Source organism: Prevotella sp. LMAG:51 (assembly GCF_008680225.1).
Classification (GTDB): Bacteria; Bacteroidota; Bacteroidia; order Bacteroidales; family Bacteroidaceae; genus Prevotella; species Prevotella pectinovora.
The window spans coordinates 115343-173013 of sequence record NZ_NALQ01000026.1 but is presented as its reverse complement, the minus strand read 5'-3'; the positions used below and the strand labels follow the sequence as shown (position 1 = coordinate 173013).

Genomic DNA, 57671 nt, shown 5'->3' with positions numbered 1-57671 from the left:
GACCACAAAACACCTCTTTTTATATGAACAACAACAGCAGACGCCCCTACAAGTCATGCTAAACAAGAATTAACTAACCGACGGGGAATATATTTGTTTTTCTCAAAAATTATGCTTATCTTTGCATTATATAAAGAGCTGCAGAAAGCAGACCGGCGCCACGAGGCTGCACTTGGAATCCCACAAACCCCCAAAGCCCTGTATGCCATAGGAATACAGGAAGACAGGCAATCTCGATGGCTCAGGCATACAAACAACATTTCAAACATATTCCAATAAGCAATATGGACAATAATATAGTCAACAACGAAATCAACAACGAAACCGGCAACGGATTCCCCACCAGAAGGCACAGAAGAGCCCAAGGCAGGGGCAAGTTCTTCATGCTCAGAAACATCCTCAACATAATTTTCATCATAGGGGCAGTGGTCGGAATGCTCTGCTATTTCTTCAAGAACGAAGAGATTGGAATCGTGATCGTACTCGGAGCCATGGCCTTCAAAATGTGTGAATGCGTAATCAGACTGGTGAAATGAAATTGAAAAGAATACTCCCCGCACTTCTGCTCTCGTGCGCCTTCCTGACGGCACAGGCGCAAGATCTGCACAGGATAACTGACAACGACAACGCCACGGACGACCCGGCATACAACTTCGGAGGAAGGAAGGACTCGACGAAAGTGAAGGACAAGATAGTGCCCAAGGGTCTGAGCGTGTGGACCGTGGACGAGAGGTTCGGCGACAGGACTTCCTGCACGCCCGACACCGCCTCACACATGTTCATGAACACCATCTTCACCTCAGGACTCCGTGGCGAATACAACACCACGGGCAACCTGGGAGCCCCCCGCTACAACCGTATCTTCATAGACAACCCAACGGCAGGACAGTTCCTCTTCACACAGCCTTACAGCTTCTTCAACAAGCCCGTGGGCCAGTTCCTCTTCACCAACACCCTATCCCCCATCACAAACATCAGCTACAACGAGTGCGGCGACAGGTCGAACGGAGAAGATCACCTCAAGGCTCTCTTTGCCGTGAATGCCGGAAAAGACTTCGGGGCAGGCTTTAAGTTCGACTATATCTACGGCCGCGGCTACTACCAGAACCAGAGTACCTCACACTTCAACTACTCCATGTATGCCTCATACCTCGGAGAGAGATACAACGCACACCTGCTCTTCTCGCTCAACCACCAGAAAGTGACGGAAAACGGAGGAATCACAGACGACCGCTATATAACCCATCCGGAGATGTTCGACGACGACTTCAGCGAGAACGAGATACCGACCGTGCTCGAGCAGAACTGGAACAGAAACGACAACCAGCACATCTTCTTCTCCCACCGCTACAACGTGGGCTTCAGCCGCAAGGTGAAAATGACCGAAAGCGAGATTCAGGCAAGGAAATTCGCCATCGAATCGAAGAAGGAAAACGAAGAAAGGGAAAACAACGGAGCTAAGGACGGCAGACTCTCACAAGGCAGGAACAATGACGACAAGACATTCGGACGCCCCGAAAACTCCACCATAGCAGGCGACGAGCCCTACGAGGAGAAAAAAGGCAACCCGGCGGCTGACAGAATCACCGTGGACGGGAAGGCGGCAGCCGACAGTCTGTCAGCTCTGGAGGCTAAGAGGCAGCAGGAGGAGCAATGGATGAAAGATGAATACGTGCCTGTAACGAGCTTCATCCACACACTCAGCTTCGACAACTACAGGAGGATTTACCAGGCTTACCAGACACCAACAGACTTCTATGCCGACACCTATGACATGGACCTCAGACTGGGCGGCGACTCCATCTACGACAAGACGCGCCACTACTCGCTGAAGAACACCCTGGCGATTGCAATGCTCGAGGGATTCAACAAATGGGCAAAGGCGGGACTCAAGATATTCGCCACCTCGGAACTGCGCCATTTCTCGCTCCCCGCACCCACAATGGGCACCGACTCATACAACGAGCACAACCTGAGCATAGGGGCGCAGATGAACAAGACACAGGGCAGCTTCCGCTTCAACGCCACGGCTGAGGCAACGATCACAGGAACAGACGCAGGACAACTCAAGCTCAACGGACAGACCGACCTGAGGCTGCCGCTACTGGGCGACACGCTAAGAATCGACGCCAAGGCAGGAATGGAAAGACTTGTGCCCACGTTCTACTACAGGCACTATCACTCAAGACACCTGTGGTGGGACAAGACGCTTGACAAGGAAACGAGGGCCAACCTCGAGGGTGTGCTCACCTTCAGCCGCACAAAGACAAGGCTCAGAGTGGCGTTCAGCGACATCAAGAACTACGCGTATTTCGCACAGCGATACACGATAACCGAAGGCTACGGACGCACGGGAAACACCGTGGAGCCGCTGCAGCACGCAGGAAACATAACGCTGCTCACCTTGCAGCTCGACCAGAACTTCAGGTTCGGACCCGTGTTCTGGGAGAACAACGTGACCTACCAGAAGTCGAGCAACCAGAACGTGCTGCCCGTGCCGGAGCTAAACCTCTACACCAACCTATATCTGAGATTCAAGATAGCGAAGGTGTTGAAGGTGGACCTCGGAGCTGACATGAGATATTTCACCAAATATTTCGCACCAGACTACAGTCCGGCACTCGGACAATTCACCATTCAGGACAACGGAGAGCATAACGTGAAGACAGGCTCCTACCCCATCGTGAACGTTTATGCCAACATGCACCTGAAGCAGACCCGCTTCTTCATAATGATGAGCCACGTGAACGCAACTGACGGAAACGCCTTCCTCACACCACACTACCCCATCAACAAGAGGGTGCTGAGATTCGGACTCTCGTGGAACTTCTTCAACTAAGGAGTCTTGTAGAACTTCTTCAAACAAGAAGCCATGTGGAACTCACCTCAACCGGAATGTCCCGGGCAACGCCTTCAACCGGGAAGCTATACCCACACAGACACAATACGATAAGGGAGCATTCTATACTGTGGCGAAACTGCCCGTGGACGACAGCGAGAAATTCTGCCGCTGGTGTCTGGAGGAGTTCAGCTACGAGAACGAAACCGTGATGATGGCTCCTGCAAGCGGATTCTACACCACACCCGGAGCCGGCAGAAACCAAGTGAGAATAGCTTACGTGCTCAACAAGGAGGACCTGAGAAAGGCATTGATAGTATTACGCAAGGCACTGGAGCAATATCCGGGCCGGGCAGAAGATGATTGAAACAAGAAAGAAAAAGAATAAAGAATGAATTTCCCGTTATTCATAGCCAGAAGGCTATACTCTGAAAGAGGCGAAAACAACAAGGTGAGCAAGCCTGCTCTCTATATCGCCACGACCGGTGTCGCTCTGGGACTGGCCGTGATGATAATCAGCGTGTGCGTCATCCTGGGATTCAAACACACCATCCGAGACAAAGTGACAGGACTGGGAGCCCACGCCACGGTGGCAAACTTCGTCTCCCTGCATGGCAGCGAGCAAAGGCCGATAGATTATTCTGACAGCATCAGAAACGTGCTGAAGAAAACACCGGGGCTGAAATCCATGCAGAGCTTCGCCATGACCCAGGGAATACTGAAGACGGACAGCGACTTCATGGGAGTGGCATACAAGGGAATTGCAGCCGACTACGACACGGCGTTCATTCACTCCTGTATGACCGAAGGGAGCATACCCAGATTCAGCGACAAGTCGAGCGGGAACAAAATTCTGATTTCCAAAAACATAGCCACAAAACTCAGGCTCAAGACCGGCGACAGGGTGTTCTCTTATTTCATAAACAACGGAGACATAAGGGTGAGAAGATATACCGTGGCTGGTATCTATCAGACCAACATGACGAAGTTTGACGAATCGCTCTGCTTCTGCGACCTCTATTCTGCCGTAAAGCTCAACGGATGGAGCCAGGGGCAGGTGTCGGGAGTGGAACTGCAGCTACACGATATAGCCAACGTGCCGATAGCAGCCAGATATCTGGTGAAGAACGTGAACAGACAGGGCGACAAATACGGAGAGACATATTCGTCGGAAACCGTATATGAAATGTATCCGCAGATCTTCTCATGGCTCGACCTGCTAGACCTCAACGTGTGGATAATCCTCGGACTCATGATCTGCGTGTCGGGCATCACGATAATTTCCGGACTCCTCATCATCATACTCGAGCGCACACGCATGATAGGCACCCTGAAAGCTATGGGATGCAGAAACAGGTCGGTGAGAAACATCTTCATCTGGTTTGCAGCCCTCGTCATCGGGCGCGGACTCATTCTGGGAGACATCATCGCTCTGGGACTCGTGGCGCTGCAGAAATACACCAAATTCGTGAGCCTCGACGCATCAGTATATTACGTGGACTACGTGCCCGTGGAAATCAACGCGCCATTGATCCTGCTCATAAACGCGGCAACCCTGGCAATATGCCTCCTCGTGTTCATAGGACCAAGCTACATAGTGTCGCACATAAACCCCGTGAAGACGATAAAATACGAATAAGCAAAACGTTTGGTCAATACTGATAAACAAAACGAATAAATACTGATTCAATCAATATGAAAGCACGGACAAGAAATTTCATAATCCTATGCAGTCTGCTCTCATTGGCTGCACAGCCATCAGACGCACAGGTGAAAAGGCTCCAGAAGAACAAACCGGCGCAGAAGCAGAACGCACTGGCGGTAGCTGACTTCTATCCGTCGGCAGCAAAGCTGATGGTGATAGACAGCCTGGTGGTAGACAAGGAAAACTTCGCAAAGCATATTCCGCTCAGAAAAGAATACGGACAGATAGGGAAATATACAGACATCTTCAATTCCGCCACGCAGACAAGCCATACATCATCAGCATTCCTCAACGGATTCGATGACTTGTGCATCTACAACAAGACCGTGGCAAAGGACTCCACGCTGCTGTTCATGGCAGAGAAAATCGGAAACGAATGGAAGGCAGGAAGAGCGATAGAGGAATTCGCTGATGATTTCAAAGACGTGGACTATCCTTATCTTATGCCAGACGGCGTGACGCTCTATTTCAGTGCCATAAACAAAAAAAACGGGTTCGGAAAGAGAGACATCTTCATCTCAAGGCTCAACACGGAGACGCAGACATTCTACAAGCCCGAAAACCTGGGACTGCCCTACAACTCGGAATTCAACGACTATATGTGTGTGGTAGACGACATCGACTCCCTGGGGTGGCTCGTGACCGACCGACATCAGGAGAGCGGCAAAGTGTGCATCTATACCTTCATACCGTCGGACGAAAGATGGAGCGACGATGAAAACATCTCTGAAGAGAAACTGAAATCCGTGGCTATGCTACGCAGCATAAAAGACACACAATACGACAGGAAACTGCTCGACGAAAGCCTCAGGAGAATGAACACCCACACCTCAAGCGACAAAGCGAGACACGGCTTCAGATTCGTTATAAACGACGATGCCGTATATACTGACATAAACGACTTCAAGTCGGACACGGCAAGAGGACTGTTCCTGAAACTCATGCAGCTGAATGACAGACAGGCTGATATAGAGAAGAAACTTCCTACCCTCAGAAAAGGCTACAGGAGCAAAGGAAAAGGTGTTGACCGCAAGACGATTCTGAAAATGGAAGAAGATTTAGAGAATATTATGATTCAGAAAAAAAATCTTGAGAAGAAAATTCGAAATGCAGAAAATCTGTAGTAAATTTGCATCATATACAGATTGCATGGCAATCCTGCAGAATATGCAGAGATGACAGATGTAAGTATAACTTAAAGCGATTTTATCATGAAAAAGTATTATCCAGAATCAGAACTCATAATCAATAGCGACGGAAGCGTATTCCATCTGCACCTCAAACCGGAATTCCTGGCAGACAAAGTAATACTCGTGGGCGACCCCGGAAGAGTGGCACTAGTGGCAAGCCATTTCGACGAAAAAGAATGCGACGTGGAAAGCAGAGAATTCCACACCATAACCGGAAGCTACAAAGGAAAACGAATAACCGTTCTCTCTACGGGCATCGGATGCGACAACATCGACATCGTGGTGAACGAGCTGGACGCGCTCGCCAACATCGACTTTGAAACAAGAACCGACAAGGATGAATTCAGACAGCTGACAATGGTCAGAATAGGCACCTGTGGCGGACTGCAGGAGAACACGCCTGCCGGAACTTTCATCTGCTCAAAGAAATCCATGGGATTCGACGGACTGCTGAACTTCTATGCCGGAAGAAATGCGGTGTGTGACCTGCAGATAGAAAAAGCATTCCTCAACCACATGGGATGGACAGGAAACATGTGTCAGCCTGCGCCATACGTGGTTGAAGCCGACAAAGAACTCGTGGACAGAATAGCCGGCGAAGACATGGTGAGAGGAATAACGATTGCCTGCGGAGGATTCTTCGGACCGCAGGGAAGACAACTAAGACTCCCTCTGGCTGACCCCAACCAGAACAGGAAGATAGAAGAATTTGAATACGACGGTGACAGAATAACAAACTTCGAGATGGAGAGTTCAGCACTTGCCGGACTGTCAAAACTGATGGGACACAAGGCTACGACTTGCTGCATGGTGATTGCAAACCGCAGGGCACAGAAGGCTGACACCGGATACAAGTCGCACATAGACGACTTGATAAAGACCGTACTCGACAGAATTTGAAAAATATAATCATGGCAAAATCATTTATTTCACAAAAAAAGTATATCCTGTCTGCATTGGGATGCCTCCTGATAATAATAGGATTGGTTTACTATTTCTTCTTTTCTGCGCTGTCGGTAAAATCCTCAACACAGTATGTATATATTGACGACGACGACAACATCGACTCCGTATACGCGAAAGTGAAGGAAATCTCAACGGACAGAGGCTACATGGCTTTCACCACACTTGCCCGCCATTGGGACCTCGCCGAAAAGATACGGCCTGGAAGGTATGAAGTGACTACAGGCAATGGAGCATTTACCGTGTTCCGCAAGCTCAGGAACGGACTGCAGTCGCCTGTAAACCTCACAATCCCCTCGGTAAGGACTCTCGACAAACTGGCCGACGAGGTTTCAAAGAAACTGATGTTCTCAAAGGATGATTTCCTGAAAGCCGTTTCCGACACGGCAACATGCAGGAAATACGGCTACACTCCGGAGAGCATCGCAGCTATGTTCATACCAAACACCTACTCCGTGTACTGGAACATTTCCGTAGACAAGTTTCTCGACAAGATGCAGAAGGAGAACAAGAAGTTCTGGTCGTTTGAAAGAGAAAACAAGGCGAAAGCCATGGGTCTCTCCCCTATCGAAGTAATCACAATGGCAAGCATCGTGGACGAGGAAACCGCCAACGACCAGGAAAAGCCGATGATCGCCGGAATGTATTACAACAGACTGAAGGGAGACATGCCTCTGCAGGCTGACCCCACGGTAAAGTTCGCACTCAAGAAATTCGAGCTCAAGCGCATCTACCACAACATGCTCTCCTTTGACAGTCCTTATAACACATACAAATACAAAGGTCTACCGCCAGGGCCAATCAGAATACCATCGGTGGCAGGCATAGACGCCGTGCTGAATTATGTACACCACGACTATCTGTATATGTGTGCGAAAGAGGATTTCAGCGGCACCCATAATTTTGCAAGGACTTATGAGGAACATAAGGAAAATGCAAGGAAATATACCAAGGCGCTGAACGACAGGGGAATAAACTGACAAGTCCGTCATCGGACAGCAAAGACAACATTTACAATCTTGTCACCTGACAGTAAAGACAACATTCACAAGCCCGTCGCAACAGACAACATTTATATACACAGCTAAAACAATAGCCATAAGACTGTATACAAAGATACTTTCTTATGGCTATTTTTTATGCTCGGGCCGAACATACCGAAAATAGGAGGTAAACACCTAAAATTAGTGTTTACCTCCTACTCGATCGTTTATGGATGATTTAAACCAAATGGTTAGTATGCCTTTTAAACTAAACCAATTTTATTTAAGTTAAAACCGAAATCAATCCTGTATTACCAAAGTTTGAGTCTCTGGTCAGCAGGAACGAACAATTTGTCTGTAGGCTTCACATTGAATGCGTCATACCACATGTTGATGTGAGGCAGAGCACCGTTTACACGCCACATGCCAAGAGAGTGTGGGTCGCTCTTTGTGCGGTTTCTGATTTCAGCATCCGTGATGTTTGCTGCCCACACCTGTGAGTAAGCGATGAAGAAGCGCTGGTCTGCAGTCAGACCGTCGATTACAGGAAGAGGATTGTTCTTCGTAGCCTCCTTGTATGCCTCGTAGGCAACCATCAGACCTCCGTGGTCAGCAAGGTTCTCACCAAGAGTGAAACGGCCGTTGGCGTTCAGGTCAGGCAATACCTTGATGTTAGAATAGAACTTGGCGTATCCGTCAGCTCTCTCGTTGAAATTCTTGCCGTCGTTTTCTGTCCACCAGTCTTTCATGTTGCCGTCTTTGTCATAATGACGACCCTGGTCATCGAATCCGTGAGTCATTTCATGACCGATTACAACACCGATAGCTCCATAATTGAATGCGTCGTCGGCTGTTGGGTCAAAGAATGGAACCTGCAGAATACCGGCCGGGAAGCATATCTCGTTGGTCGTAGGATTGTAGTAAGCATTGACGGTCTGTGGAGACATCTGCCACTCATCCTTGTCTACTGGCTTGCCCACCTTAGTTACGATAACCCATTTGTTCCAGAATCTGCGACACTCCTCGATATTTGAATAATAAGACTTTGCCGGGTCGATGTTGAGGTCGCTCATGTCTATCCACTTGTCAGGATAGCCAATCTTCACATAGAAGGCATTCAGCTTGTCAAGGGCGTTCTTCTTTGTTTCCTCGCTCATCCAATCCTGAGCCTCGATGCGCTTTGCCAAGGCAATCTGCAAGTTGTGTACAAGAGTCTTCATGCGTTCCTTTGATGAAGCAGGGAAATATTTCTCCACGTAAATCTTGCCCAAAGCCTGGCCCATCTGGCTTTCCACCTGGCTTGTAGCACGCTTCCACAATGGATGGTTTTCTTTTCTTCCACTCATTGTCTTGCCGAAGAAGTCGAAGTTTGCAGCAATTACATCATCGCTCAAATAAGCAGCCGCACTCATTATCTGGCCCCACTCCATATAGTCTCTGTATTCATCAGGGGTGATAGCAGACAAGAGTTTGTCGGCACCTGCCACGAAGCCAACCTGACCCACTACCAGATCCTTCACGAGATTCAGGTCTACGCCAGATGCGACAAGCACCTTGTCAATATTGATATGAGGATACTTTGCCATGAATTCAGACAAAGCCATCTTGTTGTAGTTAGCCTCAGGGTCACGAAGTTCTGTGTTAGACTTAGACACCTTAGCCAATTCAGTTTCGAGACGCATCACGTTCTCCATCTTCTTCTGGGCAGCCTTGGCATTGAAGCCGAACATCTGGAACATTCTTACGATGTGCTTCTTGTAAGCCTCTCTGATTGCAGTTGTAGCCGAGTCTGTATCCAGGTAATATTCTTTCTGTCCGAGGGTGGTACCGCTCTGCACTACGTTCAGGATATTCTGTTTGGCATTCTTCTCGTCGGCTCCAAAATACATGCCGATGAATTCGCTGTCGCCATAAGGCACAAGCTCCAGCTGAATCTTGAACAAAGCCTCCTTGGTCTTAGCCTTCTCCATCTTCTTCAGGATTGGCATGAGTGGAGAAACGCCATCTGCGTTGCGGCGCTGCTCGTTCATAGCAAGCTTATACAAATCGCTGAGCTTCTTCTCAATGGTGCCTTCACTATAGGTATTCTCAAGCAGTTCCTGCAGAATACCGTTGATGCGCTTGTTGTTATCTTCGCCCAGCACATCGAAGCTGCCATAACGGGAATAAGCAGCTGGCAGCGGATTCTTCTTCATCCAACCGCCACAAGCGTAATGGAAAAAGTCGTCTTGTGGCTTGACGCTGTTGTCCATGTTGGACATGTCGAGACCAGAACGCAATTGCTGAGACTGCGGATTCTGTGCCACAGAGGTCATCGATACTGTGGCCAAGGCCACAATAGGAATAATTGATTTAATTTTCATAGTCTTAATATTTATGTTACTAAATTGATAACTGTATTTCGATTGATATATTGCAGATCCGGTGATAAAACTTTCATTACAGTTAACTATTGGGAAGAAAGCTGCTCGTATTCCTCAGAGAGTTTCTCCCAATTGTCCACTTCTTCATCCAGCTTTGCCTTTATTGATGTATATTCTTCAACAATCTCCATATTTGAGGAGTTTTCAGGTTTCAGAAGCAATTCGTCAAGCTCACCGAGTCTTTTCTCAAGTTCCCCTATCTGGGATTCAGCTTTATCAACGGCTTTCTTCATTTTGTTGAGCTTCTTCTGCAGCTCCTTATGTTCGAGATAGTTCTGCTTGCCTTGTGAGGGTTCAGAAGCGGCCTTCGCATCAGAAGCGGCAGGAGAGGGATTATTGTTGGTGGCAGCATCAATGCTGTCTGTGTGGTGTTTCTGAAGAAAATCATATATCCCTCCGATATGCTCTATCACCTTTCCGTTGCCGAACTCATATACTTTAGTAACCAGACCATCCAGGAACTCGCGGTCGTGGCTTACGACAATGGCTGTACCGTCGAAAGCTTTTATCGCTTCCTTCAACACATCCTTTGAACGCATGTCGAGATGGTTGGTAGGCTCATCAAGAATCAACAGGTTTACGGGCTCGAGCAGAAGGCGGATCATTGCCAGTCTGCTCTTCTCTCCACCGCTGAGAACTGAAACCTTCTTCTCTGAAGCTTCACCGCCAAACATGAAGGCGCCTAATATATCGTTGATTCTCAAGCGCACATCACCTCTTGCCACGCTGTCAATCGTGTCGAAGACGGTAAGGCTGTTGTCAAGCATCTGGGCCTGGTTCTGTGCAAAATATCCAATCTGCACGTTATGGCCAATCTTGAGAGTTCCGGTATATGGAATCTCATTCAAGATACATTTGACGAGAGTGGACTTTCCCTCTCCATTCCTTCCGACAAAAGCGACTTTCTCTCCTCTCTTGACTGTAAGATTGACATTGCCGAAAACCATGTGGTCTCCATAATCCTTCCTCACGTCTTCGCATATGACCGGATAGTCGCCGCTTCTCATGCAGGGAGGAAATTTCAGATGCATTGAAGAATTGTCAACTTCGTCTATTTCTATCGGAACAATCTTCTCCAGCTGCTTTATTCTGCTCTGCACCTGTACTGCCTTTGTCGGTTTGTAACGGAACCTTTCGATAAAATCCTTGATATCAGCTATCTCTTTCTGCTGATTCTCGTATGCACGTATCTGCTGCTCGCGTCTCTCTTTGCGCAATTCCACATACTGGTCATACTTCACCTTATAGTCTGCTATCTTTCCGCAACTGATTTCCAAAGTCCTGTTCGTCACATTATTAAGAAATGCGCGGTCGTGGCTCACAAGCACGACAGACTTCGCACTTTGGGAAAGGAACTGCTCAAGCCATTGGATACTTTCGATGTCGAGGTGGTTGGTAGGCTCGTCGAGCAACAACACGTCTGGTTTCTGCAGAAGAATCTTCGCAAGCTCAATTCTCATACGCCAACCGCCACTGAACTCCTTGGTGGGTCTGTCGAAATCCGTACGCTTGAAACCTAAGCCGGAAAGAGTCCTCTCAAGATTGGCCTCACAGTTGTCTGCACCTAGAATCTGCAACTTGTCATGAGTGGCAGTAAACTGTTCTACAAGGTCAAGATAGCTCTCGCTCTCATAATCTTCACGCTGGGCAAGTTCGGCATTAAGCCTGTCAAGTTCCGCTTTCAACGAACTTATTCCTGCAAATGCCTTAGAAGCCTCCTCGCGAACAGTGGTGTCATCCTTCAGATTCATCACCTGAGGAAGATAGCCGATTGTTGTGTCGCTCGAAACAGACACATTGCCCGATGTCGGACTTTGCAGACGGTATAGAATTTTCAGCAACGTGGATTTGCCTGCGCCGTTTTTGCCGACAAGGGCTATCCTGTCATTATCGTTTACAACGAAGCTGACGTTACTGAAAAGAGGCTTGACCCCGAACTCAACGCCAATATTATTTACAGATATCATTATTACCGATATAATATGGATACAAGCCTGTAACCCTAATGGCGGTAAACCGTAATGTTACAGGTATGTCTTGATTACATACTTTTCACACAATATCAACATTTTACAAAATAATGGCAAGCAAGAGGGCTTATTCAATGCAACCTCATGCTTGCCATTTTGTCAATATCGAAGTGCATTATTTGATAATGCCTTGTTCAACAAAAATCTTCTTCAAAGCTTGTACGCCTTTCTCTACCTGCTCCTGAGTATGGGTTGCCATCAAAGCAAAACGTACCAACGTGTCTTGTGGAGCACAAGCTGGAGGAATCACAGGATTTATGAATACTCCTGCATCGAAGGCCAACTTCGTAACGAGAAATGTCTTGTAAGGATCACGCACATATAGTGGGATAATCGGACTCTCGGTTTCTCCTATCTCAAATCCTTCCTCACGGAAACGTTTCAAAGCATAGTTCGTGACATCCCATAGACGAGTGATTCTCTCTGGCTCTTTTCTTATAATATGCAAAGCCTCCATTGCCGCTGCTGTAGCTGCAGGTGTGTTGGATGCGCTGAAAATATAAGTTCTGCAAGCATGGCGCAGATAATTTATCGTATCCTTGTCGCCTGCGATGAATCCGCCTATGCTGGCAAGACTTTTTGAGAAAGTTCCCATAATCAAGTCAACATCGTCAATTACGCCAAAGTGGTCGCACACGCCACGTCCCTCGCTACCGAAGACACCAAGGCCATGAGCCTCGTCAACCATTACGGAAGCATTATATTTATGCTTCAGTTTGATGATTTCTGGCAAATTAGCCAAATCGCCCTCCATAGAGAACACGCCGTCAACGACAATGAGCTTGACAGCTTCAGGACGGCATTTCTTCAACTGCTTCTCCAGGTCTTCCATGTCGTTATGCTTGTATTTCAAGCAAGTGGCAAAAGACAATCTCCTGCCATCTACAATACTGGCATGGTCACGCTCATCGCAAATTATATAGTCTTCTCTGCCACAGATGACCGAGAGGACTCCTGAATTGACGAAAAATCCGGTTGAGAAGCATAATGCCTCATCTTTGTGTTCATAAGCAGCAAGCTCTTTCTCCAACTTAACATGGAGGTCAAGCGTTCCGTTAAGGAAACGGCTGCCTGCGCATCCTGTACCATACTGATCTATTGCAGCTTTTGCAGCTGCCTCCACACGAGGATCTCCTGTAAGTCCCGTATATGCATTAGAGCCGAACATGAGCACCTCATGCCCATCCATCTGTACTACAGTACCCTGTTTTCCTGTTATCTCACGAAAATATGGGTATATACCAGCCTCCATATACTTCTGAGGCTCACGATATTTCTTGTATTTCTCTTGTAAAAGTCCCATTATAAATATAGGTGTAATAAACCACTGTTGTTTATATTTCTTGCAAAGATACGAAAAATAGGTAAAACAGAGCATTATTTCAAAAGAAATGTTCATTTAGGATTAAAATAATGCGCTACAAACTATAAATAAGATATTATTTACTATATTTGCATATTACAAAGTTAAAACAAAATTATATAGCCAAAGCATTATATTTATGCCCCAGAAGAAGATTGCTTTTATAATGAACCCCATATCCGGCACAGTAAAAAAGGCCGGCATACCTAAGCTCATAGACGAGTATTTGGACAAGGATACCTTCAGTTACTCTATCTTGAATACTGAATACGCAGGACATGCGACCTTGTTGGCGAGGAAAGCCTGTGAGGATAATTGCGATGTGGTAGTAGCTGTAGGCGGAGACGGAACCATTAATGAGATAGGCAGGGCGCTCATCGACACAAATACTGCTATGGGAATCATACCGTGTGGTTCGGGCAACGGACTGGCGCGGCATCTGATGCTACCCATGGACATAAAGAAATGCATAATGATTATCAACAAATGCATGACCCACGACCTTGACTATGGAGTAATTGACGGCCATCCGTTCTTCTGCACTTGTGGCATGGGGTTTGACGCTTACATCAGCATGAGATTTGCCGAGGCAGGCAAACGAGGCCCCGTGACTTACCTTGAAAACATTCTAAAGTCCGGATTGAAATATGAGGCTGAGGAATACACTATTGAAGCCGAAGAGATAGGCACAATACACAAGCGTGCTTATCTCGTGTCGTGTGCCAATGCCTCACAATATGGCAACAATGCATACATAGCCCCACAAGCCTCGATGAGTGACGGATTGCTCGACGTTATTATAATGGAACCTTTCGACATGATTGATGCACCTCAAATTAGTATTGACATGTTCAACAAGACAATTAACAAAAATCCGAAAGTTAAGACTTTCAAGTCGAGCCACATATTGGTACATAGGAAAAATGAAGGGGTAATTCATTACGACGGTGACCCTGTAATTGCAGGAAAAGACATTGACATAACCTTACACCATAAAGGGATAAAAATTGTTGTAAATCCTGAAGCAGACAAGAGCAGAAGAAAGCCCAATATGGTGCAGAACGCCTTTTGTGACTTGTTCAATGACATTTATGCAGTAAGGACAGACATAACGAAACAGGGAAAACACATACAGACAATAAACAAGCTTCTGCTGAAGAAGCTTAATAAATGACATAGACAAACTGATTATTCTGTCCAACCAATGAAGTTGGCTGGTAATAAAAAATTTAAGCCGGACTCAAGCAAATGGTCCGGCTTAAATTTTAATCATCGGGTATGTTGAACATATTAGTTGTTTACAGAACCACCAACAATATCCAACAATTCATTAGTAATGGCCTGCTGTCTGCTCTTGTTATATTGCAAATTCAACTCTCGCAATAATTCATCTGCATTGTCCGTTGCCGTCTGCATGGCAACCATACGGGCTGCATGCTCGGAAGCTATACTATCCAACAGAGCCGTATACAGCATAAGATGCGCCAACTTGGGAATCAGGAGCTTGAGAACCGTGCTCATGTCTGGCTCTACAATGAAATTGTCATTCAGAGGTACCACATGCTCTTCTTTCTTTTGCTCTTCCTTCTGATTCTCTTTCAGATAGGCTTGCATTTCTGCAGTAACGGTCTTATGCGAGAGATCACGGTTGTTGTCTTGTCCAACACCAGAAGTAATGTCAATAGGCAGGAAAGTCTTGCGCTGCAATATTTGAGAACCGGCACTCTTGAAATGATGATATAGAAGCTCAACTTGATCAATCTCGCCTTCAACGAATTTCTTTCCGAGTTCTTTAGCTATTTCTATACATTCTGAGACATTAGGCTTCTCGGCAAGTCTTGTGAAATCACCAGCTATCGGCAATCCCATTTTCTTTGCCTGTTCCGCAACTTTTCTTCCTATCGGATAGACAATTATGTTCTCTTTACCCAAGGACATGTTCTCTTCTACAACAGAGTGTAGCAGTTTCGCGACATTTGTATTAAAGCCACCACAAAGACTGCTGTTCGACGAATATGCAACGAGTGCTATACGCTTTACCGGGCGAACCTCGCTGAAAACAGTATGTGCATCAGCCTCACTGGCAAGAAAAGTCTTGAGAATGCGCTCAAGCATATTTTCATAAGGAAGCATATTCTCTATCATCTGCTGTGCATGATGAAGTTTTGAAGATGCTACCATTTTCATTGCACTTGTGATTTTGCGCGTACTGTTGACGGAAGAAATTCTACCTTTAATTTCTTTTAGTGACGGCATAAGCAATTACTTTTTATATTGTCCGGAGATGTCGGCCATTACTTCCTCAATCTTATGGCAAACATCATCATTTATAACGCCTGAAGCAAGGACGTCTATGACATCTTGCTGATGTGTAGAACGAAGTTTGTCAAGGAATGTATCCTGACATTTCCTCACATCCTCTACTGGAACATCACGCATCAGTCCATGAGTACCGCAATAAAGAATAGCTACCTGCTCACCAACAGTCATAGGACTATACTGTGGCTGGATAAGCAACTGGTTATTCTTACGTCCTCTGTCCAGAGTCATGGATGTCACAGCGTCCATGTCACTTGAAAATTTAGAGAATGCCTCAAGCTCTCTATACTGGGCCATATCGATCTTCAGCGTACCGGCAACTTTCTTCATGCTCTTTATCTGTGCAGAACCTCCAACACGGCTCACGGAGATACCGACATTGATTGCTGGTCGGAATCCCTGGTTGAAGAGATCACTCTCGAGATAAATCTGTCCGTCGGTAATTGAAATCACATTCGTCGGAATATAAGCAGAAACGTCGCCTGCCTGTGTCTCGATAATCGGAAGAGCTGTCAAAGAGCCTCCACCTTTCACATGTCCCTTCATACACTCTGGAAGATCATTCATCTGTTCTGCAACTTCCTGTTGGTCATTAATTCGTGCTGCACGCTCAAGAAGACGGCTGTGCAGATAGAATACGTCTCCAGGATATGCCTCACGTCCTGAAGGACGTCGAAGAATCAGAGATACCTCACGGTATGCTACGGCCTGCTTTGAAAGGTCGTCGTATACGACGAGTGCAGAATAGCCACGGTCGCGGAAATACTCGCCGATGGCTGCACCGGCAAATGGTGCATAATACTGCATGGCGGCAGGGTCTGCTGCCGTTGCCGATACGATAATAGTATAAGGCAAAGCACCATGTTCCTTCAGATTAGATACGAGGGCAGCCACAGTAGACGCCTTCTGTCCTATGGCAACATAAATACAGTATACAGGTTTGCCTGCATCATAGAAACTCTTCTGATTAATGATAGTATCAATTGCAATGGCGGTCTTTCCGGTCTGACGGTCACCGATGATAAGCTCACGCTGACCACGACCAATAGGAATCATGGAGTCTACAGCCTTCAAACCTGTCTGGAGAGGCTCCTTTACAGGCTGACGGTAGATAACTCCGGGGGCTTTACGGTCGAGCGGCATCTCAAACGACTCAGTAAGATCAAGATCTCCCTTGCCGTCGATGGCTTGTCCCAATGGGTTGATGACGCGACCAAGCATATTGTCGTTCACTCGGATAGACGCGATACGCTTAGTACGTTTCACAACCATGCCTTCTTTGATACCATCAGTAGAACCGAGAAGCACACAACCTACGTTGTCCTCCTCAAGGTTCATGACGATAGCCATAGTACCATTCTCAAACTCCAGGAGCTCGTTGGCTTCGGCATTACGCAATCCGTAGATGCGCGCTACACCATCGCTGACCTGAAGCACAGTGCCCACCTCGTCGAACTGCTCGCCATTACTGATTCCTTTCAGTTGTTCGAGAAGCACCTGGGATACTTCGCTTGGTTTAATTTTATCTGACATATTAATCCTTTTAATTATTTAAGATTCGACAAAATGGTGCTGAGCTGGCGCTTTACGCTGGCGTCGAGTCGATAGGTGTCGTACTCGAGCACGAAACCTCCGATGAGTTCATCATCGACAGAAGTCTTGAACTCAACATTACCATTTGTCTTACTCTCCACTAACTTCCGCAGCTTCGACTCCGTTTCTGGAGTCAGAGCAACGGCAGTTGACAGTTTTGCATGAATCAAGTTATTCTGCTCTCTATAAAGAGAGACAAACGAGTTCGCAATAAATTGCATGATGTTCGCCCTTCCCTCTTTCAATACAAGCCTGATAAAACGGCAGGTCAATTCACACTTTGTACTTCCTGTGGCAGTAATCAGCAATGCTTCTTTCTGCTCCCTTGAAAGCATAGGATTAGCTATGGTGACACTCAGTTCTGGCACATTAACATATTCTGCGGCGAGAGTCTGCATGTCAGCATAGACCTGCTCAGACTGCTTCTCCTGGTTGCTTGCCTTGAGCAATGCTCGAGCGTATCTTACCGATATTAATCCTAAATCCATCCTGCTTATTTATTTAAGTTCACTTCATTCAGCATAAGATCTATGTAGTCCATCTGTGCCTTGTCGGTGTCGAGATTCTTTCTCAAGATCTTCTCTGACACCTCAACACTCAATATGGCTACTTGCTTGCGGATATCGCTGATGGCGGCCTGCTTATGCGCTTCAATCTCGGCTTTGGCCTCGCTGATGATGCGCGCACTCTCCTCACGTGCTTTATCCTGAGCTTTCTCCACAATAGCGTCACGTGTGGATGCGGCCTCCTTGAGTATGGTGGCCTGCTTCTCACGTGCTTCCTGCAGGATCGCTTCACTTTCTTGCTTGATGTTTTCAAGCTTCAGAGAAGCCTCATGGGCTTTCTTCAGGCTCTCGTCGATATAGTTCTTCCTTTTCTCCACCATGACCGTTATTGCCGGGAAACCGAATTTGGCGAGAACAAAGAATACTACAAGGAACGCAAGAAGCATCCAGAAGAGCAATCCTAAGTCAGGAGTTAATATTGATGGCAAACTTGATAAATCCATTTGCGTTAATTTACAAACACCTATTAGTTAAAAACTTCTCCCAAGAAAAGTTCATTAGATAAGGAAGGTACAAGCCACGATTGCGAACAATGCACAACCCTCTACGAATGCAGATGTAAGAATCATGTTTGTCTGGATTTTACCTGATGCCTCAGGCTGACGAGCGATAGCATCCATAGCGCTGCTACCGATCTTACCAATACCCAAACCTGCGCCAATTACTGCGATACCTGCGCCTAAGCTGCAGCCCAGCTGTGCCAGACCTTCAGCAGCCAAAAGTGATGAAATAATCATAATTCCTTAAATTTTAATTGTTATTAATTTTTTGTTTATTCTCTTGTTTAACTCTAATTTTTATTTGTCACACCTAATAAAAGAGGCTTTTACTCCTCCTCCTTGTGGGCAAGTCCGATAAAGACAGCACTCAAGAGAGTGAAGACGTATGCCTGGACGAATGCCACGAGCAATTCCAGAGCATTCATGAAAAGCATCATTATTCCGCTCACGAAGTTGAGTCCTATGCCATAGCCTACTCCCATCGACCATCCGAGGAATATCACACAAGTGAAGCTCAGAATGATTGCGTGGCCTGCCATCATATTGGCGAAGAGACGGACCATCAAAGCGAATGGCTTAGTAAAGACGCCAAAGAACTCTATTACTGGCATAAGCGGTACTGGATATGCTTTCAGGAACACTGGCACTTCTGGCCAGAAAATGTCCTTCCAGTACTCCTTGTTTCCAAAGAGGTTGATTACCACCATTGAACAAAAAGCGAGGAAGAACGTGATGTTTATATTTCCTGTTACATTGGCACCACCAGGGAAGACCGGTAGCAAGCCAAGAAGGTTGGTGGTCAGGATGAAGAAGAACACGGTGAGCAGATATGGTGCGTAAGGACGGAAATGTTTCTCTCCGATGGACGCCTTTGCCACATCTTCGTAAATCATCATCACGAACATCTCCATCATGCCTACGAATCCACCCGGCGCCTCGCTCTTTTCGTCGCGATTCTTGTACCAGCGGGCACAGGACAGGAATACGGCTAACATTACGAAGACCACAATCCATATCTGAGCTACAGTCTTGGTGATACTCAGATCGAGCGGACGTTCCGTTGTGCCGTCAGGCATCTTCTCGTAAATCTTGCCATGGTGGGCTTCGTCAAAGAAGAAAGGTTCAGGCAGACTTTCCGCCGTACCTACGAACCAGTCTCCCGTAGCGGAATTCCGCACGATAATCGGCAACGGAATGCTCAAGTGCTTTCCCTCGTAAGTGGCGATATGCCATTCGTAAGAGTCGGAAAGGTGCTCAAGCACGACTTTCGGTATGTCGAGTCCTTCACTTTTCTCTCCACCTTCGTTTGTAGCAAAAGCCAGCAAAGGCATCAAGGCAAAAGCAACGAGGATTAATAATGACCTTAATCGTTTCATATAAAAATGTTTATTTTTCTTTGTCACACTTGGCGTGAGAATTCAATACACGAGTGAAGAACACTGAATGGTGAATAAGAAATACAAAATAGAACGACATGAATACAACGCAGTAAGGCAGCATGGCATCACGCCCCTCAACGAGGTAGCACCCAGTCAGGGTGAACAATGCGAGAAACATGCGTAAGCCCGTAGCTGCGGTGAAGAAATTGTGCAGATTCTCCGTGCCGTGTTTTGCTACAATGCGCAACACCAAAGCTTCTGCAATGCAGACTGTCAGAGAGAATATGTCGGTAATTATCATCGGCGCAATCAAGTTCCACTCTGGAAACTGTATGTATAATGCCACGACTATCAATGAAAGGAACGCTGTAATCAGAATTCCCTGCACGAAATAACGCCGACAAGCCTTTTCCACATCTCTTGTATTCAACATATATTATGCTAGCTTGTTAAAGTTCAACACAAATATTGACGATATTTTTCTGTACTTCCACGAATCCCATCGAGACATTGATCTCGTGTTCTCCTTCTGAATCGTGATATATCACCCGTCCTTTCTCAAGTGTGGAAATGATGGGAGCGTGGTTTTCAAGAATCTCGAACAGTCCGACGGTGCCGGGCACTATGACTCTATCCACTTTTCCCTCAAACTCCACTTTCTCGGGAGAGACGATTTTTAATTCTAAACCCATATTGCAACATTTTAGCCTTTAGCCTTTAGCAGCCTCAAGCAGTTTCTTACCCTTCTCTATTGCATCTTCTATGGTTCCGACATTAAGGAATGCCTGCTCTGGCAGGTCATCAACCTTTCCGTCGAGAATCATATTGAAGCCCTTTATGGTTTCCTCTATAGGAACCATCACTCCTGGAATACCTGTGAACTGCTCAGCTACGGTAAATGGCTGTGAGAGGAAACGCTGAACGCGGCGTGCCCTGTTTACGGTGAGCTTGTCGTCATCCGACAACTCGTCCATACCAAGAATAGCGATGATATCCTGAAGTTCCTTATATTTCTGGAGAATTTGCTTTACTCTTTGGGCACACTCATAATGTTCCTTGCCTACAATCAGCGGATCAAGTATTCTGGAAGTAGATCCCAACGGATCAACAGCCGGGTAAATTCCCAACTCCGTAATTTTACGGTTCAACTCAGTCGTTGCATCAAGGTGAGTAAATGTTGTAGCCGGCGCCGGGTCGGTCAAGTCGTCTGCAGGCACATAAACAGCCTGGACAGAAGTAATGGAACCTTTCTTTGTAGAGGTAATGCGTTCCTGCATCGCTCCCATCTCACTGGCAAGAGTTGGCTGATAACCTACAGCCGAAGGCATACGTCCCAGCAATGCCGATACCTCTGAACCTGCCTGTGTAAAGCGGAAGATGTTGTCGATGAAGAACATAATATCGGCAGCTTCTCCGTCCTTACCTCCATGGTCACGGAATTCCTCGGCTACTGTCAGTCCGGAAAGAGCAACGGAAGCACGTGCGCCAGGTGGCTCATTCATCTGACCGTAGACAAGGGTTGCCTGGCTTTTCTTGAGTTCCTCCTTGTCTACGAGACTCAGATCCCATTTGCCTTCTTCCATGGCTTTCTTGAATTTTTCGCCATAACGGATAACTCCTGATTCAAGCATGTCTCGGATAAGGTCATTACCCTCACGGGTGCGCTCTCCTACTCCAGCGAACACAGAATATCCATTGTGTCCCTTGGCGATATTATTGATCAGCTCCATGATAAGTACGGTCTTTCCAACTCCTGCTCCACCGAAGAGTCCGATTTTACCGCCTTTCATATATGGTTCAAGAAGGTCGATCACTTTGATTCCCGTAGCGAGCATCTCTTTGTGGGTGGACAAGTTTTCGAACTTAGGAGGTTCGCGATGAATAGGATAGGCTCCGTCCATGTCAAGTGTCTTCATACCATCAATAGGCTGACCTATTACATTCATCATTCTTCCTTTAATCTGCTCACCTGCCGGCATAAGGATAGGTGATCCTGTCGGTATCGCTTCCAATCCTCTCTGCAAGCCATCTGTATTGTCCATAGCCACGGTGCGTACAGTATCTTCGCCGATATGCTGTTGAACTTCGATAACAAGTTCTCTGCCATCCGGACGCTTTACTTTCAATGCATCGTGAATCTTTGGCAACACCTTCTCCGGATCTTCTCCCTTGGTATCGAAATATACATCGATAACAGGTCCGACAATCTGAGAAATTCGACCAATTACTTGTGACATATCTTTATATTTTTAAATATTAGTTTTTCGTTTCCAGAAAGTGCACATAAAGAGAAGCTTAACATCAGAATATGTGTACCTAATTTGTTTTCAAAAAAGTCCTTTCCTTTTTCTCGTCTGCAAAAATAACAAATATTTTTAATCTCACAATATTTTTGGCATTAAATATCGTTTTCTTATTACGTTTAAGGCATTTTCTTTCCTAAACGAATCACGCTATCAAATTAGCGTTTTCGATATAATGCATTTAAAACTAAGATTTTAAAGAATATTCGTTATAGCATACCTCAAGAATTGAATCTTGGGGTATGCCGAATTCATGCCAATAACAAATCTGCAAGTTTATATACTCAACTCATCTAATACTGTTATGAGTTTCTTGTCGAATGGTTTGTCTGAACGGATAGCGTCAAGGAAGGGGACATATACAATCTCGTTGTTTCTGACTCCAACCATAAGATTCCTCTGTCCCTGCATGATAGCTTCTATAGCACCAACACCTGTGCGGCTGGCAAGGATGCGGTCGTGTGCAGAAGGGCTTCCTCCTCGCTGCAAATGGCCGAGTATTGACACTCGCACATTGTAGTCAGGAAATTCCTTATGCACGCGGTCTGCATAATACAAAGCTCCGCATTTGGGGCTTTCGCTTACGATTACTATGCAGCTACGCTTGCTCTTTCTGATTCCACGCTCCATGAAACGTGCCAGCTGGTCGACATCCGTTGAGTCTTCAGGAATGATGGCTGCCTCTGCCCCACTTGCGATTGCGCTGTTCTGAGCCAGGAAGCCAGCATCGCGCCCCATGACTTCAACAAAGAAGATACGCTCATGGCTAACGGCGGTATCTCGGATTCTATCCACACATTCCACAATTGTGTTGAGTGTCGTGTCGTAGCCGATTGTGGAATCGGTTCCATACAGGTCATTGTCGATTGTTCCAGGCAGTCCTATGCAACAGACATCATATTCTTCAGCAAATATTTTGGCACCTGTCAGAGAACCGTTACCTCCGATTACGACCAATGCGTCTATGTTATTGCTGCGCATATTCTCGTATGCTTTCTTCCTGCCTTCCGGGGTCTCAAACTCGCTGCTTCTTGCAGTACGGAGGATTGTACCGCCACGATTGATTATGCCACTTACGTTTTCAGTCGTGAAATCTTTAATCTCGTTGTTAATCAAGCCATCATAACCACGGAAGATTCCTTTGATCTTAAAACCATTGCTGATACCGGCACGTGTCACGGCACGTATAGCAGCATTCATACCCGGAGCGTCACCTCCTGAGGTAAGTACACCAATTGTCTTAATCTTCATAACTCAAATATATATACCTATTAAATTTCAAAAGTTTATCTCAATACAAGGAATGTGCAGAACGGTTCTTTAGTATATGAATGTCGTACCCCACATTATTGCCAATCCTATCAGCCATGCAACAAAGCATATCCAGCCTACGTTTCGCAGATACCAGCCAAGCCGTATCCGTTCCATCTTCATGAGGGCCAGTCCGCTGACAGATCCTATCAGCAGCATATTACCTCCCATAGCACTGCAATATGCTATTATTTTCCAATAGACACCATTTCTGACAAAGTCTCCCACATAATCAGAATCTGCCCACAAGCCAAGGTTTGCCACATCCACTACCGGATGCAATGAAACAAATGACATGGACGTGGCAAAAGTGTCTAACACAGAGCCGAAGAATCCTGAAACGATTCCCAGAATCCAGACGTTATGCACATTGTCGTCTATCCATTGGGCCAATGTTGAAACGGCACCTGTTTCCACTACGACACCGACGGCAAACATGATGCCGAGTACAAAGAGCACCATCTGGATGACGCCATACTGCAACACGCGAGGAATCCTTCTTTGAATCATCTTGTCAACATCCATGAGTCTGCGGTTGAATATTTCGTTCACCACCCACAACAGCGAAAGAACACACAATGCCCCGAGGAACGGACTCAGTTTTGTGATATTATGGAATGTCGGAATAAACCATAATCCCCCTATACCGAGAAACAGCATGAGCATTCGTTGCCATCTGTTCAGATTGGTGTCGTCCCCGCGATAAGGAATGGCAAAGCCTTGTGTTTCGACACGCTCCGGCAACTGTCTTCCCAACCACCATACCGGCAAAGCCATTGACACTAGACACGGCAAGGCGAGATACATGGAAAAATCAGATGCGTCCACAGCTCCTATATTCCATAACACAAGACCTGTCGGATCACCGATCACCGTCAGGGCGCCGCCACAGTTGGCAGCTATTATCACCGCGCTGCCATAAAGCATTCTCTGCCTTCTGTTTGCCAATATCTTGTGAATGATGACCAGCATCATCGTCGTTGTCGTCAAGTTGTCGAGATTTGCCGAAATGACAAAGGTCACGATAGAGATAAGCCACAACATCTTCTTGCTGCTTCTCGTATAAAGCAATTCCGTCAGGAAGTCAAAGCATCCGTTGTTGTTCAGAATCTCCACTATCGACATCGTGGCCAACAGGAACAAGGCTATCTCCGCTCCCCTGCCAACATAGTCAAGAAAAATGTTCTGCGAAATGAAATGCTTCACGTTTTCAGGGTTTGGCGCTACCCCCATAAGGAAATCGGAATATTCACGAGGATGTTGTGCCAACACGAAATCTGTTCCATAACAGATATACAAGACCCACCCGACAGTTCCCATGAACACGGCCACTGCGGCCCTGTTGACATTGGTCATCCATCCTGTGGAAATCAGCACATAACCTATTATAAGAATTGATACTATTACAAGTGTCATATATAATACATTGTTTATTTTGCAAAAATACTAAATATTATTTGTAATTGGAAAAATATATTCCCATTTTAGTCAGGTTTAACCTGTTTTTCACAGTATTGATACCATTTTGCCTGGTCTTGATAAGTTCCTGGCAACAGGTTAATTTTTCAGTCTGATGATTCTGATGCCTGGCATCGTCTTTCGCTTTGCCAGATATGCAGACAGGAGCATCGGCTCTTCAACCACCTTGTGGTGTATGCTGGAGGCATTGAGCAGATGCAGTCCGTCCTTATGCCATACAGCGAAGCCGATATGCTGAGTGTCAAGTCCGCTCTTGTTGGTGATTATCGCGATTATATCGCCATTTTTTATAGTTGAGCGCAGCAGTCTAGTGTTCTTCACCTGCGATTTGGGGATATACCTGTAACTCTTGCCGCTTATGGCTTTCTCCATCTTAGATATTCCTGCGCGATTGAAGCTGTTGTTGAACAACATCGGATATTTATCAGAATGCCTTGACATGTAATCAACTCTGACATGCTGTATCATTGTGAACGGAGGATTAGGCGACTGTATTTCCTTGCAGATCCCGAGCCTTGTGTTGTCTTCTATCCATTCTGTAAAATAATGCAGCCTTCCGATATAGCTCACGTCCTTGCCTCCTCTGTATCTCAGCGTCTGAAGTTTTTTGCAGAATTCCCTGAATGTCTTTTTCCCCGACTGGTGGGTCAGCGCCAAAGCAAGCGAATTCTCAACAAATGTAGTGCAGTCGAGTTGTCTGAGATTTACTACAAGCTGCTCCTTCCGGTTCACCTCCAGGGTGCTTGCCACGTATGGTATTCCTATCAGCTTTCTTGCAAAAAACAGTGTGCGCTCTTGGATGTTGTTGAACTTCTGACTATCAGCTTGAAGGAATAGTCTGACTACTTTCAGACTGTCGGCTTTGCTGTATTGCAGTGACAATGCCGATTGGCTGAAGGAGAGAGCCAGCATCAACAGTAATGTTAGTTTTTTCATAATATCAATTGTGTTTTATTTATACTCTCTTTTCTTTCCGAAGTTAACGCCGGCATATATGTTGAACGAACCGAAGTAGCCGTTTGAAGAGAAACGGCTTTTTTTGTAATTGTATGTATGCAACACCGAACTTGCCCCGACATACCATTTCTTGTTGTTCCACACCACTCCGAAGCGACCGATTCCGTCGAGATTGAAGTTGTTGAAATTAAACGCCTTAAGCTTCCTGTCGTCAGCCGAAGACTGGTCGGCCTCTGACTCTTTATATGCTATTGCAAGCGACAGAGACGCCGAGAAGAGACAATTTTTCATAAACACCCAGTTGTAGGCATATCCTCCGGAAACGGAAATGGAACTGTATTTCACATTACGGAACATCAATCCGCTGTCGAGTGCCACTTCATCCTCCGACATGCCGAAATGGGTCTTGCCGTAAGTCTGCAGCGCCTTCTCGAGCTCTTCATAATCAAGTGATATGGAATGAGATGTGTATCCTACTCCCACAAGTGGTGAGCCGCAGCTCCTTTTCTGACATGTACTCTGGCTGAATGCTGCCGGATATGAGAATTTCTTGTGGTTGAAGATATAATACACGTCGAAGCCTTTGATGCTTGAGTTTATTCCGCTGAATGCCACTTTCCTGAACGATTCGCGTCCCTTGTCACCAAACACGTTGGTTGAGATTATCCTGTAATTGTCACCAGACTTGCGATAGTAAAGGTCTAGCCCGAGCAGGGAACTGTACAGACTTAAATCAAACTCCTTCTTGTTGCCGCCTCCGGCAAAGTTGTCCACGTCAAAAGTATAACCGATGAAGAACCACCTCCAGCCAATATACGGACCGACCTTTATCGTCGGCTTAGGAGCGAACGTCACGCTTTGCCCGGATTTGCTCTTCAGTGTGTATTCCTCATAGGTATTCGTGTTCTGCATCATGAAAGTGTAATTGTAATGCTGCGGTTCGATATAAGCCGTATCTATATCATTGAACCCACGGAAGATACGCGTAAAGAAATTGCCTACAGAATGGAGGAAGTCGGTTTTCCTGGCGCTACGCACCGTGTCGCAGGTCCGGCTCAACGAGTCTTGATGCAATGGCACGCCACACTCCGAAGAAGCTTTCATCTTCGAAATGGAAATTGACATAAGTATCATCAGAAACAGTAATCTCATAAGCGCAAGAATCCGTTAGCGTTCAGAATTTACCCAGAATCCTGTCCATCACCCAATTGACGGGCGTTGCTGAAACACTGGTACAAGAACAGACGCCCTTTCCCTGAAGGCTTTCGACTACACATTTCACAAGTGGCTCCTGCACATAAGCAGGATTGACGACGGAAATCGTAGACTCTCCCATTCTGGAGATGAGCGAAATGGGCTTGTAGTCGAAGACCGAAAAGCTCAACGTGCCGTTTTCTCCCACTATCTCAATTCTGTCTTCTTTTGCAGATTCATGACCGACAAAGCACCACGAGCCGCTTCCCGGCAGTCCGTTTTCAAATCTGAAGCATGCGCTTACGCTGTCCTCCGCCTCATACAGGCCGCCCATGTTCGAGCATATGCCATCAGCATCCACTATCACTCCGAATAACTCCTGCAGAAGGTCAAGCTGATGAGGGGCCATGTCATAGAAATAGCCACCTCCTGAAATCTTCGGCTGTATACGCCAGGGCTGTTCTGTGCCCTTTTCCGCATCGAATTTGCGTGGAGGGTTCGATAGTCTTACTTGAACATTGACGATCTTGCCTAATTCACCACTGTTCACTAGTTCTTTAACCTTCTGGAAATATGGAAGATACCTGCGATAATATGCCACATAGCAAGGCACACCAGTCTGCTCGCTCACTCTATTGATGCGGGCGCAGTCGTCGTAGCTTGCGGCAAGCGGCTTTTCCACGTATACGGGCTTGCCTGCATGCATGGCCATGATCGCATATGTGGCGTGGCTCGAAGGAGGAGTGGCAACATAGACGGCATTCACCTCCGGATCGTCGATCAATTCCTGGGCATCAGTATAAAACCTCTTTATATTATGGGCTGATGCGAAAGCCCTCGCCCTTGATGCTGTCCTGCACATTACGGCAACCACTTCCGATCCTTCTATATTACTGAATGCCGGCCCGGATTTCTTCTCGACCACCTCGCCACATCCGATAAAGCCCCATTTTATATGCTTCATAAGAACTAATTTCTGAACTATACTTAATAATGCAAAGCCAAATACTATATTCAGCCAACAAATCCAAAATTTGATTTTATAATGCAAAGATAATGAATTTTGTCGACAACAAAGAAGCAAATTCTTTGTTATTATTATTACCTTTGCAATAATTAAACATTAAGAAACGATATGAACAACGACAAAGAGTTATACAACGATTTCAAAAGAAGAAGTTACCGTTCTTGTGTATCCGACGCCTTCAGAACCACACGAAAGACCATTTGGCCTCTGACGAAAGCCAACTGGAAACTGTTCTTGTTCCTTGCGTTAATGCAGGGGGCGATTGGAGTATGGACTGAGTATCTGACGCCCGGTGTAATGTATGTCGGCTTTGATTTCCACCCGCTTTCGTTGTTCATGCTGGCCATAGTGGCATTGGCCACCTGCCTGACAATCAGCAGCAAGATGTTTGCAACCATAAACGGCAGAGGACTAAGATGGAACTTCACCAGGCAATTGAAGACACTGCCGGTAAGCGCAGGTTTCCTCATCGTCTTTTTGTTGCTGAGCATCCTATGCATATACTTCTGCATTGTGAAGGGCAAAAACCCCGACAGCATTCCGCTTCTAAACGCATTGTCGGTCCCTGTCGCCTTGTCACCGATACTTTTGATATTCTCCCTACCATTGGCATTTGCGTTTACGCAATATATCATGGAACCGGAAAGGAAACTATACAGGTCATTATGGAAATCCTATTCCACGGGATTCCGACGCTGGGGATTCATCTTCACCACCATTGCCCTTGGGGAATTGTGCGTCATAATATTCCAGACTTTCGTATGTCTGCCAAACTATATTCTCACAACAGCTCACAACTACTCCGCAATCGGAGTTTCATCATACAATGACGCACCTGATTTGCCTGCATATTTCTATCCGCTGCTTTTCGGGGTATCCACTTTCAGCGGTATGGTGAAAATATGCGTTACACTCTTTGAGGTATACACATTATATTATATGTATCAGACCATCTGCATAAGACAAAAGGAACGCAAGATGTAATCATTGCCAACACACGGCATCATTCTTCAATCCGGCAGACCATACACCGCCAACCGCATTGGCACAACTGTGGCGATATGTCAGACGAAAAATGCAACATAAGACGACACGAGAGAAATCTCTATAGGGACCAACAGGTTGCACAACTTGCCGTTTACGAAACGAAAGCAAGCCATTTACGTACAAGAAAAGGATGGTTTACACAACATAAACAGCATATTTACGAACCTATAATCAAAAGAAAACGATTAAGCCGTTGACAGTCAACAATAAACGGCAACGTGTACAAACGACCACATCAAATAAAACTCAAGAGCCAGTTTTTTTTATATGAAAAGTCTTTGTCGCCTATACGATTTTTCATATCTTTGCACCACTGAATTCAAAACAAGCAACGGAAAACTTTCTACGTGAGCGATATCTAAAAGTTAACCAAAACGGAAAACTTTTACAGCAGGTAAAATAAAAAAGTTATCCAAAACGGAAAACTTCAGGCAAACGGAAGTTTAAAAGCTGAAACAAGAATTCAAGGATAAACAGGAACAAGAACAACAATCATATAAAACAAAATTTACACATAACATCATGGAAATCAAGAACTTCACTATCACCAAACGAGACGGGTCCAAAGAAAGATTCAGTCTCGACAAGATAATGAGCGCGATTATCAAAGCGTTCAACTCAGTTAACGAACCAGCAGACCTCGGCTGCATTTCCAAAATAATTGCAAATCTTGATATTCATGAAGGAATCACAGTTGAAGACATCCAGAACCAGGTGGAAGAGTCTCTCATGAAGGAAGGTTATTACAAGGTGTCAAAGAGCTTCATGCTATACAGACAGAAACACACCGAAGACCGCGAGACAATGGACAAACTGAAGTTCCTGTCGGAGTATTGCAAGGCCTCTAATGCCGCAACAGGATCGAAATATGACGCCAATGCCAACGTGGAGCACAAAAACATCGCGACACTCATCGGAGAGCTACCAAAATCAAGTTTCATACGACTGAACAGAAGACTCCTGACCGACAGGATAAAGAAGATGTACGGCAAAGAACTTTCAGACAAGTATATTGACCTGCTTACACACCACTTCATATACAAGAACGACGAAACGAGCCTGGCAAACTATTGTGCATCCATAACCATGTACCCATGGCTTATCGGAGGAACAACATCCATAGGCGGCAACTCCACAGCACCGACCAACCTGAAGTCATTCTGCGGCGGATTCGTAAACATGGTATTCATGGTGTCGAGCATGCTGAGCGGAGCCTGCGCAACACCGGAATTTCTGATGTACCTGAACTATTTCATAGGGCTGGAATACGGGAAAGACTACTGGAAGGAAGCGGACAAAGTGGTTGACCTCTCATTAAAAAAGCGCACCATCGACAAGATAATCACCGACTGTTTCGAACAGATTGTATACTCCATCAACCAGCCTACAGGCGCAAGAAACTATCAGGCTGTATTCTGGAACATTGCATATTATGACAAACCATACTTCGAGAGTCTCTTCGGAGAATTCTTCTTCCCAGACGGAAGCAGACCTGACTGGAACGGACTAAGCTGGCTGCAGAAACGATTCATGAAATGGTTCAACAAGGAAAGAACCAAAACCGTACTCACATTCCCTGTAGAGACAATGGCTCTTCTTTCCGACGGCAAGGACGTGCTCGACAAGGAATGGGGAGACATCACGGCAGAAATGTATTCTGAAGGCCACTCATTCTTCACATATATGAGCGACAATGCAGACTCACTAAGCTCATGCTGCCGACTGAGAAATGAGATCCAGGACAACGGTTTCAGCTACACGCTTGGAGCAGGAGGAGTGTCTACTGGTTCTAAAAGCGTACTGACGATAAACTTGAACAGATGTATCCAATACGCTGTGAACCACAAAATTGACTACAAGGAATATCTTGCCGAAATAGTTGACCTGACACATAAAGTGCAATTGGCATACAACGAGAATCTCAAAGAATTCCAAAAACACGGAATGCTCCCACTCTTTGATGCCGGATACATAAATATGAGCAGACAGTATCTCACTATCGGAGTCAACGGACTCGTAGAAGCAGCTGAATTCCTCGGACTGCAGATCACAGACAATCCAGACTATCTGAGCTTTGTGCAGGGTGTGCTTGGAATCGTGGAAGAATACAACAAAAAGTATCGCACCAAGGATGTGCTCTTCAATTGCGAAATGATTCCAGCAGAAAACGTAGGAGTGAAACACGCCAAATGGGACCGCGAAGACGGATACTTCGTGCCACGCGACTGCTACAACAGCTATTTCTACATCGTGGAAGACGAATCGCTGAACATAATCGACAAGTTCAAGATGCATGGAGCCCCATATATAGAACACCTTACAGGCGGTTCTGCACTACACATGAACCTGGACGAGCATCTCTCAAAAGCCCAATACAGACAGCTACTGCGCGTTGCTGCCAAAGAAGGATGCAACTACTTCACGTTCAACATCCCCAACACCATCTGCAACGACTGCGGATACATAGACAAGCGCTATCTCAAAGAGTGCCCACACTGCCATAGCAAGAACGTGGACTACATGACAAGAATCATCGGCTACCTCAAGCGCGTCAGCAATTTCTCTGCCGCAAGACAGGAAGAGGCAGGCAGAAGATTCTATGCCGGCAAAAACGCGCTCAGCAAGGAGGACTAAAGGAAATAATCCACAAAACAGCCATAACGTCAGCATCAGTTCTGCAAGCAACAACAACGACGCTTGCAGAATTGATGCGATATAAAGTGAAATCTTATCTAACAAAACAAGCAATGCTGAAATACGTCAACTGCGGAATTGTGTTCCAGGAAATCCCCGATGAAGTAACTCTCTCGATAAACATTTCCAACTGCCCCTGCCATTGCCCTGGCTGCCACAGCAACTATCTGTGGACAGACACAGGCACTCCTCTCGACGAAAAAGCCATAGACGGTTTCGTGAAAGAATACGGAAGCGACATAACATGCATCTGCCTGATGGGTGGCGACTCCGAGCCGTCACGCATCAACTCATTGGCAAGATATATCAAAAAGAACCACCACGACCTTCATGTAGGTTGGTATAGCGGAAGGACAAGAATCTCAAGCCAAATAGAAAACCGCCATTTCGACTATATCAAGATAGGTCCATACCTGAAGCATCTCGGCGGGCTGAAAGAGAAGACAACCAACCAGCGGCTTTACAAAATCGACAATGATTTTGAACTCAAAGACATTACAAATGCATTTTGGAAAAAACCGGTATGATATTCATGTCATCTGTTCCGAACACACGAATATGAAGCATTCAGAACAGATAATATGAATAAAGAATTATCACAAATCAATAAAGACACACAAATTACAAATTAGGAAACAATAAAAATTGTAGTTTTGGCACCTTCATGCTATCTTTGCAGAGAATACAATTGCAATTTGAGTATGAATACAAACCAAACAATCTATGAATACAAACCAAACAATCCCTGACTACATTTTTGAGTCAAGCTGGGAAGTATGCAACAAAGTTGGCGGTATCTATGCCGTATTATCGACAAGAGCCAATACTCTACAAAAGAAATTCAAGGACAGAATCATTTTCATCGGTCCTGATTGTTGGCAAGAAAAAACATGTCCTTATTTCAAAGAAGACCTTTCGCTGTTTCCAGATTGGAGAAATGAAGCAGAAAAAGACGGTCTCAGAATCAGAACGGGAAGATGGACAATCCCGGGAAATCCAATAGCCATTCTGGTGGATTTCAACAAATACTACAAAGACAAGAACATCATTTATACACAACTTTGGGAAGATTTCAAAGTGGACAGCCTTCATGCATATGGCGACTATGATGAAGCTTCTATGTTCTCATACGCCGCTGCAAAGGTGGTGGAAAGCTTCTACAACAAATATCTCGGAAAGGAAGACAACGTAATATACCACGGAAACGAGTGGATGACAGGATTGGGACTGCTATACATAAAGAAGCATCTGCCTCAGATAGCAACCATATTCACTACACATGCCACGAGCATCGGAAGAAGCATCGCAGGAAACAACAAACCGCTTTACGATTATCTCTTTGCCTATAATGGAGACCAGATGGCAGAAGAACTGAACGTTCAGAGCAAGCATTCCATAGAGAAGCAGACGGCACACAACGTAGACTGCTTTACAACAGTAAGCGAGATAACCGGCAAGGAATGCGAAGAACTTCTCGACAAGCCCGCGGATGTCATACTGCCTAACGGCTTCGAAGACGACTTCATACCCAAAGGGGCAATTTTCACAAAGAAACGGGCTGCAGCACGCAAGAAAGCCCTACAGGTAGCAAACGCCCTACTCGGCACTCAACTTGACGACGATACGCTGATTGTATCGACAAGCGGAAGATATGAATTCAGGAACAAAGGCGTTGACGTTTACATAGAAGCATTGAACAGGCTTCTGAGAGACAACGGCATGAAGAAAACCGTTGTTGCCTTCATAGAAGTTCCGGGGTGGTGTGGAGAACCAAGACAAGACTTGATAGAACGGTTGGAATCGGGAAAGAAATATGACACACCGCTGGATGTGCCGATGATTACCCATTGGCTACACAACATGAGCCACGACAATGTGTTGGGAATGCTGAAATATCTCGATATGCAGAACAGAAATGAAGATAAAGTGAAGCTTATCTTCTTGCCATGCTATTTAGACGGCAATGACGGAATATTGAACATTCCATACTATGACATCATCCTCGGAAACGACTTGTGTATCTATCCATCCTACTATGAGCCATGGGGATATACCCCTCTTGAGTCCATAGCATTCAAAGTGCCATGCATAACAACAGATCTTGCAGGCTTCGGACTTTGGGCTAATGCAGAAAAAGGCAGATACTGCGAGATTGAAGATGGTGTGAAAGTAGTACACAGAACTGACTACAACTACTCTGAAGTAGCAGACCGCATAAAGGAAACTATAATCAAATTCTCTAATTTCACTCCGACAGAAGTGAAAAGAGCAAGGTCAAACGCATACAAACTTTCCAAGAAGGCTCTTTGGAAGGAATTCATAGAGAATTATTATATCGCGTATGACTTCGCACTCAATAAAGCAGAACAAAGGAAAAATAATTTGAATTAAATAAACAGATTAGAACCTAATATTAACTAAAATGAAAATTAAAGCAGATCATGTCAATGCTCCCCAGTGGAAAGAGGTGACAGTGAAATCAAAACTCCCTGAGCAACTGAAATGCCTGGACGAGTTGGCTCATAACATGTGGTGGGCATGGAACTACGAGGCACGCGACTTGTGGAGAAGCCTTGATGAAGAACTTTATGAAGAAGTTGGACACAATCCTGTATTGCTTCTCGAGCAGTTGAGCTACGAGAGGAAAGAAGAGATTGTGAAAGACAAGGCTCTGATGAAGCGTGTGAAGGACGTTTATGCGTTGTTCCACAAATATATGAACGTAAAACCAGACAGCAAACGTCCGTCAGTTGCATATTTCTGCATGGAATTCGGTATCAACCAGGTACTGAAAATCTACTCTGGCGGTTTGGGAATGCTTGCCGGTGACTATATGAAAGAGGCTTCCGACAGCAACGTCAACATGTGTGGTGTTGGCTTCCTCTACAGATACGGATACTTCAAGCAGTCGTTGAGCATGGACGGACAGCAGATTGCAAATTATGACGCACAGAACTTCAATTCTCTGCCTATCGTACGTCAGCTCGACGAAAACGGAGAACCGTTGGTAATTGATGTGCCTTATATGAATTACAACGTTCACGCCTATGTATGGAGAGTAAACGTCGGCCGCGTGCCTTTGTATCTCCTTGATACAGACAATGAGCTGAATTCTGAATTCGACCGCCCTATCACCCACTCACTCTATGGTGGCGATTGGGAGAACAGACTGAAGCAGGAGATTCTCCTGGGTATGGGTGGTATCCTTTTGCTGAAGAAACTTGGCATCAAGAAGGACATCTACCATTGCAATGAAGGCCACGCTGCCCTCTGTAACCTGCAGCGCCTTTGCGACTACGTGAAAGAAGGACTGACATTCAACCAGGCCATGGAACTCGTAAGAGCTTCTTCTCTTTATACTGTTCACACACCAGTACCGGCAGGTCACGACTATTTCGACGAGGCTCTCTTCGGAAAATATATGGGCGGCTATCCTCAGCTGCTAGGCATAACATGGGATGAGTTCATCGGTATGGGACGCAACAACCCTGATGATCACAGCGAGAGATTCTGTATGTCTGTGTTTGCATGCAACACATGTCAGGAAGTGAACGGTGTGAGCAAACTGCACGGATGGGTAAGCCAGAAGATGTTCAACAACATCTGGAACGGATACTATCCGGAAGAGAATCATGTGGGATACGTTACAAATGGTGTACACTTCCCTACATGGGCAGCTACAGAATGGCGCAAGCTTTATGCCCAGTACTTCGACGAGACATTCATGAGCGACCAGAGCAACGAAAAAATCTGGCAAAATATCTACAACGTGCCGGATGATGTGATCTGGGGTACCCGCATGGCTTTGAAGAAGAAGCTTACAGACTATATCCGTTCGAAGTTCCGTGAAACGTGGCTGAAGAACCAGGGTGACCCATCAAGAGTGGTATCACTTCTGGAGAAAATCAACCCTAATGCTCTGATGATAGGATTCTGCCGCCGTTTCGCTACTTACAAACGAGCACACTTGTTGTTCACAGACCTTGACCGCCTTTCAAAGATTGTCAACGACCCTGAGCACCCGGTACAATTCCTGTTCTCTGGTAAAGCTCATCCGGCAGATGGTGCAGGACAGGGACTTATCAAGAAAATCTACGAGATTTCGCAGCGCCCAGAGTTCTTGGGCAAAATCATTTTCCTCGAAGACTACGACATGCGTCTGGCTAGACGACTCGTATCCGGTGTTGACATCTGGATGAATACTCCAACCAGACCACTTGAGGCATCTGGCACCTCTGGAGAGAAAGCAGAGATGAACGGAGTCGTAAACCTTTCCGTCCTCGACGGCTGGTGGCTTGAAGGCTACAGAGAAGGTGCAGGATGGGCTCTCACAGAGAAGCGCACATACAAGAACCAAGGCTATCAGGATCAGCTCGATGCTGCCACTATATATGGTCTTCTTGAGAACGAAATCATTCCTCTGTACTACAACAAGGGAGAGAAGAACTACAGCGAAGGCTGGATAAAAGTAATCAAGAACTCTATCGCTCAGATTGCTCCTCATTACACAATGAAGAGACAGCTTGACGACTATTACGACAAGTTCTACTGCAAGGAGGCAAAGCGTTTCCACAAGCTTGAAAGCAACAACTACAGTCTCGCCAAAGAGATTGCCCAGTGGAAGGAAACCGTGGCCGAGCGTTGGGATTCTATCAATGTAGTTTCAAAAGAAACCGACATCCCATCAACAGGAATGGTTACCGGCGAGACATATAAAGTAAGATATGTCATTGATGAGCAGGGCCTTAATGACGCTGTCGGATTGGAGGTCGTTGTTGTAAAGACAAACAATAACGGAGAGGAATATGTTGTTAACAAGCATCCTTTCAACATAATTGGCAAGGACGGCAACAACTATATCTTCGAAGCAACGATAGAAGCTGACGAAGCCGGCTCTTTCAAGACCGGTGTCAGAATGTATCCAAAGAATGAAAACCTTCCACACAGACAGGATTTCTGCTATGTGAAATGGCTTGGATAATGTGCAAATGAAAACGATTAGGAGGTAAGCACAATTCATTGGTGTTTATCTCCTATTTTCGTTATGATCAGATAAGGGGATGCATCACATTTCTGATGCATCCCCTTAATAATAATGGTGTGTCTGAGATATCGTATCGCGACACACCATTATTGGTTTCATTGTAAAAACAGTATTGTATTTTTCGGATTATTATCCCTGATGCTGTTCACGCAACAGATCGTTTACCGTCTTCACAGGATTGAATGTTGACAGAGGTACTTCAACAAATACAGTATTCCAATCACTCATTGCACCATTCCACAATCCCGGTAGTTCCAATGCTTTAAGTTCCTTTCCGTTCTTGCTTTTGCTGCTGATAAAACCTGTGGAACGGTCAACGAAATCAGGCAAATTAAATTTATCCCCATTGTAATCCTTTGTCGCACAAACCAAATCAACAGGATTGAAATGCGTACCCTCTGTGAACATCTTCGTATAGTCAGAATTATCTTTGTCTATCTGGCTGCTCTCGAGTATCTGCAGGCTGACGGTACCATCACTATTATAAGCAAGGAAAGGTCCGCCACCTGGTTCGCCAACATTCTTCACTACTCCACATACACGCATCGGGCGATTAAGCTTCTTCTTAAGATATGCCACAAGTTCTGCGCCTTCCAAGTCGTTTATTCCTGGTTTATGGCAACATAGTTCTTGCTCGAGGAACCTTACAATTTCTTTCAACGTGTCATCATCAAATTGTCCGCTCTCAAGAAGTCTAAGATACTCAAACGCCTTTGTCTGAAGAGATACGAGCACTCCTGCAAGTAGCTGTTTGTATGTAACGGTATCTTCCTTGAACTTATCGAGGACTACATTGTCTATATTCTTGATGAAAACGATATCAGCATCAACATCATTAAGATTCTCTATCAATGCTCCGTGACCACCTGGACGAAAAAGAAGGCTTCCATCGGAATTACGGAATGGAGTGTTGTCCGGATTTACAGCAATAGTATCCGTAGATGGTTTCTGAACGGAGAAAGAAACACAATATCTGACATTGAACTTAGATTCGTATTCTCCTTTTACATGATTGACGCAGTCTTCAAACAAGTTCTTGTGTTCTGGACTTACCGTATAATGTAGATGTACCACACCATTACAGTTGGCGTAAAGTGCACCTTCAACGAGATGTTCTTCCAACGGAGTTCTCTGAGTGCCGACATATTTGTGGAAGAGCAGCAATCCTTTCGGCAACTGACCGTAACCGAGCCCCTTGTCATTCAGCAGGTAATCAACCACAGTCTTGTAGCAGCCTTTCTCCATCAACTCATGAATACTGCAATTCTCTTTCTCTTTACAAACTTTATCTAAGACGTTATAGAAAGCGAATTTCTCAATATTGCTGAAGAAAGCTTTCTCGAAATCTGTTTCCGGAGCGTCATATTCGGCACTAAGAAAGGCGAAAAGATTCTTGAACATCCTGCTTGCAGCTCCACTTGCAGGTACGAACTTCAGTATCTTCTTGTCTCCCATCTTGTATTGATTCCACAAATCAATATATTTGGAGATGTCACCAGCAGCAATTGACTTTATTCCTTTGCCTACACTTGCTGCAGCTTCCAACTTAAGATATGGGAAACCTGTCTTAAACTCGTCCAATTGTCTTTCGATCTTGGACTGGGTAATTCCTTTTTCTGAGATTTGCTCTAAATCCTTAGGAGAAAATGTCACCATAAGTATTTGTTTTAAAGATTATATAATAGTTATCGATATTCTAAAGTAAGATTACCCTACAAAATTACAAAAAAACTTCATATGAAAAGACTTTAAACGAAAAAAAATGGCATACGAAACAATATCGTATGCCATTTTTATCGGATTTATATCTTTTATTTAGAAGAACAAGTATCTGTTGTCTACTACATTAGCCTTGAAATAAAGCTCCTGCATGAAATTGCCAGCATATTGCATTGCCTTCTGCTTGAGACGCTGCTCATACTCTTTCTCATTGAACTTGCCTGGGCGGTTGCTCTTGCTTATAACCTGGAAGAGATAAACACCAGCCTGACCTTTTACAGCGTGGTTGACAAACTTACCCTTTGCTGTAGCTGCAACAGCTCCGCTCAATGCCGGTTCGCTCGAACCTGTAAGAGTTACGAATGCTGGAGAAGCAAATGTCACCTGATTGAGTTCTACAACCTTGGCACCCTTTGCCTTTGCAGCAGCAATGCTGTTCACTCCTTTCACCTTGGCGATGATCTGCTCAGCCTTCTTGTCTCTGAGGACTTCCTGCTTCAGATATTCCTTCACCTTGCTGTCATCGAATGAACGATAACCCTTCTCGTGAGTCTTTGTCAGAGCCAATACCAACAGGTGGTCATTGTCTCCACACTCATATAATGGAGAAATCTTTCCGTCTTCTGAATCAAACAGCCATTTCATTGCATCACGGGTTCCATGGATGCCAGCGACGAAATGTTCCTGTGTAGAAACATCGTTGCGCTCCTGCAACTGGTATCCATACTTAGCGGCATTCTTCTCGAGAGCCTGAAGTGTCTGACTTTCGCTGACGAACTGGCTGAACTTGTTGAATGCTGTGCTGTATGTATTCTTAGAGAACTTGATCTCCTTCTTGATTACAGCGGCAACATACTTAGAAGTCATTGCCTTGCGGTCTGTAACCTGAACGATCAAACTGCCCTGCTGCAATGATATGTTCTTGATTGCATTCACTCCAAGAGTGTTGAGGGTGTTAATGTAGTTCTTTGTATCTGCATCCATAGAAGGCGCATTCTGATACTGTGCTGAAGTTATCCATTGCTTCTCACCAGTCTGGTTATATTTCTTAGCAATAGCCTCGAAATCACCTCCGTTCTCAAGTGCGGTGTAAATGCTGTCAGCACTCTTCTTTACGGCATCCGGAGTTGCTCCTACTACCTGAATTGCACGGAACTGGACAGAGTCTGGCAACTCAGACTTTGACAACAGTCGAATGATGTTGAGAGTGTTGTCCTGCTTGTTCTCCACTACTCCTGTGGTTGAACCGACTGCCATGGAATCAAGTCTTGCGGCAATGTCGGATGGGAAGGCTGCCTTTGTCTGAGGAATACCCAAATAGTTTACCAAAGAAGCGGTCTTGTGCATGAACTGTGTTGGGTCTTCCACGCCTCTGATTTCAGTTTCATAGGCTTTGAATTCCTTGTTCAGCTCTGCCTTGTCTGCATTTGAGGCAACTACCTTTACATCGACGTATTTGATGTCGCGTGTCTCAACGAACTGCTTGAATCTTGGCTTCAGTTCTTCATACTTAGCCTTGAGCTCTTCATCAGTAACCTTGATGGTGTTATCGTTGATGTCGGCGTATGGGAATGCAGCGAGCTGGATATTGCTCTCCTCTGTATCTTCCTTGAAAGCCATCTTTGCTGATACCGGATTTGACAAGAAGCAGTTGGCGAAAAGCGACTGGTACTTGCTTGCAAGAATCTGCTGTCTCAAGCTCTTCTCTACGAATGTCCAGAAATTATAGATGCTCTGATACTGCTCAGCCATCTGAGGATTTGTGGTCTTTGCCGACTTGTATTCTGTCAAGAACTTCTTCAGCATGTTGGCGTCGAAGCGTCCTGTCTGCTGGTTCACGAAAGGAGTCTGCAAAAGCATTGGGTTTGTACCTGCGGCGAGAACGTTCTGAAGCTCCTTGTCCGTTACGGTGAGCCCCAGCTTCTTGGCCTCTTCTTCGATGATACGGTTCTGCACGTATGTCTGCCAAACCTGATCCTTCACCTGATTCAACTCGTCGTCAGTAAGGTTGTCTCGACCCTGAGTAATCTTCAATACATTTGTAAACTCATCAACAAGCTTCTGATACTCCTGCATGCTGACTTTTTCGCCTAACACTTCGCCGATTTGCTGTCGGCTCTCATTCTTATGAGAGTCACACGAACGGAAAGCTTCTTCAGCGATAAACGCCAATAGCGCGGCACCGATAACTCCTACCAATATTGCGCCATGGCTTCTAATTTTTCCTAATGCTGCCATTAATTTGTTTTATTTAATTATTATTTTTATGTTCTAAAATGTTATATTTCCACTTTAGCGCACAAAATTACAAAAAAGATAAGACAAAAATAAATTTTGCGCCAAAAATATTGACTAATCAATAACTTTTAGGCGTACCAGCTCTATTTTGGTCATGGTATTCTTTATAATCTTGAACTCAAAGCGTCCTATTCTGACTACTTCATTCAACTTGGGGAAGTTTTCATATTCGTGGAGTATGAAGCCGCCAATGGTCATATAATCCTCACTTTCGGGAATATCGAGAGAAAACAAGTCGTTCACCTTGTCTATCTCCAGTCTCGCTGAGAGGAGGTATGTTCCATCAGAATTCTTCTGCGCTATATAATTTGAATTGTCGTGTTCGTCTTCAATGTCGCCGAAAATCTCTTCCACGATATCTTCGAGGGATATGATTCCGCTCGTTCCTCCGAACTCGTCGACGACTACGCCGAGGCTTTTCTTCTGCTGAAGGAAGGTCTGCATCATCTTTCTGGCAGACATGGTTTCAGGAACGAATGGCATTGTTCTGATATGATTGTGCCAGTCATTTGGATTCCGGAATAATTCCAATGAATGTATATAGCCTATGATATGGTCGATGTCGTTATCGTATACCAGGATTTTGGATTTCCCGCTCTCTATGAATATGTTTTTCAAATCTGAAAGCGACGACGACTTTTCTACTGCACATATCTCGGTGCGGGGCACCATGCAGTCCCTGACTTTGGTGTCGGAGAATTCCAATGCATTCTGGAATATCCTGACTTCATCATCTATCTGAGAGTTGTCGGTAGCATTGTCAATACTCGACTGCACAAGGTAATCCAAGTCTATTTTTGAAAACTCCCCGTCATCATTGTCCTTGTCTACCTTCACTCCGCTTATTTTAAGCAGGATTTTGGACAGTAAAGTGGAAAAACGGGAAACCGGCCATAGCAGCAGATAGAACAGGTATGCCGGGAAGACAAAGAATGAAAAGAACTTGTTGGGGTTGCTTTTGAACAATGTCTTTGGCAGGAACTCTCCTGTGAAGAGTACTACAAGTGTAGAGAGTATAGTGTCTGCCGTAACAGAAATTGCCGGGTCAAGTCCTTTGAAGATTGTGTTGTCAAGCAGTCTTGCCACAAAGATTCCATATACGACCAGCACGATATTGTTGCCCACAAGCATCGTGCTCACGAAGTCATTGGGGTTCTTGTAAAAGAACGTCTGAAGTCTTCGGGTCAGTTTAGATGAGCCTTTGTCCATCTCGGCAAGCATCCTGTTGCTCGACACGAAAGCGATTTCCATGCCGGAAAAGAAAGCAGACAGAAGCAATGTTATAAAAATACCGACCACCAAAGATATAGATACTTCTTCCATAGAGATAATTTAAATGTTTTTCCTTGCTGCAGGCGTAACTGGCAATCTAAGTTTTTGTTTTGTCGTATCAGGAGCGTTTACGATAGTGTCGCTCTCACTATTGAACACGTTGCCTTTGAGGAACGAGCCCTTGGTGTTGCTGATGAAATAATGTGTCATTCTTTCGTCGCTTCTGAAATATGCGCCCTGCAGCTCTCTGTCCGGTGAGACCACGCGGGAGAACTTGTTGCTGTAGAGTTCATGGCGGTTCTGATCCCAGAACAGCTCCTCGCTTGAGAACCTCACGCCATCCAACGTGCGGATACGGACCCGGCCTCTGAGCTCCCACACCTTGTTTTTGTCATAGTAATAGGCAGTATCACATTGTATATAGGCCTGGACGTGGAATCTCTCGTCAAACTGTTCCAGGAACAGCCCCCGTTCAAACATCCATCTTGACGGATTCCGCACTTCATTGACTTCCCATTTCTCCGTCACGATTCTATACTTCATGACCCCGGAATCGGATATGAGGGTATTGACTCCGAAGGATGTCATCAGCGAAACGGAATCCTTGGGATTTATTGCCGGTGCGGTATGTTCCTTCTCCTGAGAGCAGGAAACGGCCAAAAACAATGAAACTGCCAATAAGAAGAAAGGTGTCTTCATCATCAATCCACTTTCCACTTCATGAACCAACGCTCATTGAATGTCAGTCCAATGTTGATTCTGAATGTATTCTCTTTTATGAAATTCTTTGCAGAAGTGCGTACCCACTGTCCGGAAATGTTGAGCATGGAACGATTGTTATAGCTGTTCATGATAGGAATTCCCAAACCGGCGCTCACACTGATCTCGCTCGGGCCGTCTTGTCCGTTTATTTTATAATATGGTGTAGCGTATGAAGCACCAGCACGGAAATGCAGACGTTTCAAGAAGCTGCGGTTGTTTTCATCACCGCAGAAATCGCCGCCCACATTGATTTTATGACGGTCGCTATAATAGTCGTTGTTCATCACATAAGCCGGAACCTGATTGTTCACGACATAAACAGGGAAACCTATTCCGCTCCATTTCTGGAAGCTGTAATCCACTCCCAACTTGATGCGGTTGGCATTGTTCCACGCCAAGCCTGCGCCAACTATGGTAGGTATCTTTAGACCTTCTTTCAAGGAATACGGTGCCGTTTCCGGAGTTGACGTCGTTGGATTTGTCGAAGTAACCACGCATGAAGGGTTTCCTCCAATATCATGCCCGGGAGAGTATGTAGCTCCAAGGGTGAACTCGTTTTTCTTGTCCACGGCGAATGCGTATTGGACACCGAAATCCAGCTTGTAGTTTGTCACCGAAGCGGAATACACTTTCTGGATTGTCTTAGCATAGGAGTCGCTGTATGAATTCGTCACTGTCTTGTCGTAGCGGCCCCACAGATATGAGACATTGGCTCCCAGGGAGAATCCTTTGAACAACTGATAGCCTAAGCCCACATACACCTGATGCAAGCCTCCTTCTCCGTAATATGAATTTGAATATGTGGTCGAGAGGACATTGCTTCCTGGTGTTGAAGAGGTATAGTTATATCCCACGTTGGTATATGGCAGGATACCGAAACTCACGCCGAAACCTTTTGCAACTCTGAACGCCGCTACAGCATATTCAAAGTCTGCATTCTTGGCATTGATTTTCTTGCCGCTTTCATTGAAGTTGGTGATCTGGCCGGAGAATCCCACATCGAAGATAAAAGAAAGGGAGTCAACTGCAGAATAAGACGCCGGATTTATGAAGTTCACTTGGTTGTGCTCTCTGAAGCCAAGCCCCACCCCATTCATTCCTCGGTTGAAGCCGCTTGTCTGGTCGCTCAACACTCCCAATCCATATTGGCTGTAAGGAGAGTTTGTGCCACTCTGAGCATATATACCTATAGAAAATGCAAGCGCTGCAAAAGCGCAAAATACCCTATTTGTTGATTTCATCATTATATTCTAATATTCGGTTAAGTCCTTTCGGGACTATGAATCTGTCTGCAAAGATGGTGATTTTTTCCGAGAAATGCAAATCTAATTGTACACCACCTGTTAAATATACAAAAAGGTGTGGATATTTAGTCAAAAACCTATGGATATAGCCATTTATCTCATACTCTATGCCATGCAAAACACCACTTCTTATCGCAGTTTCCGTAGAATAACCTACCAGAGGAGCCTCTCCCCTTCTTTCCACCAAAGGGAGTCGTGAGGTGTATTCGTGTAACGCCTTCAAGCGCATCGTAGGTCCTGGCGAGATGTTCCCACCCAAATATTCTGCTGACGAGCTGATTAAGTCGTAAGTGACGCAGGTTCCGATATCAATGACGAGTATATCCTTACCTGGCGAACAATCATTCGCCCCTACGACGGCAGCGAGACGATCCGTCCCTAAAGTCAACGGAGTGTTGTATCCGATTGAAACCGGCACGGGCGTCACGCCACTTTCAAATTCCAAAACACGGAACGGAAGCCCTTTCAGTTTCTCCATAAATGAATCTGAAACAGACGAAACTGAAGACACTATACCTTTTGAAAACGGATACTTCGAACAAAACCGCGACAAGGCCACGACGTCGTTGCCATCAACGCGTTTCTCTTCTATAACTTCACCATCATCAAAACACACCAGTTTGACGCATGTATTGCCAATATCAACGATTAAATTCACTCTATTCAAAATTTGTGAGCTGCAAAATTATTGAAAAAAATCGAAACTTCATAACTATAAGTGAAAAATATCGCTTATTTTTGCATCGTGAAAAAGCTGAATATTTTTTTATATAGGTTACTTTTAACGTTCATCTTGCTTGATATCAGCAAGATAGCAATAGGTAACACAACCAATTATGCCGAAACTCCAGCCGACTCGATCAGAGTCAGCCTGCTTACATGTTCGCCCCACGACGAGATTTACAGTCTCTACGGACACACGGCGATAAGATACGAGGACAAGGCATCGAAGACTGACATCGTGGTCAATTACGGTATGTTTTCCTTCAAGAAACCCTTTTTCGTCGCCAGGTTTGTCTTGGGGCTGACAGACTATGAAATGGGGATACAGGACTTTAACGATTTCTGCTACGAATACCAGTATTTCGGATCACAGGTCACACAACAGGAAATAAATCTTACGCCAGAAGAAAAAGGACAGTTGCTCAAAGCCCTGCAGGACAATTACGCCAATGCCAGGGTATACAGATACAACTATTTCTACAACAACTGCACCACCAAAGCGAGAGACATCATCCTGAAGTCAATCAATGGCAAGATAGAATACAAAAACGGCATTGACAGGTCTGTATCATTCAGAGACCTGATACACGGCTGCAACGCCAATTACTCATGGGCAAGCTTCGGCAACGACCTTCTGCTAGGATTCAAAGCCGACATGCAGACAACACGCGAGGAGCAGCAGTTCTTGCCAGACAATCTGATGAGGGATTTCGGCCAGGCAAAGATTGTATCGGCAGACGGAAGCGCAAGGCCTTTGGTGAAAAACACCGAAATCATCGTAAAAGGAAACGATTACGCGATTGCGGGAAAGACAAAAGTGACGCCTCAATTCGTCTTTATTACATTATTATTATTAATCGCTGCGATAGTCGTTGCGGAATTCAAGACAAAAAAGAGGTTCCTCTGGGTAGACATCTCGTTGTTGCTCGCGAGCGGACTGGCAGGATTGATTCTGTTCGTCATGCTCTTCTCTGAGCACCCGACAACAAGTACCAATCTGCAAATATTCATATTATGCCCGCTGAATTTGTATTGGGCAATATACATCATCAAGAACAAACGAAACGAAAGGAAACTAAGAAAGGCCTGGACTTTCCTTTCCATAATGCTCTGCATAGGCCTGTCAGGACGATTAATACAAGTTTACGCTGAGGGGATGCCTCTTTTGGCATTATCTTTGCTATTGAAAAATTGCTGCAATCTATATGCAACGAGAAAGAATGATTAAAACAACGGCTACGAAATACAGTATAATAACGGCGACCACAATAGCCATTTTGGCTTGCGGCACTGCAAGAGCACAGATCCATACATCTGTGCCAAGGCTTGTTGTAAACATCACCATCGACCAGCTGCGTTCGGATCTGCTGTCTGACTACAAGCGATTCTACAAGGAAAACGGATTCAAGGAAATCCTACGCAACGGTATCGTGTTCACAGACGCAAGATTAAATTTCGCATCTGCAGACCTGGCATCTTCTATCTCCAGCATAAACACAGGAACCTCTCCGAGATACAACGGCATCATTGCTGAAAAATGGTTTGACCGGAACAACATGAAAATCGTTTCATGCGTTGAAGACAACAATTTCGACGGTATCTCCACCTTGGAAAGGAATTCCGCGGAGAACGTACAGACGACTACCATCAGCGACGAACTGAAGATTGCCAACAAAAAATCTGTAGTCATCAGCATTGCCGAAGACCCGGTTTCCGCCATAATCCCCGCAGGACACAATGCCGACGGAGCTTACTGGATTGACACGAAAGAAAGAAAATGGTGCACTACATCATATTATCAGAAAGAAGACCGCAGACTGGAAACCTACAACTCCAGCAACCGGATCAAGACCGGAGATGTAAAGTCAAACACAAACGTGACAGACTTTGCCATCCACTGCCTCAATGAATATTCATTGGGAGCAGACAACACGCCGGACATGCTGTTCGTGACTTACAAGGCAAACCGACCTGAATCCAAATCAACCGACAAGCAGTTCATATATACGGATCTGGACAACAACATCGGCAGATTGATAAATACAATCAGCTCGAAAGTGGGATTGTCCAACGTGCTTTTCGTCATAAACTCCACCGGATACTACAACGAGGCCAGAACCGCAGAAGAAAAGAAGTTAAGGATACCTGGCGGCACTTTCTATATCAACAGGGCATCAAACCTCCTGAACCTTTACCTCGGGGCTTTGTATGGAAATGACAAATACATAGAGGGTTACAGCCGCGACCAGATATACTTCAACAACAAACTGTTTGACAAGAAGCGACTTAACACAAACCAGATCTGCGAATTGTCGAAAATATTCATCAGGCAATGCCAGGGAGTGGGCAATTGCCTTTCGGCAAACGACATCCTGTCTTTCTATACATCTGAATCGGAAACGGTAAGGAACTCATACAATTTACGGAACAGCGGCGACCTTCTCGTTGAGGTGTTGCCAGGTTGGAACATAGCCAACGAAGACAATGGAGAAACATATATACAAGGGGCAAACTGTCAGAATTTCCCGATAATCTTTTACGGTTTCGGACTGAAAGGCGAAGTGGTGACGACTCCTGTCTGCGCCGACAGAATAGCCCCGACAATATCAAAAACTATAAGAATCAGAGCCCCGAATGCAAGCAAAGGCGAACCTCTATTCTAAAAAAACAACGTGCAAAACAATAATAAATAGATGTTAATGCCCTTAAAAGGAATAAATTGTATAAATTTGCACACGAATATAATCAAGAAATAAAAAAAGCATAATATATAATGGGATTCAACAATTTACTGAAATCGCTTTTTGGCGACAAGTCAACACGCGATATGAAGCAGATTCAGCCTATCGTAGAGAAGGTAAAAGCTGCTTACCCCGAAATCAAAGCTCTCACAAACGACCAGCTGAGAGAACGCACAAAAGAACTGCAGAAACAATTGCAGGACGCAGTAGCCAATGAAAAGGAACAGATCAAGGGTCTGAAGTCTAAAATCGAAGACACGCCTATCGATGAGAGAGAGGAAATCTTCAATCAGATAGACAAGTTGGAAAAGGAAGTCCTGGACAAATATGAAGTAGTGCTCAACGAGATACTGCCTGTTGCCTTCAGCATCATGAAGGATACAGCCAGAAGATTTGCCGAGAACGACGAAGTGGTTGTTACTGCAAATGATTTCGACCGTGAACTTGCAGCTACAAAGGATTTCGTAAGAATCGAAGACGACAAGGCTATCTACAGCAACCACTGGATGGCGGGTGGAAACGACCTCAAATGGGACATGGTGCACTATGACGTACAGCTCTTCGGAGGTATCGTACTGCATCAGGGAAAGATTGCGGAGATGGCTACCGGTGAAGGAAAGACCCTCGTGGCAACACTCCCTGTATTCCTTAATGCCCTGACAGGAAACGGTGTGCATGTCGTAACCGTGAACGACTATCTGGCAAAGCGTGACTCGGAGTGGATGGGTCCATTGTACGAGTTCAACGGTCTTTCAGTAGACTGCATCGACAAGCATCGTCCGAACTCACAGGAAAGAAGGAATGCATATCAGGCAGACATCACTTTCGGTACGAACAACGAATTCGGCTTTGACTATCTTCGCGACAACATGGCGTTATCTCCAGCCGACCTCGTTCAGAGAAAGCACAACTACGCCATCGTCGATGAGGTTGACTCCGTATTGATTGACGACGCACGTACACCACTTATCATTTCCGGTCCGGTGCCGAACGGAGACGACCAGATGTTTGAGGAATACCAGCCGTTGGTAGAGAAACTGGTTGAAGTGCAAAGGAAACTTGCAACAAAGTATCTTTCAGAGGCAAAGCAGCTCATCGCTGAAGGTCAGAAGAACAATGACCAGAAAAAGATGGACGAAGGTTTCCTGAGTCTCTACCGTTCACATAAGGCCCTTCCAAAGAACAAGCCACTCATCAAATATCTCTCTGAAGACGGCATCAAGTCAGGAATGCTGAAGACTGAAGAGATATACATGGAGAACAACAACCGCCGCATGCCGGAAGCTGTTGAACCATTGTATTTTGTCGTTGACGAGAAGCTGAATTCCGTTGACCTTACAGACAAGGGAACGGAATGGCTGGCAAAGGAAGTGAACGACAAGGAGTTGTTCGTGTTGCCAGACATCACGACCCAGCTCTCTAATCTGGAGAACGAGAACCTCTCTGAGCAGGACAGACTTGACAAGAAAGACGAACTTCTCAACCACTACTCAGTACAGAGCGAACGAGTACACACCTTGCAGCAGCTGCTCAAGGCATACACTATGTTCAACAAAGACGACGAATATGTCGTTATGGACGGAGAAGTTAAGATTGTGGACGAGCAGACAGGCCGTATCATGGAGGGTCGCCAGTGGAGCGACGGACTCCATCAGGCTGTTGAGGCAAAAGAGCACGTCAAAGTGAAAGAGGCCACACAGACATTCGCTACAATCACCCTTCAGAACTATTTCCGTATGTATCACAAGCTTTCGGGAATGACCGGTACTGCAAGCACGGAAGCAGGTGAGTTCTGGGATATCTACAAACTGGATGTGGTTGAAATTCCTACCAACCGCCCGGTACTGAGAAAGGACCTCGACGACAGACTCTACAAGACAGCAAGAGAGAAATATAATGCCGTGATTGAGGAGATACAGGAAATGATCAACCAAGGCCGTCCGGTACTTGTAGGTACGACATCAGTTGAAATCTCGGAGCTGCTTTCAAAGATGCTCACGATGAGACATATTCCTCACAATGTACTCAACGCAAAACTTCATCAGCACGAGGCCGACATCGTGGCCAAGGCTGGTCTCAGCAAGACTGTCACCATCGCTACCAACATGGCTGGCCGTGGTACCGACATCAAGCTTTCTAAGGAAGTGAAAGACGCTGGAGGATTGGCAATCATCGGTACGGAGAGACACGAGAGCCGCCGCGTAGACCGTCAGCTCAGAGGACGTGCCGGCCGTCAGGGCGACCCTGGAAGTTCCGTGTTCTACGTCAGCCTTGAAGACAAGCTGATGCGTCTTTTTGCAAGTGAGCGCATTGCTCGCGTCATGGACCGCATGGGTATAAAAGAAGGCGAGAGAATTGAGAGCTCACTCATGTCGAAGAGTATCGAAAGGGCACAGAAGAAAGTTGAGGAAAACAACTTCGGTATCCGTAAGCGCCTCCTGGAATATGACGACGTGATGAACAAGCAGCGTACTGTGGTGTATGACAAGCGCCGCCACGCCCTAATGGGTGAACGCATTGGCATGGACATAACCAACATAATCTGGGATAGAGTCGTGAACATAATCGAAAACCATGATTATGAGGGATGCAAAGAGCAGTTCCTGAAACTTCTCGCTATGGAATGTCCTTTCACCGAAGCTGAATACCTGAACGAGAACCACAACAATCTCGCTGAGAAAGCCTTCCAGATGGCTATAGCAGACTTCAAGCGCAAGACAGACCGCATACAGGCTGTCGGATTCCCGGTAATAAAGCAGGTGTATGAAGAGCAGGGTGCTATCTATGAGCGCATTATGGTGCCTATAGCCGACGGCAAGAGGGTTTACAACATACCTTGTAACCTGAAGGAGGCATACGAGACTGAAGGCAAGAGCGTGGTGAAGGAATTCGAAAAGACCATCATGCTCCATATCATCGACGAATGCTGGAAAGAGAACCTCCGTGCGCTCGACGAGCTGAAACACAGCGTTCAGAATGCTTCTTACGAGCAGAAAGACCCGCTCGTGATCTTCAAGCTGGAAAGCGTAAAGCTCTTCGACGATATGGTAGACCAGATGAACAACAAGATTGTCAGCATATTGATGAGAGCCCAGATTCCGGTAATGGAACAGCAGGAAGTGCAGGAAGCGGCTCCTGACAAGCCAAGCCAGCGCTATACAGAAGAGAAAGTCGACCTGAACGACTCTGCACAGCAGGCTGCCGCCCAACATGACACAAGAGAAACGGCTGCCAAACAGCATCACGAACCGATAGTAAAAGACAAGCTTCCCGGTCGCAATGACCCATGTCCTTGTGGCAGCGGAAAGAAGTTCAAGAACTGTCATGGCAAAGGACTCGTTTAAGACGATATAAAAGATGAGACAATTAAGGTGTATCTATGCGTATTTATATACCATGATACACCTTAATGCTTTTTTCACAAAACTCAATTGCGCAATTCTAAAACCATAAATGACTGATTATGGAAATCCAGATTCATAAACTGAAAAAATCATTTTCAACCAAAGTTGCAGTAGACATAGACTCATTGGAAATCCCTGACAATACGTTATTAGGCGTTGTCGGCAACAACGGAGCAGGCAAGACCACCCTATTCCGCTTGATGCTCGATTTGCTGAAACCCGATGAAGGTGAAGTACACCTGACATTCAGGATGAAAGACGGATCGACATACGGCACCAACGTCAATGTGGATGAAGAATGGAAAAAATATACAGGAGCATTCATTGATGAAAGTTTCTTGATAGACTATCTTTCTCCTGAAGAATATTTTGAATTCATAGCAAAAATAAGCAACATAACAAAAGAAGAACTGTCGGAACATCTGCAACGTTTCGACGCTTTCATGAATGGAGAAATCATAGGACAAAACAAATTGATAAGGAGCATGTCTGCCGGAAACAAACAGAAAATCGGAATAATATCATCACTCATACATTCTCCCCAGCTTGTAATTCTTGACGAACCGTTCAATTTCCTTGACCCTACGAGCCAGAACATCCTGAAGAAGCTGCTAGTTGACTATAACAAGGAAACCGGAGCATCAATATTAATAAGTAGTCACAATCTGATGCATACCGTAGACATATCAAACAAAATCGTATTGATGGAACACGGCAGAATCATACGCTACATAACTGAGAATGACGAAAATACAAGGAATGAGCTTGAGCAATACTTCAACAAAGATTAACGCGCCTCAGAAATGTGAAGTCTTGTATGATATAGCTCAAGCAGTACCGATTATTAGGTATTTTAATCTATGCATATAAAACTTGTACCATTTTTTTTATACCTTTGCATTATTGAAATAATCCACCGAACAGGATTATCGTAACAGTAGCAGAATCATGAAATTATCAGAATTAAGCACCGGACAGAAAGGCGTCATTGTAAAGGTGTTGGGCCACGGAGGTTTTCGCAAGAGAATCGTTGAGATGGGTTTCATCAAAGGACAAGAAGTAGAGGTTCTTCTGAATGCCCCTCTTCACGACCCCGTTAAATACAAGATAATGGGATATGAGGTGTCTTTGCGCCATACCGAAGCCTCAATGATAGAAATCATCACAGAGAGCGAAGCGAGAAACAAAGACATCGCCAATCCTGACACCACAGAAGAAAACGGAATCTCCGTGGCTTCAAATAGCGAACAAGACACGGAATTCAACAATCTACACGAAGAAGCGCTAAAGAAACGAAGAATCATCAATGTAGCTCTTGTGGGCAATCCGAATTGCGGCAAGACCTCATTCTTCAACTATGCTTCGGGAGCCCATGAAAGAGTGGGCAACTATTCAGGAGTTACCGTAGACGCCAAAGAAGGACGTGCTGAATACAAAGGCTATAACTTCAACCTCATCGACCTTCCCGGCACATACTCTCTCTCAGCCTACAGCCCAGAAGAACTATACGTGAGGCGCGAGATAATCGACAAGACGCCTGACGTTATCATCAATGTAATCGACTCAAGCAATATTGAGAGAAACCTCTACCTGACAACGCAACTCGTGGACATGAACCAAAGGATTGTCTGCGCGCTCAACATGTTTGATGAATTTGAGGAAAGGGGCGACAAGCTCAACTATAAGGTTCTGGGCCATCTCCTGGGAGTACCTATGATTCCTACCGTGTTCAGAACAGGAAGGGGTATAGACGAATTGTTCCAGACCATAATAGACATGTATGAGGGGCAGGATTCCACCTTCAGACACATACACATAAATCATGGCAAAGACATAGAAGAGGGAATTGACCGTGTGAAGCAGCTCATACAGGAAGACGAGCAGATACGATACAAATACTCCACTCGTTATCTTTCCATCAAGTTGCTCGAAAACGACAGCCATGCTGAAGAGTTTATCAAGACACTGCCCAACGGTAATGAGATTCTGAAACTACGCGACAAAGAAGCGGTAAGGATAAAGGAAGAGTGCAAGGAGGACAGCGAAACAGCCATTATGAACGCGAAATACGGCTTCATACATGGTGCGCTCAAGGAGGCTGAATATCAGGAAGGAAACATCGAGGACACTTACCAGACCACGCATGCTCTGGATAAGCTCATAACAAACAAATATCTTGGTTTTCCATTGTTCTTCCTGCTTCTGTACATAATGTTCCAGGTGACATTCTCCTTAGGACAATATCCGATGGACTGGATAGACAGTATGATTGGCGCATTAGGAGGGTGTATAAGCGACACGATGTCTGACGGCCCTCTGAAGGCAATGCTCGTAGACGGCATTATCGGAGGTGTAGGCTCGGTTATAGTATTCCTTCCACAGATACTCATCCTCTATGCCTTCATTTCATTCATGGAAGACAGCGGATATATGGCCAGGGCAGCCTTCATCATGGACAAGCTCATGCACAAGATGGGGCTACATGGAAAATCATTCATTCCTCTGATAATGGGCTTCGGATGCAATGTGCCTGCCGTGATGGCTACGAGAACCATCGAAAGCCGCAGGAGCCGCCTCATCACGATGCTCATATTGCCGTTCATGAGCTGTTCTGCCAGATTGCCTATATACATTATGATAACGAGCACGTTCTTCGCACTGAAATACCGCAGCGCGATAATGATTTCTCTCTATGTGATAGGCATTGCCGTGGCGGTAATCATGAGCAAGGTGTTCAGTCGCTGGCTGGTGAAGAGCGAGGACGTTCCATTCGTGATGGAACTTCCGCCTTACCGTTTCCCTACTTCAAAGGCAATCTTGCGCCATACCTGGGAGAAAGGAAAACAATATCTGAAAAAGATGGGAGGCATCATCCTTGTTGCCAGTATAATAGTGTGGGCATTGGGTTATTTCCCGCATAATGACAAGTTGAACCAGCAGGAGCAGCTTGAGCAGAGCTATATCGGCAGTATAGGAAAAGTGGTAGAGCCCGTGTTCAAGCCTCAGGGATTTGACTGGAAACTGTCAATAGGACTCATTTCCGGTGTAGGAGCCAAGGAGATCGTGGCTTCCACGATGGGCGTACTCTACGCTGGCGATGAGACAGTAGCCGATGATGAAGCCCAGGACACGGCAAAATACAGCAATCTATACCGTAAGATGTCGGCAGACGGGGTGACTCCATTGATAGCATTCTGTTATCTGCTGTTTGTCCTGTTGTATTTCCCGTGCCTGGCTACGATAGTAGCGATAAAGAACGAGTCGGGAAAATGGAAATGGGCTATATTCACAGCCGTATATACCACGGCTACGGCATGGTGTATTTCTGCATTGGTCTACCAGACTGCAAGATTGTTTCTATAAGAAAATCGGTCATTAGGAGAAGCAAAAGACCGCACAAACAGTTATAAAAGACTACCATTTAACGGTCTAATGACCGTTTCGGGATTAAGAAACTAACGTAAAGACAACGGATTATAAATGAAATAGAAACAGGGTGTGTTGATTCATCAAGAATTACACACCCTGTTTTTATTCTGCATACAGTATAGAAATGGCATTAGGCAAGAGTAGTCCTGTTTTTACATCCCTACTCTCACACTCTCAACCCTTCGTCCATAAACTTGCCAAACGGATACTGGTACAGATTATTACAAATCGGTCATTAGTGACAATCAAACGTTCTGATGACCGATTTGGGGATTATCATCACAACAGATCAGTTCTGTCCTGAGAATTGTTTTATCCTTTGCTCTTCAGAGAGTTTGCATATCAGCAATCTTCCATCCTTCTCCGCAACGATATAACCATCCAGACCTTGAACCACAACCTGCTTGTTCTCTGTGGTATGGATAATGCAATTACGAGTTTCAAAAGTGGAAATGCCATTGCCTATCAATGAGTTGCCCATCAGGTCATGCTTGGTCTGAGTCCAGAGAGAGCCCCATGTCCCCAGGTCGCTCCATCCGAAACTTGCAGGACATACGAAAATCTCTTCAGCCTTCTCCATTATAGCATAGTCAACAGAAATGTTTTCACACTCCGGGAATCTCTCGTCAATCACCTTCTGCTCATTTTCCGTTCCGTACACGTCTGCGATACTCTCAAATATATTTGCCAATGAAGGCTGGTAAATCCTGAATGCGTTGACAACGGTCCTCACGCTCCAGATGAAGATACCTGCATTCCAGAAATATCTGCTCTCGGCAATATATTTCTGAGCTGTTTCCAAATTAGGCTTTTCCTTGAAAGAATCAACTCTGTAGATTTCCTTGTTGCGTGGCGAACAGCAGGTCAGATCAGCCTGAATATATCCGTAGCCAGTCTCCGGACGTGTCGCCTTCATTCCCAAAGTGACAATGGAATCCGTCTCGGCCGTGAATTTCAGGCAATTGCCCACAACTCTCTTGAATTCAGGAACATCCATCACAACATGGTCACTCGGAGTGACAACTACATTGGCATCAGGATTAGCTGATTTGATTCTCCAGCTTACGTATGCGATACATGGTGCCGTATTCCGGCGGCATGGTTCACACAAGATATTCTTTGCCGGTATTTCCGGCAATTGCTGTTTCACTATTTCTGCATAATTCTTATTTGTCACCACCCAGACATTCTCTGGCGGACAGATTGTTTCGAAACGGTCGTATGTCAACTGCAACAAAGAACGTCCCACTCCGAGGACGTCGATGAACTGCTTAGGACATTCTGCTGTACTCATCGGCCAGAAGCGGCTGCCCACTCCACCGGCCATTATTACAAGATGGTTATTATTCATATATTTTCAATTTTAGATTTCTGTTGCTAACTTCAATTTCTTGTCCCTACGATATAATCTTGTGTCCGATATATAACTTTTGCAAACTTAATTATTTTTTCCAAAAAAACAAAACAAAACGAAGAAATCAGCATGATTGGAGGCATCTGAAATGTTGGAACAGTATCAACGCACATAGAATTCTGATGTAATATCAGAATACCATTCCGACCTTCTGCCGTCGTTATCCTGCAGGCAATGCTCCTCGTGCTGCATTTCTATCCCACCATGCAAGACATATTCCAGCAGCATCCTCTTGGGGGGCTTCCTTTCCACGGTCCTGATCCGGCACAAGCGAGAGCATCTGAATCCCGACATCCGGGCCTCAGCATCAAAAGAGGGATGGCTGTCGGTAGGGATTACCACAGACAAGCGTCCTTCATCTGAAAGCAGATTCTTCACCGACCTCAACAACACATCAAAAGGGAGCGATGATGAATGCCGGGCTATATGGCGCTTGTCGTCGGGACATCCCAATGAATTGACATAAAAGGGGGGATTGCATACTATCGAGTCGAATTTCTCATCCGCATACTCCGTGCTGAAATCCTGTATAGACTGGTTGAAGAGCTTTATCCTCCCGTTGAAAGGCGAGTTCTCCACGTTGTCCATTGCCTGAAGATGAGCGTCGCGGTCTATCTCCACTGCACACAGTTCAGCATCTTCAAACCGCTGCGCCATCATCAGCGCCAGAAGCCCCGTGCCTGTACCGATATCCAGTATTTTCCTGCCGCCACGAGCCCATGAGCCCAGCAGCGTGCCGTCTGTGCCGACCTTCATGGCACATAAGTCCTGGCGGACGACAAACTTCTTGAACTGGAAATAATTATTTGACATCAGCAATATAAAAGACAGTTATTTCTATTTCAATCCAATGCAAATTTAAGAAAAAAGATTAAAAACGACTTATAAAAGCATTAATATAATTTATGTTTTCAGCATTTATGGTTTTACACACAATATAAATGAAGAAAAATGACTACCTTTGCACCTCTTATTATATAAATAAAGAGACGGATTTCCAAAATTACAGATACAGATTTTCAAAATTATTTAAAATAGAGACCGACAATAACTTATATGAATGCAAAAATAGGAAATGGTATTTCAATGATAGCAGATTTCGATGGTGACATCAAAGAATTGTTCAAGGATCACCCCGAAGGAGAAATACCTATATTGGCAACACGCAACCTCATGATGTTTCCTGGTGTCGTTTCCCCCATACTGGTGGGCAGGGAAACGAGCAAGAAACTCATCAAAGCCGTAGGCAGCAAGAAGAAAGGCAATCAGATCTTCGCCGTTTTCTGCCAGAAAGACATGGAGCAGGAAAGTCCTACGGCAAACGATCTTTATGAATATGGAGTTTACGGCAAACTCATAAAGGTGCTTGAATTCCCTGGAGGTGGCGGCAACAGCACGGCAATCATACAGGGACTCGGCAGATGCCGTCTGGACGACATCACCAAGCGGCGCCCATATCTCAAAGGCCATGCCAGCCAAGCCTCTGAGACAATGGCCGACGAGGGCGACAAGGAATACGCTACTGCGGTGGAAGACCTGCAGAAGAAGAGCATACAGTTCATCATGGGCAATGACGACATCCCGGATGAAGCATCCTTCGCCATGAAGAATATCTCTAACAGATATCTCCTCACAAACGTGATCTGCGCCACCCTGCCCTTCTCCATCGAGGAAAAGGCAGAGCTCATCTATCTGG

Annotated in this window: 44 protein-coding genes and 1 pseudogene (2 of these 45 running past the window's edge); 20 read left to right on the top strand and 25 right to left on the bottom strand. The window is 45.4% G+C overall.

What is annotated here, in order from left to right:
- From CCC32_RS09915 to mltG, 8 genes and pseudogenes are all read left to right on the top strand, one after another.
- Positions 1 to 73, top strand: the end of a protein-coding gene (locus tag CCC32_RS09915) for a hypothetical protein (protein ID WP_502705617.1). Its footprint begins 176 nt before the window's first position; 73 of the gene's 249 nt are visible here — the last part of the coding sequence; its start codon lies off the left edge, out of view; the stop codon is at positions 71 to 73.
- A 211-nt stretch (positions 74 to 284) separates the two neighbouring features.
- Positions 285 to 536, top strand: a complete 252-nt coding sequence (locus CCC32_RS09910) for a hypothetical protein (RefSeq protein ID WP_022316997.1) — start codon at positions 285 to 287, stop codon at positions 534 to 536.
- Positions 533 to 2839 (top strand): putative porin, encoded by a 2307-nt coding sequence (locus CCC32_RS09905; RefSeq protein WP_287074158.1) that lies wholly within the window; start codon positions 533 to 535, stop codon positions 2837 to 2839. Before CCC32_RS09910 ends, CCC32_RS09905 begins: the two co-directional genes overlap by 4 nt.
- Positions 2840 to 2954: 115 nt before the next feature.
- Positions 2955 to 3206 (top strand): annotated as a pseudogene (locus CCC32_RS09900) (pyridoxal phosphate-dependent aminotransferase); the annotation flags it as partial.
- A 24-nt stretch (positions 3207 to 3230) separates the two neighbouring features.
- Positions 3231 to 4478, top strand: coding sequence for an ABC transporter permease (locus CCC32_RS09895; protein WP_022316994.1), 1248 nt, complete (start codon positions 3231 to 3233; stop codon positions 4476 to 4478).
- A gap of 56 nt (positions 4479 to 4534) precedes the next feature.
- Complete coding sequence (locus CCC32_RS09890) at positions 4535 to 5668, top strand: hypothetical protein (protein ID WP_287074155.1); 1134 nt, start codon at positions 4535 to 4537, stop codon at positions 5666 to 5668.
- 87 nt (positions 5669 to 5755) lie between these two features.
- Entirely contained in the window at positions 5756 to 6634 is an 879-nt protein-coding gene (locus CCC32_RS09885) for a nucleoside phosphorylase (protein ID WP_042517450.1), read from the top strand.
- Positions 6635 to 6645: 11 nt separating this feature from the next.
- Entirely contained in the window at positions 6646 to 7677 is a 1032-nt protein-coding gene (gene mltG, locus CCC32_RS09880) for an endolytic transglycosylase MltG (protein ID WP_022316991.1), read from the top strand.
- 314 nt (positions 7678 to 7991) lie between these two features.
- Here mltG and CCC32_RS09875 read toward each other — a convergent pair whose 3' ends face one another.
- The 3 genes from CCC32_RS09875 to spt all read right to left on the bottom strand — a co-directional run bounded on the left by CCC32_RS09875 (position 7992) and on the right by spt (position 13436).
- The gene (locus CCC32_RS09875; protein ID WP_287074150.1) at positions 7992 to 10043 is read right to left on the bottom strand and encodes a M13 family metallopeptidase; all 2052 of its coding nucleotides are present in this window, start codon (positions 10041 to 10043) and stop codon (positions 7992 to 7994) included.
- An 86-nt stretch (positions 10044 to 10129) separates the two neighbouring features.
- On the bottom strand, positions 10130 to 12070 hold the full coding sequence (locus tag CCC32_RS09870; RefSeq protein ID WP_287074147.1) for an ABC-F family ATP-binding cassette domain-containing protein: 1941 nt from the start codon (positions 12068 to 12070) through the stop codon (positions 10130 to 10132).
- A 178-nt stretch (positions 12071 to 12248) separates the two neighbouring features.
- Entirely contained in the window at positions 12249 to 13436 is a 1188-nt protein-coding gene (spt, locus tag CCC32_RS09865) for a serine palmitoyltransferase (RefSeq protein WP_287074145.1), read from the bottom strand.
- Between the two features lie 199 nt (positions 13437 to 13635).
- Here spt and CCC32_RS09860 point away from each other — a divergent pair, with 199 nt between their 5' ends.
- Positions 13636 to 14670, top strand: a complete 1035-nt coding sequence (locus CCC32_RS09860; RefSeq protein ID WP_022316987.1) for a diacylglycerol/lipid kinase family protein — start codon at positions 13636 to 13638, stop codon at positions 14668 to 14670.
- 116 nt (positions 14671 to 14786) lie between these two features.
- Here CCC32_RS09860 and CCC32_RS09855 read toward each other — a convergent pair whose 3' ends face one another.
- The 14 genes from CCC32_RS09855 to CCC32_RS09790 form a co-directional block, all read right to left on the bottom strand.
- A complete protein-coding gene (locus CCC32_RS09855) occupies positions 14787 to 15752 on the bottom strand; it encodes a F0F1 ATP synthase subunit gamma (RefSeq protein WP_044064850.1) in 966 nt (321 codons plus the stop codon).
- A gap of 6 nt (positions 15753 to 15758) precedes the next feature.
- Complete coding sequence (gene atpA, locus CCC32_RS09850) at positions 15759 to 17348, bottom strand: F0F1 ATP synthase subunit alpha (RefSeq protein ID WP_042517460.1); 1590 nt, start codon at positions 17346 to 17348, stop codon at positions 15759 to 15761.
- A gap of 14 nt (positions 17349 to 17362) precedes the next feature.
- Positions 17363 to 17896, bottom strand: a complete 534-nt coding sequence (locus tag CCC32_RS09845; protein WP_022316983.1) for a F0F1 ATP synthase subunit delta — start codon at positions 17894 to 17896, stop codon at positions 17363 to 17365.
- Positions 17897 to 17901: 5 nt separating this feature from the next.
- Positions 17902 to 18417: a F0F1 ATP synthase subunit B gene (gene atpF / locus CCC32_RS09840; protein ID WP_022316982.1), complete on the bottom strand. Its 516-nt coding sequence runs from the start codon at positions 18415 to 18417 to the stop codon at positions 17902 to 17904.
- Positions 18418 to 18471: 54 nt separating this feature from the next.
- Entirely contained in the window at positions 18472 to 18711 is a 240-nt protein-coding gene (gene atpE / locus CCC32_RS09835) for an ATP synthase F0 subunit C (RefSeq protein WP_287074141.1), read from the bottom strand.
- A gap of 89 nt (positions 18712 to 18800) precedes the next feature.
- A complete protein-coding gene (atpB, locus tag CCC32_RS09830; protein ID WP_022316980.1) occupies positions 18801 to 19850 on the bottom strand; it encodes a F0F1 ATP synthase subunit A in 1050 nt (349 codons plus the stop codon).
- Between the two features lie 10 nt (positions 19851 to 19860).
- A complete protein-coding gene (locus tag CCC32_RS09825; RefSeq protein ID WP_044075282.1) occupies positions 19861 to 20286 on the bottom strand; it encodes a hypothetical protein in 426 nt (141 codons plus the stop codon).
- A 16-nt stretch (positions 20287 to 20302) separates the two neighbouring features.
- Positions 20303 to 20545 (bottom strand): F0F1 ATP synthase subunit delta/epsilon, encoded by a 243-nt coding sequence (locus tag CCC32_RS09820; RefSeq protein WP_287074138.1) that lies wholly within the window; start codon positions 20543 to 20545, stop codon positions 20303 to 20305.
- 18 nt (positions 20546 to 20563) lie between these two features.
- Entirely contained in the window at positions 20564 to 22090 is a 1527-nt protein-coding gene (gene atpD, locus CCC32_RS09815; protein WP_022316977.1) for a F0F1 ATP synthase subunit beta, read from the bottom strand.
- A 342-nt stretch (positions 22091 to 22432) separates the two neighbouring features.
- Positions 22433 to 23407, bottom strand: a complete 975-nt coding sequence (pfkA, locus tag CCC32_RS09810) for a 6-phosphofructokinase (RefSeq protein ID WP_022316976.1) — start codon at positions 23405 to 23407, stop codon at positions 22433 to 22435.
- 69 nt (positions 23408 to 23476) lie between these two features.
- A complete protein-coding gene (locus tag CCC32_RS09805; RefSeq protein WP_022316975.1) occupies positions 23477 to 24883 on the bottom strand; it encodes an SLC13 family permease in 1407 nt (468 codons plus the stop codon).
- A gap of 141 nt (positions 24884 to 25024) precedes the next feature.
- Positions 25025 to 25882, bottom strand: coding sequence for an N-acetylmuramoyl-L-alanine amidase-like domain-containing protein (locus CCC32_RS09800; protein WP_042517467.1), 858 nt, complete (start codon positions 25880 to 25882; stop codon positions 25025 to 25027).
- Positions 25883 to 25897: 15 nt separating this feature from the next.
- Entirely contained in the window at positions 25898 to 27055 is a 1158-nt protein-coding gene (locus tag CCC32_RS09795; RefSeq protein ID WP_022316973.1) for a DUF4421 domain-containing protein, read from the bottom strand.
- Between the two features lie 22 nt (positions 27056 to 27077).
- A complete protein-coding gene (locus CCC32_RS09790) occupies positions 27078 to 28061 on the bottom strand; it encodes a Gfo/Idh/MocA family protein (RefSeq protein WP_044079677.1) in 984 nt (327 codons plus the stop codon).
- Positions 28062 to 28232: 171 nt separating this feature from the next.
- On the opposite strand from CCC32_RS09790, the gene CCC32_RS09785 reads away from it, so the two are divergent.
- The 5 genes from CCC32_RS09785 to glgP all read left to right on the top strand — a co-directional run bounded on the left by CCC32_RS09785 (position 28233) and on the right by glgP (position 36846).
- Positions 28233 to 29108: a hypothetical protein gene (locus CCC32_RS09785; protein WP_044074275.1), complete on the top strand. Its 876-nt coding sequence runs from the start codon at positions 28233 to 28235 to the stop codon at positions 29106 to 29108.
- 585 nt (positions 29109 to 29693) lie between these two features.
- Positions 29694 to 31805 carry an anaerobic ribonucleoside-triphosphate reductase gene (gene nrdD / locus CCC32_RS09780; RefSeq protein WP_044079680.1) on the top strand — a complete coding sequence of 704 codons (2112 nt, stop codon included), beginning with the start codon at positions 29694 to 29696 and terminating at the stop codon, positions 31803 to 31805.
- A gap of 113 nt (positions 31806 to 31918) precedes the next feature.
- Positions 31919 to 32392: an anaerobic ribonucleoside-triphosphate reductase activating protein gene (gene nrdG / locus CCC32_RS09775; protein ID WP_022316969.1), complete on the top strand. Its 474-nt coding sequence runs from the start codon at positions 31919 to 31921 to the stop codon at positions 32390 to 32392.
- Positions 32393 to 32588: 196 nt separating this feature from the next.
- Positions 32589 to 34256, top strand: a complete 1668-nt coding sequence (locus tag CCC32_RS09770) for a glycosyltransferase (RefSeq protein WP_287074133.1) — start codon at positions 32589 to 32591, stop codon at positions 34254 to 34256.
- 31 nt (positions 34257 to 34287) lie between these two features.
- Positions 34288 to 36846, top strand: a complete 2559-nt coding sequence (glgP, locus tag CCC32_RS09765; RefSeq protein ID WP_287074117.1) for an alpha-glucan family phosphorylase — start codon at positions 34288 to 34290, stop codon at positions 36844 to 36846.
- A gap of 192 nt (positions 36847 to 37038) precedes the next feature.
- Here the strand turns inward: glgP and CCC32_RS09760 are convergent, their stop codons facing one another.
- The 6 genes from CCC32_RS09760 to CCC32_RS09735 form a co-directional block, all read right to left on the bottom strand.
- On the bottom strand, positions 37039 to 38565 hold the full coding sequence (locus tag CCC32_RS09760) for a DUF4301 family protein (RefSeq protein WP_287074114.1): 1527 nt from the start codon (positions 38563 to 38565) through the stop codon (positions 37039 to 37041).
- A 159-nt stretch (positions 38566 to 38724) separates the two neighbouring features.
- On the bottom strand, positions 38725 to 40866 hold the full coding sequence (locus CCC32_RS09755) for a peptidylprolyl isomerase (protein ID WP_287074112.1): 2142 nt from the start codon (positions 40864 to 40866) through the stop codon (positions 38725 to 38727).
- Between the two features lie 114 nt (positions 40867 to 40980).
- Complete coding sequence (locus CCC32_RS09750; protein ID WP_287074109.1) at positions 40981 to 42249, bottom strand: hemolysin family protein; 1269 nt, start codon at positions 42247 to 42249, stop codon at positions 40981 to 40983.
- 9 nt (positions 42250 to 42258) lie between these two features.
- On the bottom strand, positions 42259 to 42897 hold the full coding sequence (lptC, locus tag CCC32_RS09745; protein ID WP_044072429.1) for an LPS export ABC transporter periplasmic protein LptC: 639 nt from the start codon (positions 42895 to 42897) through the stop codon (positions 42259 to 42261).
- Between the two features lie 2 nt (positions 42898 to 42899).
- Positions 42900 to 44201, bottom strand: coding sequence for a BamG family beta-barrel-assembly machinery protein (gene bamG, locus CCC32_RS09740; protein ID WP_287074467.1), 1302 nt, complete (start codon positions 44199 to 44201; stop codon positions 42900 to 42902).
- A complete protein-coding gene (locus CCC32_RS09735; RefSeq protein WP_042517610.1) occupies positions 44185 to 44922 on the bottom strand; it encodes a type III pantothenate kinase in 738 nt (245 codons plus the stop codon). Before CCC32_RS09735 ends, bamG begins: the two co-directional genes overlap by 17 nt.
- A gap of 135 nt (positions 44923 to 45057) precedes the next feature.
- Between CCC32_RS09735 and CCC32_RS09730 the strand changes: the two genes are divergently transcribed.
- From CCC32_RS09730 to feoB, 5 genes are all read left to right on the top strand, one after another.
- A complete protein-coding gene (locus tag CCC32_RS09730) occupies positions 45058 to 46215 on the top strand; it encodes an Lnb N-terminal periplasmic domain-containing protein (protein ID WP_287074104.1) in 1158 nt (385 codons plus the stop codon).
- On the top strand, positions 46208 to 47650 hold the full coding sequence (locus CCC32_RS09725; protein ID WP_278842089.1) for an alkaline phosphatase family protein: 1443 nt from the start codon (positions 46208 to 46210) through the stop codon (positions 47648 to 47650). Before CCC32_RS09730 ends, CCC32_RS09725 begins: the two co-directional genes overlap by 8 nt.
- A 110-nt stretch (positions 47651 to 47760) precedes the next feature.
- A complete protein-coding gene (secA, locus tag CCC32_RS09720; RefSeq protein ID WP_278842087.1) occupies positions 47761 to 51072 on the top strand; it encodes a preprotein translocase subunit SecA in 3312 nt (1103 codons plus the stop codon).
- Positions 51073 to 51191: 119 nt separating this feature from the next.
- Positions 51192 to 51923, top strand: a complete 732-nt coding sequence (locus tag CCC32_RS09715) for an ABC transporter ATP-binding protein (RefSeq protein ID WP_044064864.1) — start codon at positions 51192 to 51194, stop codon at positions 51921 to 51923.
- Positions 51924 to 52080: 157 nt separating this feature from the next.
- Positions 52081 to 54495: a ferrous iron transport protein B gene (gene feoB / locus CCC32_RS09710; RefSeq protein WP_044064866.1), complete on the top strand. Its 2415-nt coding sequence runs from the start codon at positions 52081 to 52083 to the stop codon at positions 54493 to 54495.
- A gap of 355 nt (positions 54496 to 54850) precedes the next feature.
- Here the strand turns inward: feoB and CCC32_RS09705 are convergent, their stop codons facing one another.
- On the bottom strand, positions 54851 to 55912 hold the full coding sequence (locus CCC32_RS09705; RefSeq protein ID WP_042517493.1) for a mannose-1-phosphate guanylyltransferase: 1062 nt from the start codon (positions 55910 to 55912) through the stop codon (positions 54851 to 54853).
- Between the two features lie 165 nt (positions 55913 to 56077).
- Entirely contained in the window at positions 56078 to 56788 is a 711-nt protein-coding gene (locus CCC32_RS09700; protein ID WP_287074094.1) for a tRNA1(Val) (adenine(37)-N6)-methyltransferase, read from the bottom strand.
- 243 nt (positions 56789 to 57031) lie between these two features.
- Between CCC32_RS09700 and lon the strand changes: the two genes are divergently transcribed.
- Positions 57032 to 57671, top strand: the beginning of a protein-coding gene (gene lon / locus CCC32_RS09695; RefSeq protein WP_278842083.1) for an endopeptidase La. 1826 nt of this gene lie beyond the right edge of the window; only the first 640 of its 2466 coding nucleotides appear in the window; it begins with the start codon at positions 57032 to 57034; the stop codon falls past the right edge of the window.

Coding starts and splice junctions, on each gene's coding strand:
- CCC32_RS09910 (WP_022316997.1), top strand. CDS start 285: ATGGACAATAATATAGTCAACAACGAAATCAACAACGAAACCGGCAAC.
- CCC32_RS09905 (WP_287074158.1), top strand. CDS start 533: ATGAAATTGAAAAGAATACTCCCCGCACTTCTGCTCTCGTGCGCCTTC.
- CCC32_RS09895 (WP_022316994.1), top strand. CDS start 3,231: ATGAATTTCCCGTTATTCATAGCCAGAAGGCTATACTCTGAAAGAGGC.
- CCC32_RS09890 (WP_287074155.1), top strand. CDS start 4,535: ATGAAAGCACGGACAAGAAATTTCATAATCCTATGCAGTCTGCTCTCA.
- CCC32_RS09885 (WP_042517450.1), top strand. CDS start 5,756: ATGAAAAAGTATTATCCAGAATCAGAACTCATAATCAATAGCGACGGA.
- mltG (WP_022316991.1), top strand. CDS start 6,646: ATGGCAAAATCATTTATTTCACAAAAAAAGTATATCCTGTCTGCATTG.
- CCC32_RS09875 (WP_287074150.1), bottom strand. CDS start 10,043: ATGAAAATTAAATCAATTATTCCTATTGTGGCCTTGGCCACAGTATCG.
- CCC32_RS09870 (WP_287074147.1), bottom strand. CDS start 12,070: ATGATATCTGTAAATAATATTGGCGTTGAGTTCGGGGTCAAGCCTCTT.
- spt (WP_287074145.1), bottom strand. CDS start 13,436: ATGGGACTTTTACAAGAGAAATACAAGAAATATCGTGAGCCTCAGAAG.
- CCC32_RS09860 (WP_022316987.1), top strand. CDS start 13,636: ATGCCCCAGAAGAAGATTGCTTTTATAATGAACCCCATATCCGGCACA.
- CCC32_RS09855 (WP_044064850.1), bottom strand. CDS start 15,752: ATGCCGTCACTAAAAGAAATTAAAGGTAGAATTTCTTCCGTCAACAGT.
- atpA (WP_042517460.1), bottom strand. CDS start 17,348: ATGTCAGATAAAATTAAACCAAGCGAAGTATCCCAGGTGCTTCTCGAA.
- CCC32_RS09845 (WP_022316983.1), bottom strand. CDS start 17,896: ATGGATTTAGGATTAATATCGGTAAGATACGCTCGAGCATTGCTCAAG.
- atpF (WP_022316982.1), bottom strand. CDS start 18,417: ATGGATTTATCAAGTTTGCCATCAATATTAACTCCTGACTTAGGATTG.
- atpE (WP_287074141.1), bottom strand. CDS start 18,711: ATGATTATTTCATCACTTTTGGCTGCTGAAGGTCTGGCACAGCTGGGC.
- atpB (WP_022316980.1), bottom strand. CDS start 19,850: ATGAAACGATTAAGGTCATTATTAATCCTCGTTGCTTTTGCCTTGATG.
- CCC32_RS09825 (WP_044075282.1), bottom strand. CDS start 20,286: ATGTTGAATACAAGAGATGTGGAAAAGGCTTGTCGGCGTTATTTCGTG.
- CCC32_RS09820 (WP_287074138.1), bottom strand. CDS start 20,545: ATGGGTTTAGAATTAAAAATCGTCTCTCCCGAGAAAGTGGAGTTTGAG.
- atpD (WP_022316977.1), bottom strand. CDS start 22,090: ATGTCACAAGTAATTGGTCGAATTTCTCAGATTGTCGGACCTGTTATC.
- pfkA (WP_022316976.1), bottom strand. CDS start 23,407: ATGAAGATTAAGACAATTGGTGTACTTACCTCAGGAGGTGACGCTCCG.
- CCC32_RS09805 (WP_022316975.1), bottom strand. CDS start 24,883: ATGACACTTGTAATAGTATCAATTCTTATAATAGGTTATGTGCTGATT.
- CCC32_RS09800 (WP_042517467.1), bottom strand. CDS start 25,882: ATGAAAAAACTAACATTACTGTTGATGCTGGCTCTCTCCTTCAGCCAA.
- CCC32_RS09795 (WP_022316973.1), bottom strand. CDS start 27,055: ATGAGATTACTGTTTCTGATGATACTTATGTCAATTTCCATTTCGAAG.
- CCC32_RS09790 (WP_044079677.1), bottom strand. CDS start 28,061: ATGAAGCATATAAAATGGGGCTTTATCGGATGTGGCGAGGTGGTCGAG.
- CCC32_RS09785 (WP_044074275.1), top strand. CDS start 28,233: ATGAACAACGACAAAGAGTTATACAACGATTTCAAAAGAAGAAGTTAC.
- nrdD (WP_044079680.1), top strand. CDS start 29,694: ATGGAAATCAAGAACTTCACTATCACCAAACGAGACGGGTCCAAAGAA.
- nrdG (WP_022316969.1), top strand. CDS start 31,919: ATGCTGAAATACGTCAACTGCGGAATTGTGTTCCAGGAAATCCCCGAT.
- CCC32_RS09770 (WP_287074133.1), top strand. CDS start 32,589: ATGAATACAAACCAAACAATCCCTGACTACATTTTTGAGTCAAGCTGG.
- glgP (WP_287074117.1), top strand. CDS start 34,288: ATGAAAATTAAAGCAGATCATGTCAATGCTCCCCAGTGGAAAGAGGTG.
- CCC32_RS09760 (WP_287074114.1), bottom strand. CDS start 38,565: ATGGTGACATTTTCTCCTAAGGATTTAGAGCAAATCTCAGAAAAAGGA.
- CCC32_RS09755 (WP_287074112.1), bottom strand. CDS start 40,866: ATGGCAGCATTAGGAAAAATTAGAAGCCATGGCGCAATATTGGTAGGA.
- CCC32_RS09750 (WP_287074109.1), bottom strand. CDS start 42,249: ATGGAAGAAGTATCTATATCTTTGGTGGTCGGTATTTTTATAACATTG.
- lptC (WP_044072429.1), bottom strand. CDS start 42,897: ATGAAGACACCTTTCTTCTTATTGGCAGTTTCATTGTTTTTGGCCGTT.
- bamG (WP_287074467.1), bottom strand. CDS start 44,201: ATGAAATCAACAAATAGGGTATTTTGCGCTTTTGCAGCGCTTGCATTT.
- CCC32_RS09725 (WP_278842089.1), top strand. CDS start 46,208: ATGATTAAAACAACGGCTACGAAATACAGTATAATAACGGCGACCACA.
- secA (WP_278842087.1), top strand. CDS start 47,761: ATGGGATTCAACAATTTACTGAAATCGCTTTTTGGCGACAAGTCAACA.
- CCC32_RS09715 (WP_044064864.1), top strand. CDS start 51,192: ATGGAAATCCAGATTCATAAACTGAAAAAATCATTTTCAACCAAAGTT.
- feoB (WP_044064866.1), top strand. CDS start 52,081: ATGAAATTATCAGAATTAAGCACCGGACAGAAAGGCGTCATTGTAAAG.
- CCC32_RS09705 (WP_042517493.1), bottom strand. CDS start 55,912: ATGAATAATAACCATCTTGTAATAATGGCCGGTGGAGTGGGCAGCCGC.
- CCC32_RS09700 (WP_287074094.1), bottom strand. CDS start 56,788: ATGTCAAATAATTATTTCCAGTTCAAGAAGTTTGTCGTCCGCCAGGAC.